The 57,671-nt window shown below is 72.0% G+C and carries 53 protein-coding genes (2 of these 53 cut by a window edge); 41 read left to right on the top strand and 12 right to left on the bottom strand.

The annotated features are described in order from the left end of the window. The 13 genes from OG335_RS04715 to OG335_RS04655 form a co-directional block, all read left to right on the top strand. A protein-coding gene (locus OG335_RS04715) for an amino acid adenylation domain-containing protein (RefSeq protein ID WP_405009715.1) crosses the window boundary here: on the top strand, window positions 1-2,108 show its 3' portion. Its footprint begins 1,498 nt before the window's first position; only the last 2,108 of its 3,606 coding nucleotides appear in the window; its start codon lies off the left edge, out of view; its stop codon occupies window positions 2,106-2,108. Then, a complete protein-coding gene (locus tag OG335_RS04710) occupies window positions 2,105-6,079 on the top strand; it encodes a non-ribosomal peptide synthetase (protein WP_405009714.1) in 3,975 nt (1,324 codons plus the stop codon). Before OG335_RS04715 ends, OG335_RS04710 begins: the two co-directional genes overlap by 4 nt. A gap of 59 nt (window positions 6,080-6,138) precedes the next feature. Further along, a complete protein-coding gene (locus OG335_RS04705) occupies window positions 6,139-7,266 on the top strand; it encodes an acyl-CoA dehydrogenase family protein (protein ID WP_405009713.1) in 1,128 nt (375 codons plus the stop codon). A gap of 11 nt (window positions 7,267-7,277) precedes the next feature. After that, a complete protein-coding gene (locus tag OG335_RS04700; protein WP_405009712.1) occupies window positions 7,278-8,324 on the top strand; it encodes an SDR family oxidoreductase in 1,047 nt (348 codons plus the stop codon). Next, a complete protein-coding gene (locus OG335_RS04695; protein WP_405009711.1) occupies window positions 8,321-9,562 on the top strand; it encodes an aspartate aminotransferase family protein in 1,242 nt (413 codons plus the stop codon). Before OG335_RS04700 ends, OG335_RS04695 begins: the two co-directional genes overlap by 4 nt. Next, window positions 9,559-10,014, top strand: a complete 456-nt coding sequence (locus tag OG335_RS04690) for a type II toxin-antitoxin system RatA family toxin (RefSeq protein ID WP_405009710.1) — start codon at window positions 9,559-9,561, stop codon at window positions 10,012-10,014. Before OG335_RS04695 ends, OG335_RS04690 begins: the two co-directional genes overlap by 4 nt. Before the next feature lie 19 nt (window positions 10,015-10,033). Further along, window positions 10,034-10,579, top strand: a complete 546-nt coding sequence (locus tag OG335_RS04685) for a flavin reductase family protein (protein WP_405009709.1) — start codon at window positions 10,034-10,036, stop codon at window positions 10,577-10,579. After that, window positions 10,576-12,222, top strand: a complete 1,647-nt coding sequence (locus tag OG335_RS04680) for a condensation domain-containing protein (RefSeq protein WP_405009708.1) — start codon at window positions 10,576-10,578, stop codon at window positions 12,220-12,222. Before OG335_RS04685 ends, OG335_RS04680 begins: the two co-directional genes overlap by 4 nt. Beyond that, entirely contained in the window at window positions 12,219-12,980 is a 762-nt protein-coding gene (locus OG335_RS04675; RefSeq protein ID WP_405009707.1) for a thioesterase II family protein, read from the top strand. The genes OG335_RS04680 and OG335_RS04675 overlap by 4 nt, the downstream gene beginning before the upstream one ends. A gap of 108 nt (window positions 12,981-13,088) precedes the next feature. Beyond that, window positions 13,089-14,411 (top strand): salicylate synthase, encoded by a 1,323-nt coding sequence (locus OG335_RS04670; protein ID WP_405009706.1) that lies wholly within the window; start codon window positions 13,089-13,091, stop codon window positions 14,409-14,411. 51 nt (window positions 14,412-14,462) lie between these two features. Further along, window positions 14,463-16,121: a (2,3-dihydroxybenzoyl)adenylate synthase gene (locus OG335_RS04665; RefSeq protein WP_405009705.1), complete on the top strand. Its 1,659-nt coding sequence runs from the start codon at window positions 14,463-14,465 to the stop codon at window positions 16,119-16,121. A gap of 74 nt (window positions 16,122-16,195) precedes the next feature. Continuing rightward, complete coding sequence (locus OG335_RS04660) at window positions 16,196-17,422, top strand: 3-deoxy-7-phosphoheptulonate synthase (protein ID WP_405009704.1); 1,227 nt, start codon at window positions 16,196-16,198, stop codon at window positions 17,420-17,422. Between the two features lie 104 nt (window positions 17,423-17,526). Next, window positions 17,527-18,336 carry an MOSC domain-containing protein gene (locus tag OG335_RS04655; RefSeq protein ID WP_405009703.1) on the top strand — a complete coding sequence of 270 codons (810 nt, stop codon included), beginning with the start codon at window positions 17,527-17,529 and terminating at the stop codon, window positions 18,334-18,336. Between the two features lie 43 nt (window positions 18,337-18,379). Here the strand turns inward: OG335_RS04655 and OG335_RS04650 are convergent, their stop codons facing one another. Further along, window positions 18,380-19,294 (bottom strand): M56 family metallopeptidase, encoded by a 915-nt coding sequence (locus tag OG335_RS04650; RefSeq protein ID WP_405009702.1) that lies wholly within the window; start codon window positions 19,292-19,294, stop codon window positions 18,380-18,382. Next, window positions 19,291-19,662, bottom strand: coding sequence for a BlaI/MecI/CopY family transcriptional regulator (locus OG335_RS04645; protein WP_405009701.1), 372 nt, complete (start codon window positions 19,660-19,662; stop codon window positions 19,291-19,293). Before OG335_RS04645 ends, OG335_RS04650 begins: the two co-directional genes overlap by 4 nt. Before the next feature lie 362 nt (window positions 19,663-20,024). Between OG335_RS04645 and OG335_RS04640 the strand changes: the two genes are divergently transcribed. The 3 genes from OG335_RS04640 to OG335_RS04630 all read left to right on the top strand — a co-directional run bounded on the left by OG335_RS04640 (window position 20,025) and on the right by OG335_RS04630 (window position 22,453). Further along, window positions 20,025-20,393 carry a BlaI/MecI/CopY family transcriptional regulator gene (locus OG335_RS04640; RefSeq protein WP_405009700.1) on the top strand — a complete coding sequence of 123 codons (369 nt, stop codon included), beginning with the start codon at window positions 20,025-20,027 and terminating at the stop codon, window positions 20,391-20,393. Further along, a complete protein-coding gene (locus OG335_RS04635) occupies window positions 20,390-21,274 on the top strand; it encodes a M56 family metallopeptidase (RefSeq protein WP_405009699.1) in 885 nt (294 codons plus the stop codon). Before OG335_RS04640 ends, OG335_RS04635 begins: the two co-directional genes overlap by 4 nt. Before the next feature lie 123 nt (window positions 21,275-21,397). Beyond that, entirely contained in the window at window positions 21,398-22,453 is a 1,056-nt protein-coding gene (locus OG335_RS04630; RefSeq protein ID WP_405009698.1) for an NlpC/P60 family protein, read from the top strand. 69 nt (window positions 22,454-22,522) lie between these two features. Here the strand turns inward: OG335_RS04630 and OG335_RS04625 are convergent, their stop codons facing one another. Further along, window positions 22,523-22,654 carry a hypothetical protein gene (locus OG335_RS04625; RefSeq protein ID WP_405009697.1) on the bottom strand — a complete coding sequence of 44 codons (132 nt, stop codon included), beginning with the start codon at window positions 22,652-22,654 and terminating at the stop codon, window positions 22,523-22,525. Window positions 22,655-22,872: 218 nt separating this feature from the next. Here OG335_RS04625 and OG335_RS04620 point away from each other — a divergent pair, with 218 nt between their 5' ends. From OG335_RS04620 to OG335_RS04600, 5 genes are all read left to right on the top strand, one after another. Next, window positions 22,873-23,340 (top strand): hypothetical protein, encoded by a 468-nt coding sequence (locus OG335_RS04620; protein ID WP_405009696.1) that lies wholly within the window; start codon window positions 22,873-22,875, stop codon window positions 23,338-23,340. An 88-nt stretch (window positions 23,341-23,428) separates the two neighbouring features. Beyond that, window positions 23,429-24,355 carry a hypothetical protein gene (locus OG335_RS04615; protein ID WP_405009695.1) on the top strand — a complete coding sequence of 309 codons (927 nt, stop codon included), beginning with the start codon at window positions 23,429-23,431 and terminating at the stop codon, window positions 24,353-24,355. A gap of 904 nt (window positions 24,356-25,259) precedes the next feature. Beyond that, window positions 25,260-26,048, top strand: a complete 789-nt coding sequence (locus OG335_RS04610) for a hypothetical protein (RefSeq protein ID WP_405009694.1) — start codon at window positions 25,260-25,262, stop codon at window positions 26,046-26,048. Between the two features lie 139 nt (window positions 26,049-26,187). Then, window positions 26,188-26,655: a DUF4396 domain-containing protein gene (locus OG335_RS04605; protein WP_405015306.1), complete on the top strand. Its 468-nt coding sequence runs from the start codon at window positions 26,188-26,190 to the stop codon at window positions 26,653-26,655. 512 nt (window positions 26,656-27,167) lie between these two features. Then, window positions 27,168-27,590, top strand: coding sequence for a hypothetical protein (locus tag OG335_RS04600; protein WP_405009693.1), 423 nt, complete (start codon window positions 27,168-27,170; stop codon window positions 27,588-27,590). Between the two features lie 149 nt (window positions 27,591-27,739). Here OG335_RS04600 and OG335_RS04595 read toward each other — a convergent pair whose 3' ends face one another. Continuing rightward, the gene (locus tag OG335_RS04595; protein WP_405009692.1) at window positions 27,740-28,510 is read right to left on the bottom strand and encodes a crotonase/enoyl-CoA hydratase family protein; all 771 of its coding nucleotides are present in this window, start codon (window positions 28,508-28,510) and stop codon (window positions 27,740-27,742) included. Between the two features lie 16 nt (window positions 28,511-28,526). Then, window positions 28,527-29,549, bottom strand: coding sequence for a cytochrome P450 (locus tag OG335_RS04590; protein ID WP_405009691.1), 1,023 nt, complete (start codon window positions 29,547-29,549; stop codon window positions 28,527-28,529). Between the two features lie 468 nt (window positions 29,550-30,017). Between OG335_RS04590 and OG335_RS04585 the strand changes: the two genes are divergently transcribed. Continuing rightward, on the top strand, window positions 30,018-30,368 hold the full coding sequence (locus OG335_RS04585) for a calmodulin (protein WP_405009690.1): 351 nt from the start codon (window positions 30,018-30,020) through the stop codon (window positions 30,366-30,368). A gap of 508 nt (window positions 30,369-30,876) precedes the next feature. Here the strand turns inward: OG335_RS04585 and OG335_RS04580 are convergent. After that, entirely contained in the window at window positions 30,877-31,443 is a 567-nt protein-coding gene (locus tag OG335_RS04580) for a TetR/AcrR family transcriptional regulator (protein ID WP_405009689.1), read from the bottom strand. Window positions 31,444-31,753: 310 nt separating this feature from the next. Between OG335_RS04580 and OG335_RS04575 the strand changes: the two genes are divergently transcribed. The 6 genes from OG335_RS04575 to OG335_RS04550 all read left to right on the top strand — a co-directional run bounded on the left by OG335_RS04575 (window position 31,754) and on the right by OG335_RS04550 (window position 37,740). Beyond that, complete coding sequence (locus OG335_RS04575) at window positions 31,754-32,281, top strand: ATP-binding protein (RefSeq protein WP_405009688.1); 528 nt, start codon at window positions 31,754-31,756, stop codon at window positions 32,279-32,281. A gap of 98 nt (window positions 32,282-32,379) precedes the next feature. Further along, window positions 32,380-34,059 carry a CocE/NonD family hydrolase gene (locus OG335_RS04570; protein WP_405009687.1) on the top strand — a complete coding sequence of 560 codons (1,680 nt, stop codon included), beginning with the start codon at window positions 32,380-32,382 and terminating at the stop codon, window positions 34,057-34,059. A gap of 103 nt (window positions 34,060-34,162) precedes the next feature. Next, window positions 34,163-35,113 carry an ABC transporter permease gene (locus OG335_RS04565; RefSeq protein WP_405009686.1) on the top strand — a complete coding sequence of 317 codons (951 nt, stop codon included), beginning with the start codon at window positions 34,163-34,165 and terminating at the stop codon, window positions 35,111-35,113. Further along, window positions 35,110-35,967 (top strand): ABC transporter permease, encoded by an 858-nt coding sequence (locus OG335_RS04560; RefSeq protein ID WP_405009685.1) that lies wholly within the window; start codon window positions 35,110-35,112, stop codon window positions 35,965-35,967. Before OG335_RS04565 ends, OG335_RS04560 begins: the two co-directional genes overlap by 4 nt. Further along, window positions 35,964-36,959: an ABC transporter ATP-binding protein gene (locus OG335_RS04555; protein WP_405009684.1), complete on the top strand. Its 996-nt coding sequence runs from the start codon at window positions 35,964-35,966 to the stop codon at window positions 36,957-36,959. Before OG335_RS04560 ends, OG335_RS04555 begins: the two co-directional genes overlap by 4 nt. After that, window positions 36,952-37,740 (top strand): ABC transporter ATP-binding protein, encoded by a 789-nt coding sequence (locus OG335_RS04550; protein ID WP_405009683.1) that lies wholly within the window; start codon window positions 36,952-36,954, stop codon window positions 37,738-37,740. Before OG335_RS04555 ends, OG335_RS04550 begins: the two co-directional genes overlap by 8 nt. Before the next feature lie 249 nt (window positions 37,741-37,989). On the opposite strand, the gene OG335_RS04545 is transcribed toward OG335_RS04550, so the two are convergent. The 3 genes from OG335_RS04545 to OG335_RS04535 all read right to left on the bottom strand — a co-directional run bounded on the left by OG335_RS04545 (window position 37,990) and on the right by OG335_RS04535 (window position 41,735). Further along, window positions 37,990-39,591: a sodium:solute symporter family transporter gene (locus OG335_RS04545; RefSeq protein ID WP_405009682.1), complete on the bottom strand. Its 1,602-nt coding sequence runs from the start codon at window positions 39,589-39,591 to the stop codon at window positions 37,990-37,992. After that, complete coding sequence (locus OG335_RS04540) at window positions 39,588-39,938, bottom strand: hypothetical protein (protein WP_405009681.1); 351 nt, start codon at window positions 39,936-39,938, stop codon at window positions 39,588-39,590. Before OG335_RS04540 ends, OG335_RS04545 begins: the two co-directional genes overlap by 4 nt. Window positions 39,939-40,088: 150 nt before the next feature. Next, window positions 40,089-41,735, bottom strand: coding sequence for an ABC transporter substrate-binding protein (locus tag OG335_RS04535; protein WP_405009680.1), 1,647 nt, complete (start codon window positions 41,733-41,735; stop codon window positions 40,089-40,091). Between the two features lie 244 nt (window positions 41,736-41,979). Between OG335_RS04535 and OG335_RS04530 the strand changes: the two genes are divergently transcribed. Continuing rightward, a complete protein-coding gene (locus OG335_RS04530; protein ID WP_405009679.1) occupies window positions 41,980-42,441 on the top strand; it encodes a DUF3237 domain-containing protein in 462 nt (153 codons plus the stop codon). 57 nt (window positions 42,442-42,498) lie between these two features. Here OG335_RS04530 and OG335_RS04525 read toward each other — a convergent pair whose 3' ends face one another. Further along, complete coding sequence (locus OG335_RS04525) at window positions 42,499-42,912, bottom strand: MarR family winged helix-turn-helix transcriptional regulator (protein ID WP_405009678.1); 414 nt, start codon at window positions 42,910-42,912, stop codon at window positions 42,499-42,501. Between the two features lie 216 nt (window positions 42,913-43,128). Here OG335_RS04525 and OG335_RS04520 point away from each other — a divergent pair, with 216 nt between their 5' ends. From OG335_RS04520 to OG335_RS04505, 4 genes are read left to right on the top strand one after another with little or no spacing between them, the layout of a single operon-like run. After that, the gene (locus OG335_RS04520) at window positions 43,129-44,040 is read left to right on the top strand and encodes an SDR family oxidoreductase (RefSeq protein ID WP_405009677.1); all 912 of its coding nucleotides are present in this window, start codon (window positions 43,129-43,131) and stop codon (window positions 44,038-44,040) included. Between the two features lies 1 nt (window position 44,041). Continuing rightward, window positions 44,042-44,929 carry an amidohydrolase family protein gene (locus tag OG335_RS04515; RefSeq protein ID WP_405009676.1) on the top strand — a complete coding sequence of 296 codons (888 nt, stop codon included), beginning with the start codon at window positions 44,042-44,044 and terminating at the stop codon, window positions 44,927-44,929. A 10-nt stretch (window positions 44,930-44,939) separates the two neighbouring features. Further along, window positions 44,940-46,490, top strand: a complete 1,551-nt coding sequence (locus OG335_RS04510) for an acyl-CoA synthetase (protein ID WP_405009675.1) — start codon at window positions 44,940-44,942, stop codon at window positions 46,488-46,490. Window positions 46,491-46,545: 55 nt separating this feature from the next. After that, a complete protein-coding gene (locus OG335_RS04505; protein WP_405009674.1) occupies window positions 46,546-47,004 on the top strand; it encodes a MaoC family dehydratase in 459 nt (152 codons plus the stop codon). A 190-nt stretch (window positions 47,005-47,194) separates the two neighbouring features. Here the strand turns inward: OG335_RS04505 and OG335_RS04500 are convergent, their stop codons facing one another. Further along, complete coding sequence (locus OG335_RS04500) at window positions 47,195-48,652, bottom strand: amidase (protein ID WP_405009673.1); 1,458 nt, start codon at window positions 48,650-48,652, stop codon at window positions 47,195-47,197. A gap of 324 nt (window positions 48,653-48,976) precedes the next feature. Next, on the bottom strand, window positions 48,977-49,678 hold the full coding sequence (locus OG335_RS04495; protein WP_405009672.1) for a substrate-binding domain-containing protein: 702 nt from the start codon (window positions 49,676-49,678) through the stop codon (window positions 48,977-48,979). A 74-nt stretch (window positions 49,679-49,752) separates the two neighbouring features. Here OG335_RS04495 and OG335_RS04490 point away from each other — a divergent pair, with 74 nt between their 5' ends. The 8 genes from OG335_RS04490 to OG335_RS04455 all read left to right on the top strand — a co-directional run. Continuing rightward, window positions 49,753-50,520 (top strand): IclR family transcriptional regulator, encoded by a 768-nt coding sequence (locus OG335_RS04490; RefSeq protein ID WP_405009671.1) that lies wholly within the window; start codon window positions 49,753-49,755, stop codon window positions 50,518-50,520. A 104-nt stretch (window positions 50,521-50,624) separates the two neighbouring features. Beyond that, on the top strand, window positions 50,625-51,836 hold the full coding sequence (locus OG335_RS04485; protein WP_405009670.1) for a 4-hydroxybenzoate 3-monooxygenase: 1,212 nt from the start codon (window positions 50,625-50,627) through the stop codon (window positions 51,834-51,836). 26 nt (window positions 51,837-51,862) lie between these two features. Continuing rightward, entirely contained in the window at window positions 51,863-52,888 is a 1,026-nt protein-coding gene (locus OG335_RS04480) for an amidohydrolase family protein (protein ID WP_405009669.1), read from the top strand. Window positions 52,889-52,905: 17 nt separating this feature from the next. Continuing rightward, on the top strand, window positions 52,906-53,601 hold the full coding sequence (gene ligK, locus OG335_RS04475; protein ID WP_405009668.1) for a 4-carboxy-4-hydroxy-2-oxoadipate aldolase/oxaloacetate decarboxylase: 696 nt from the start codon (window positions 52,906-52,908) through the stop codon (window positions 53,599-53,601). Beyond that, entirely contained in the window at window positions 53,598-54,518 is a 921-nt protein-coding gene (locus OG335_RS04470; RefSeq protein WP_405009667.1) for an amidohydrolase family protein, read from the top strand. Before ligK ends, OG335_RS04470 begins: the two co-directional genes overlap by 4 nt. Before the next feature lie 25 nt (window positions 54,519-54,543). After that, a complete protein-coding gene (ligA, locus tag OG335_RS04465; RefSeq protein WP_405009666.1) occupies window positions 54,544-55,851 on the top strand; it encodes a protocatechuate 4,5-dioxygenase subunit alpha in 1,308 nt (435 codons plus the stop codon). Window position 55,852: 1 nt separating this feature from the next. Continuing rightward, window positions 55,853-56,827: a Gfo/Idh/MocA family oxidoreductase gene (locus OG335_RS04460; protein ID WP_405009665.1), complete on the top strand. Its 975-nt coding sequence runs from the start codon at window positions 55,853-55,855 to the stop codon at window positions 56,825-56,827. Beyond that, window positions 56,824-57,671: the 5' portion of an aldo/keto reductase gene (locus OG335_RS04455; RefSeq protein ID WP_405009664.1), read on the top strand. Its footprint extends 199 nt past the window's final position; the window shows 848 of its 1,047 coding nt (coding positions 1-848); its start codon is at window positions 56,824-56,826; the stop codon falls past the right edge of the window. The genes OG335_RS04460 and OG335_RS04455 overlap by 4 nt, the downstream gene beginning before the upstream one ends.

Raw genomic sequence — 57,671 nt, 5'->3', positions numbered from 1 at the left:
CCCACCCGCACGCACAGGTGATCAGCCTCGGAGGTGCCACCGAAGCGTCCATCTGGTCGGTCACCTACCCCATCGCCGACGTCCCGCCGCACTGGAGCCGCATCCCCTACGGCAAGCCGCTCGCGAACCAGACCCTCCACGTCCTCGACCACCGACTCGAACCGCGCCCGGTCTGGAGCACCGGGGAGATCTGCATCGGCGGCGTCGGCGTGGCCAAGGGCTACTGGGCCGACCCCACCCGGACGGCCGAGCGGTTCATCGTCCACCCCATCTCGGGCGAATACCTCTACCGGACCGGTGACCTCGGCCGCTACCTTCCCGGCGGCGACATCGAGTTCCTCGGCCGGGAGGACACCCAGGTCAAGCTCAACGGCTTCCGCATCGAACTCGACGAGATCGCCGCCGTGCTGCGCCGCCAGCCGGGCGTGGGCGAAGCGATCCTCACCATCGGCACCAACCCCACGACGGGCCGGGGACAACTCGTCGCGCACGTCATGCCCGACGAGCAGGTGGCGGCAGCGCCGGTTGCGGACACTGCCTCCCTCTGGGCCGAAACCCTCGAAGCCGGAACGCGTGAACTCCTGCAGGCCGTCGGCGACCTCGCCCCCGCCATCACGACCTTCCGCGACCTCTGGCACCGGCTGGAGATGCTCGCCCCGTCCGTCATGGCACGCAACCTCGCCCGGCTCGGAGCCCTGGCAGCCGCGGGTGACACCACGACCGTGGACGAGATCACCGACCGGTGCGGCGTCCGCCCCCTGTACCGCGGGCTCGTCGGCCAGTGGATGTCCGTCCTTGCCTCGGAAGGGCTGCTGAGCGCCACAGGACGCCCGGGGGAGTACCGCGCCGAGCGGGATCTGGACGCGAACGCGCTCGACGGCTCGATCAAGGCGGTGCTGTCCGCCTTCACGGCGACCGGCTCCGACCGGGTTCTCCTGGACTACTTCACCGCATGCATCGACCACCAGATCGCTCTGCTCCGAGGAGAGATCCGCCCGCTCCAGCTCCTCCTGCCCGAGGGCGACTGGCGTGTGACCCGGGCCCTGTATGCGAGCAACCCGGCCGCCGAGCTGCAGAACCGGACCGCAGCCGCACTGGTCCGCTCGTACGTGGAGCAGTTCCCCGCCGACCGACGGGTCCGAATCCTCGAACTGGGTGCCGGGACCGGGGCCACGTGCGACCGCATCCTGCCGGCCCTGCCGGCCGAGCGGGTCCGCTATCACTTCACCGACCTCTCGACCGCCTTCACCATCCCCGCGAAGGAGCGTTACCAGGACGCCTATCCCTTCGTCAGCTACGGCATCTTCGACATCGACGGCGAGCCGGCCGGGCAGGGCATGGCACCGGGCTCCGCCGACGTCATCATCGGGGCGAACGTCCTCCACGACGCCAAGGACCTCGGCAGAACCCTGGAGGCGGTCCGAGGGCTCCTCGCCCCCGGGGGCGTCCTGGTTCTCATCGAAGGCACCGTCAACTCCCCTCTCAACATGATCAGCTTTGCCTTCCTCGAAGGCTTCGGGAACTACCAGGACCAGCGCGAAGCCACCCTGCTGTCCGTCCCGCAGTGGCAGGCGCAGCTGGAGAAGGCAGGATTCACCCGATTCGCCGCCCTCCCGGACGGCCGGCCCGCAGTGGACGCCCTGGTCCAACACGTTCTGGTGGCCGGAGCGCCCTCCGGTGCGGAGTCCCTCGACCCCGCGGCTCTGAACAAGGCCCTGGCAGCCCTTCTGCCCGATTACATGGTTCCCCACCACTACCTGGTCCTCGACGAGCTTCCGCTCAGCGCCAACGGCAAGGTCGACCGCTCGGCACTGCCCATGCCCTGGCGCGAGTCGGCGCCGACGGAGCGGACGACCCCGCAGACGGCTTTGGAACAGCAGCTCTTCGACATCTGGACCGAGGCGCTGGGACGCGACGACTTCGGCATCGAGGACAACTTCTTCGACCTCGGCGGCGACTCGCTGCACGCGGTGCGCATCATCGCCAGGCTCCGCACCGAACTCGGCATCCAGCAGGTCGGTGACGACGCCGTCGACATGCTCTTCCAGGCCCCGACGATCGCCGAACTCGCCGAGATCCTCTCCGCCCAGACGGTGACGGGAGGGTGACCCGCCACGAACCGTTCCCCCTGACGGAACTCCAGGGGGCCTATCTGGTCGGTGCCTCCGACCTGGTCGAACTCGGCGGCTTCCTGCCGAGCTACTACGTGGAACTGGACATGGTGAACGTCGACCTGTCCCGTGCGCAGCAGGCACTCGACCGGGTACTGCGTCGGCACGACCACCTGCGGACCGTGATCGACACCGAGGCAGGCACCCAGCGTGTCCTGACCGACGGGCAGACGCCGTCGCCACGGTTCACCGTGACCGATCTCGCCGGCCTCGACGAGGACGGCCGGCAGGCCGCGATCCTTCGCACCAGGGAGCGCATGTGCCGAGAAGGCGTGGACCCGGCCGACTGGCCCCTGTTCCACGTCGAGGTGCACCGTCTGCGGCCGCGCCGGGCCAGGGTCCACCTCTCGATGAGCCTGCTGCTGCTCGACGGACGCGGAATCCGCCAGGTCATGGACGAGTGGCGGGCGTACTACGACGATCCGACCCTCCAGCTCCCGTCACAGGAACCGACCTACCGTGACTGCCGGCTCGAACTCCTCGCGCACCAGGACACACCGCACTACCAGGAGCAGTGGAGCTACTGGGAAGAGCGCCTCGACCGGCTTCCGGACGCTCCCCAGCTGCCGCTGGCCGTGCAGCCGGGTGCCATCGGCTCCGTCCGCTTCACCCGCAGAACCCACCGGCTCACACGTTCGCAGTGGCAGCGGCTGTCCGCCGCTTTCCGTCACCACCGGGTCCTGCCCACGACCGCGCTGTGCCACGTCTTCGCTGAAACGCTCGGAGCATGGGCGCTGTCCCCGCACTTCAGCCTGAACCTGCTGCACCAGAACTGGGCCTCCACCCGCCCCCACATGGCCGAAGTGGTGGGCCAGTTCGGAGCGACCCTTCCGCTCGAGGTCGATCTCGGCCGCTCCGGGGACTTCTGGGAACGAGCCCGGCAACTGCAGCGCCAGGTCTGGAAGGACCTGCAGAACGCCGACGTGGCAGGTGTGAAGATCACCCGGGAGCTGGCCGCGCGACGAGGCTGGACCTCACGCGCCGCACTTCCCTACGTCTTCACCAGCACGCTCAAGGCAGGTGGAACGGATTCCGCTCCGGCAGGAAACAGCCGGCCGCGGACAGCCTGCCGTGAGGTGGCCAGCGATCTGCGCACACCCCAGGTGCTGATCGACAATCAGCTCCACGACGGTCCTGACGGCGGTGTCGACTGCATCTGGGACGTCGTCGACGAAGCCTTCCCTTCAGGCCTTCCCGACCTGATGTTCGAGGCGTACGGGCGGATGCTGGACCTGCTGGCCGGGCCGTCCGGGGCCGAGACCCGTCCGGACCCGGTCCCGGCCGCGCACCGCCATCTGATCGCCCACCTCAACGGCCCCGTCCAGGCGCCGCCGGCCGAACGACTCGAGGACGGCTTCCTCCGCCAGGCCGCACTGCGGCCCGAAGGCACCGCAGTGATGACCACACAGCGGACGCTCACCTACGGCGAGGTGGAGGGCCGCTCCCGAGCGGTCGCCTGCAGGCTGGGCGCCGAGGGTGTCGGCCGCGGCGACGTGGTGCCCGTGGTCATGAACAAGGGGTGGGAACAGGTCGTCGCAGCCCTCGGCGTGCTGCGAGCCGGCGCCGCCTACTGCCCCGTCGACGCAGAACTTCCCTCTGAGCGCATCGCTCACCTGCTGGACGAGTGCTCCGCACGCGTCGTCCTGGTCCAGTCGTCCGCCGAGTCCCGCATCGGCGTCCTCGGCCCGCGGCCGCTCATCTGCGTGGACAGGCTGGAGCCCGCCGCCGGCCAGACCTGTGCACGAGTAGGCGACCCGGCCGACCTCGCCTACATCATCTACACCTCAGGATCGACCGGCCGGCCCAAGGGCGTGATGATCGAACACCAGGCCGCGGTCAACACCGTCCAGGACATCAACGACCGCCTCGCCCTCACCTGCCAGGACCGGGTCTTCGGCATCTCGTCACTCAGCTTCGACCTCTCCGTCTGGGACGTCTTCGGCACCCTGGCCGCCGGCGCCGCACTGGTGCTGCCGGACGCGACACACCGTCCCGACCCGGCAGGGTGGGCGGACAGCGCCGTCAGGCACGGAGCAACGGTGTGGAACTCGGTACCCGCGCTGGTCCAGATGCTGGCAGAGGTCCTCGAACAGCGGCCCCGCACCCTTCTCCCGCCGGTGAGGGCCTTCCTGATGAGCGGCGACTGGATCCCGACCCACCTGCCGGACCGCCTGCGAGCCCACTGGCCCGATGCACGGATCATCGCGATGGGCGGTGCAACCGAGGCTTCCATCTGGTCGAACATCTACGAGATCGACCGGATGGATCCCGCCTGGCGGAGCATCCCCTACGGCGTTCCGCTGCGCAACCAGACCATGAAGGTCCTGGACCACCGGCTGGAGCTCCGAGCGCCATGGGCCGTCGGCAGCATCCACATCGGCGGCACAGGACTCGGCCGCGGCTACTGGCAGGACACCGGCCGCACCGCGGAGCGGTTCATCCGGCATCCCGCGACCGGCGAGCGCCTGTACACGACGGGCGACCTCGGCTGCTACCGGCCGGACGGCACCATCGAGTTCCTGGGCCGCGAGGACCGCCAGCTCAAGATCCAGGGATTCCGGGTCGAGCCCGGCGAGGTGGAAGCGGCGATCTGCGAGCACCCGGGAGTGCGGGAGTGCGTCGTCACCGGTACGGCGACGCCGGGAGGCGTGCGCCTGGTGGCGCTCGTCGTCGCGGACGAGAACGAGGACATCGACAGCGCGGCCCTCCGCACACACCTCCAGTCGCGACTGCCGCACTACCTGGTACCCGCACAGATCCGCGTGCTGGACCGACTCCCCCTGACCTCCAACGGGAAGGTGGACCTCGCGTCCGCTCTGACCTCGCTGGCCGCGCAGCCGCCCCTCGAAACCGGCGCCGCACCCGGAGCCGACGACGAACTCGTGCAGCAGCTGTGCGGGATCTGGGCCGAACTGCTCGAACTCCCCTCCGTCGAAGCGGACGGCGACTTCTTCGCGCTGGGCGGCAACTCGCTGCTCGCACTGCGGCTGATCAACCGCATCCGTACCCGACTGGGCATCGAGCTGCCGTTCGGGCAGGTCTTCGAAGCACCCACCGCACAGACACTGGCGCGGTGCATCGGCGCCCACGGCCAGGTCACCGGCAGCCGGGTCAGACTGTCAGGCGGGGACGCCGCCCACAGCGCGGGCAGGGAACTCTTCCTCTTCCACCCCGTCGGCGGCTCGGTCAGCAGCTACACCGCGCTCGCCCGTTCCTGGCCCGGCCCGGTCCACGCCTTCCAGAGCCGAGCCCTCGCCCAGGGCACCACCGCGGCACTCGAACCCGACCTCGTGGCCATGGCGACGGCCTACCGAGAGGAACTGCAGCAGCTCACCGCCCAGGGCCCCTATCTCCTGGGCGGCTGGTCGATGGGCGGGATCCTGGCCTACGAGGTGGGCTGCCAGCTCGCCGAGCAGGGGCACACCGTCGACGTCTTCATGATCGACAGCTGCCTCGACCAGCTTCGGGAAACCGGCACGGAACCCGCCCGCCACATCGAGTTCCTCCAGGACCTCGCCGCAGGACACCTGCCCGACGCGGCACGCGCCGCCGTTCTCGACGCCCCGCGCGACAACCTCACCCACACTGCGGCCGACGTGGCGGTCAGGCACGGATGGCTGCCGCCGGACACCGGTGTGCAGCAGTACGACCTGCTCATGCGCACCCACGCGCACAACCTGGCAGCCCTGGGCTCCTACCGCGCCGGCAAAGCAGAGATGCCCGCCCTCCTCTTCGTGGCCGGCACGGTCGACCGCGAGGACCCGGTCCCGGCATGGCGCGGCCTCTGCCCCGACCTCGACGCGGAGGTCCTGCCCGAGGACCACTACTCCATCGTCACCGGCGACCGGCCCGCAGCACTCGCCGAACGGGTCACGGCCTGGCTGGACCGCCGGCACGTCCAGCGGTAGCCGCCTCCGCACGGCCCGGTCCGATCATTTCGATCCACACACCAACGGGGAAAACCAGCATGCAGTTTTTGGAAACCGAACGCGCTGTACTCCAGCAGTTCATGCCCGGTCTCGACGACGGCCTCGCCCGGATCCCCCTTGCAGAACTGGAGAGCCCGGGCAGCCCCGGGCTGGCCATGCTCAAGGCCGCAGGCGGCCCGGGCATGCTGATCCCCACCGCGCAGGGCGGCAACGGCGCCACCGCACTGGAGGCGACCCGGGCGCAGCGCGCGATCGGCGCCAGATCACCCTCCCTCGGCGTCGCTTCCACGATGCACCACTTCTCGGTCGCCAGTCTCGCCGAGGCCAGTCTCGGCGACGGATGGGAGTGGATGCTCCTCGAAGGCATCGCCGACGGCCAGCTCCTCGTCGCCTCCGGCTTCGCCGAAGGCCGCAGCGCCGCAGCCATCCTGTCCCCGACACTGCGCGCCGTACGGCGCGGCGACGACCTGGTCGTCACCGGCTCCAAGAAGCCCTGCTCGCTGTCGCGTTCGATGGACCTCCTCACCGCCTCCGTCGCGGTCACCGATGACGACGGACACGAGCGGATGGCCGTCGCAGTCATCCCGGCCGACAGCCCGGGCCTGGAGGTCCGGCCGTTCTGGAACAGCTTCGCGCTGGCCGGCGCGGAGAGCGACGAGGTCATTCTCAAGGACGTCGAGGTGCCCAGGCGCCTGGTCGTGATGACAGACAGCACCGAGAACCAGCGGCCCGACAAGCTGCAGACCAGCGGCTTCATCTGGTTCGAACTACTGGCCGCCGCCTCCTACCTCGGCGCCGCCAGTGCTCTGGTCGAGGGCGTCCTGTCGGCGGGCAGAGCGGCTTCGGTCGAGCGCGCTGCCCTGGCCACGGAGGCCGAGGCCGCCATGGCCATGCTCGAAGGCGTGGCCCGGGCCAAGGACGCCGGAGAACAGGGCGAGGAGATGCTCGCCAAGGTCCTGTGCGTCCGCTACGCGGTGCAGGACGCCATCGGCCGCATCAACCGCCGTGCGGTGGAACTGCTCGGTGGTATGTCCTTCATCGGGTCCGGTGACGCGGCGTACCTGTCCGCCGCATGCGCAGGCCTGATGTTCCATCCGCCGTCCCGCACCCACATGTCCGACCAGCTGTGCGACTACTTCGCCGGCCGGCCGCTGCGCATCGGCTGAGACGAACTCACATGTCCGAGATCCCGAACCCCGCTCCGACCGTCCTCCTCACCGGAGCCAGCGGCGTCGTCGGCCAGGCTGTACTGGCCCGGTTGACCGACTGCACCGTCGTCTGCCTCACCCACAGCACACCGGTCCCCGGCCACCGGGCGGCCCGCGTCCACGGCGACCTGACCCTCCCGTACTTCGGCCTCGACCGATCCGCCTACCAGGACCTGGCCGACCGGATCGACACGGTCGTGCACTGTGCCGCGGTCACCGGCTTCAGTGTCGACGCGGAGCAGACCAACGACCTGAACGTCCGCGGAACCGAGAGCGTCCTGGCATTCGCCCGGCGGGCGCAAGCACCACTGCAGCATGTCAGCACCGCCTTCGTGGCCCGCCGCGACCTTGCCCTGGACGGGTACGGCAGCGCCCGCCCGGAGATCTACCTGGACAGCAAGCGCATCGCCGAGCAGGCGATCGTGGAGTCGGACGTCCCCGCGAACATCGTCCGCCCGTCCGTGGTGATCGGTGACTCCGTCACCGGCCGCATCTCGCAGTTCCAGGGACTGCACGCCATCGCCGGCGCCCTGCTGAAGAACGCACTTCCGATGCTCCCGCTGGAGCCGGACACCAGGATCGACTTCGTCCCGCAGGACCTGGTCGCCGACGTCATCGCCCAGCTGGTGCGCACGGGGACGACGGGAGGCGAGTACTGGGTGACCGGCGGCCCGGCCGCACCGACCGCCGAGCGAGTCATCGAACTGGGCCTGGCGCTGGGCCGCAGCCTCGGTCTGTCGTTGGACGCACCGCGCTTCGTCTCCCACGACATGATCGACCGGCTGATCCGCCCGGTGTTCATCGACGCGCTGCCCCGGGCCCAGCGGCGCCGCTTCGACGACATGCTGGCCATGACCGCCCTGTTCAACACCCAGGAGCCGTTCCCCAGCACCTATGGGCACGTCCCCGGTGTCACCTCGTTCTCCGCCCGGAGCCTGGAGGACGCCTTCACCACGTCCATGCGTCACTACGCCCGGGCCAAGGGCATGGTCCGCCCCAGCGAGGTGGCCGCATGACCGCAGCAACCGAGCAGTCACGGACAGCCGTCCTCGACCTCTACCGCCGGCACCTCAGCAAGGGCCGGGCCAGTCTCGCCGAACTGACCGGAGGCGACCAGGAAGTCTCGTCGCACGCCGCGCACGTGTTCGGCGCCGACGGCAGGCGCTTCCTCGACTGCGGCGGGTACGGGGTGTTCCTGGTGGGGCACACCCATCCGGCCGTCGTCGACGCAGTGGTGGCGCAGGCCCGCACGCACCCGATGTCGACCCGGCTGCTGCTGGAGCCCACGGCGGCGCGTGCCGCCGAGGCACTGGCCGCCGTCACACCCCCCGGGCTGGATCGCGTGCACTTCGTGAACTCCGGCGCCGAGGCCGTCGAGGCGGCCATCAAGCTGGCCCGCACACACGGCAAGGACCGGCTGGTCTCGGCGGACGGAGGGTTCCACGGCAAGACGATGGGAGCACTCTCCCTCACCGCCAAGGAGCTCTACCAGGCTCCCTTCCGGCCGCTGCTGCCGCAGGTCGCACACGTCCCCTACGGCGACGCGGAGGCGCTCTCCGCCGCCGTCACGGCCGACACCTGCCTGGTCCTCGAACCGGTCCAGGGAGAAGGAGGCGTGATCGTCCCACCGGACGGCTACCTCATCGAAGCCCAGCGGATCTGCCAAGACCGCGGAGCCCTCCTGGTCCTGGACGAGATCCAGACCGGCCTCGGCCGACTGGGCACCTGGTGGGGCGCCGACCGCGAGCACATCTCCCCCGATGTGCTGCTCGTCGGCAAGGGCCTGAGCGGAGGGGTCGTGCCCGTCGCCGCCATGGTGGCCACCGACACCGCCTACGAGCCGTTCAACCGCGATCCGTTCCTGCACACCTCGACCTTCGCGGCATCACCCATCGCCATGGCCGCCGCCCGCGCCGCCGTCGAGACCATCCGGAACGAGGGCATGGTCGAACGCGCCGCCGCACTGGGACGCACCCTGTCCGGCGAACTGGCCCGGATCGTCGCCGAACGCTGCCCGGAACTGGTCACGGAGATCCGCGGCCCCGGCCTGCTCATCGGCATGGAATTCAAGAACGAGCACACGGCCGGCGCCTTCGTCATGGAGCTCCACGACCACGGCGTCCTCGTCAACCACAGCCTCAACGCCCACAGGGTCCTGCGCTTCACCCCGCCCGCCGTACTCACCCCGGGCGACGTCGACTGGCTGCTCACCGCCTTCGACGCCGCCGCCACCACCTTGGAAGGAACCCTGTGACGCGCCAGGTCACCCTCGCAGCATTCGTCCACGACGCCGATGCCGACACGGTCTTCACCCGGCTGGCCGACTTCGAGCGCTACCCCGAGTTCACCGACGCCGTCCGAGAGGTCCAGGTCACCCACCGCGACGACGGCGTCATCGACTCCCAGTGGGCGGTCAACTTCCGCAACGGCATCCTCCGCTGGACCGAGAACGAGATCATCGACCAGGCCGCGCGCTCCATCACCTTCGCCCAGACGACGGGGGACTTCGCGTCCTTCGACGGCACCTGGCAGGTCGAGGAGCACCCGGACCACGTCGTCATCCGGTTCGACGCCGAATTCGACCTCGGCATGGCCAGCCTCGCCGCCATCCTCGACCCGATCGCCGAACGCGCGCTGGTCGAGAACCTCCAGCGCATCCTGTCCGGCCTCAACGGCCCGTCGACGACCTTCGGGGAGCGGCCGTGACAGGACCGAGCAGGCACCGGTGACCGACGTGGACAGCCGACGGGCCTTCCGCGACCTCCTCGGCAGCATGCCGGCGGGCGTCTGTGTCATCACCACGGACGGTCCCGCCGGCCGTGCGGGCATGACGGCGAGCAGTGTCTGCTCGCTTTCACTGCAACCCCTCCTCCTGCTGGTGTGCCTCGGCAACGGGTCCGGGACGCTGCACGCCATCCGCCGCAACAGCCGGTTCGCCGTCAACCTCCTGCACGAAGACCATGAACGGACCGCCGACGTGTTCGCCACCGACCGGCCCGCCGGGGAGAAGTTCGCCGACGCCGGCTTCCACCTCGTCGACGGATCCCCGGTGCTCCGTCAGGCACTGGGCTGGCTCACCTGCCGGGTGTACTCGACGGTGCCCGGCGGCGATCACACCGTCGTGCTCGGAGAGGTGCTCGACCTGTCCCGGTCCGGCGGGCAGTCCCTCGTCTGGCACCACAGCCGATACGGATACCACCGCACCGCGCACCCCACCCTCCACGAAGCGTCCCTTCCCCTCGACCCTGCCCACACGATGGACCGCCCATGACCAGCACCCACCCCGCACCCCCTGCCGCGGACCTCTCCAAGGACGACATCCGCAACGCGGTGGCCGGCCTGCTCGAAGTCCCCGCCGACTCGATACCCGACACCGACAACCTGATCCGCCACGGCATGGACTCCATCAGAATGATGAGACTGGCCGGCGGCTGGCGCCGCGCCGGCGCGGACATCACCTTCCAGAGACTGGCCGAGCAGCCGACCGTGGAACGCTGGCACGAACTGCTCACGACACGCCCCGCGCCGAGTACCGCCAGTGCCCGTACCGCCCTCCACCCCGTGGACTCCGCTGCCGCCTTCGACCTCACCCCGGTGCAGCGCGCCTACTGGATCGGCCGCGGCGACGAGATGAGCCTCGGCGGCGTGGGATGCCACGCCTACATGGAATTCGACGGCAGCACCGTCGACCCGCACCGCCTGGAAGAAGCCGTACGCCAGGTCATCGCCCGCCACGAGATGCTGCGTGCGAGGTTCCTTGACGACGGGCGGCAGCAGATCGCCGAGCAGAGCCCCTGGCAGGGCCTCACCGTTCACGACCTCACCGCGTTCGACGCCCCCACGGCCGAGCGGACGCTCGAAACCGTACGGGACCGGCTGTCGCACCGGCGCCTGGACGTTGCCAGGGCAGAAGTACTCGATGTGCAGCTGTCCCTGCTCCCGGCCAGCCGGACCCGGATCCACGTCAACATCGACCTTCTGGTGGCGGACGTCGCGAGCATCGAGGTCCTGCTGACCGATCTCGCCGAGGCCTACCGGGAACCGGGGCGCCACACCCCGGCGCCGGGGTACGGCTTCGCGCAGTACCTGGCGGACCACCGGGCCTGGAGCGAGGGCCCGGACACGGCGGGCAGTCCGCTCACCGAGGCCAAGGACTACTGGAAGGGCCGGATTCCCGCTCTTCCTCTCGAAGGACCGCGGCTGCCATTGGCCAAGCGGCCCGAGGAGATCGGCAGACCGCGGTTCTCCCGGCGCAGTTTCGTGCTCGGCACACCGCAATGGCTGCGGATCACCGCCCGGGCCCGAGAGCACGGCCTCACCCCTGCGATGGTCCTCGCCACCGCCTACGCCGAGATCCTGGGCGCCTGGAGCGATGACCCGGACTTCCTGCTCAACGTGCCGCTCTTCGACCGGCAGCCACTGCACCCCGCGGTCTCCGGCATGGTCGCCGACTTCACCAATCTGGTGCTGCTCCACGTCGACCTCCGTCGACGGATCCCGTTCGCGGACCGGGCGGGCGAGCTGCAGCAGCAGCTCCAGCAGAGCGCCTCACACGCCCAGTACTCCACGCTGAACGTCCTGCGGGACCTCAGGCGAGCCAACGGCGGCAAGCGGGCGGGAGCCCCCGTCGTCTTCGCGTGCAACCTCGGCTCCGACTTCGTCGGACCGCAGTTCCGCGCCGCGCTCGGCGAGCTGACCTGGATGCTCTCCCAGACGCCCCAGGTCTGGCTCGATCACCAGGTCTACCGCACCGACGATTCGGTGCTCCTCGCCTGGGACGCCGTGGACGAACTCTTCCCGGCCGGACTGCTGGACGACATGATGCGCAGCTACCAGCAGATGCTCGACTGGCTCGGCGCACCCGACACCGAATGGACGTGTCCCCCGCCTGCGATTGCCGGCGGTGCGCGATGAACGCAGCCGTCACCACCCGGTCCCGATGGCTCAGGCGCTTCCACCGCGCGGACGACGCCACCGTCCGCCTGGTCTGCTTCCCGCACGCGGGAGGCGCGGCCGGATTCTACTTCCCGATGTCCCGGGCACTCTCCCCGCACGTGGAGGTGCACGCCGTGCAGTACCCGGGCCGCCAGGACCGCAGGTCGGAGCCCGGAGCGGTGGACATCGACGAACTGGCCGACGAGATCGTCGGCGCACTGGCGCCGATCCTGGACGGAAGCCCCCTGGCCTTCTTCGGCCACAGCATGGGCGCTGTCCTCGCCTACGAAGCGGCTCGGCGTCTCGAACGCCAGACCGGACTTTCACCTGTCGTGCTGTTCGCCTCCGGCCGGAGGGCGCCCTGCCGCCACCGGGAGGAGAACGTCCACCTGAAGGGGGATCGGGCGCTGCTGGAGGAGCTCCGCCACTTGGGCGGTACCGCCCCGGAACTCCTCGACGACCCCGGAGTCATGCGGGCGCTCCTGCCGGCCATCCGCCGGGACTACCAGGCGATCGAGACCTACCGCCACCGCCCCGGAGCGGAACCCAGCTGCCCCATCGCCGTCCTGACCGGTGACGACGACCCCAGGACCACCCTCGACGAGGCCCGGGACTGGAAGCACCACACCACCGGCGGCTGCACCCTGCACGTCGTTCCCGGCGGCCACTTCTTCCTCAGCGATCACACCCAGGACGTTGCCGCCCTCATCACGGCCCGGCTCCTGGCCGGACCGTAGCGCCGACGCCCGAACACAGCACGCAGACATCGACCGAACGACAGAGCCGCCGGCAACGGACCGGTGGATCCGCAAGCGCGCCGCACCGGCGCCGGAACGGGGGCAGGAATGGACCACTACAAGGACGAGACGATCACAGGGCACTTCGACCCGCTCGTCGCCGCCACCATCCTCGTCCGGGCAGGGCTCCACGACCGCCACGTCGTCTACGAACGCGAAGGGGAGTGGTGTTACGCCGGCGGGGCACTCGCCGAGATCGTCCTGGACTCCGCCGAACTCCGCGTACGCCGGAACGGGGAGGAGAGCGTCGAGCCGGTCGGGAACCGTCCACTCACGCAGGTGCAGGCTGCTCTCGGCCGCCTGCCGATCACCGACTGGACCACCTACGGCTGGATGGCCTTCGAGCTCAGCTACCTGACCCGCCGACAGGTCGAGGCACCGGCCGGAACCCCGCTCCTCCACCTGATCGTGCCCCGGACCGAGGTGAGGCTCCGGTCCGGGCGGGCCGTGATCCGCACGACCGAACCGCCGGTGACCGAAGCGATCCGCACGCTCCTGGAAACCCCGCAGCCCGAGCCGGCCGGCACCCCGGTGCCTGTCCCGATCGATGCCTACGGCGCGGAGATGTACAAGAAGTCCGTCGCCGTCGCCGTCGAGGACATCCGGCGGGGTGAGCTGCAGAAGGTGATCATTTCACGGCCGGTTCCCGTCCCGGGACCCGTCGACATCTGTGCGACGTATGTGAACGGTCGCCGGAGCAACACCCCCGCCCGTTCCTTCCTGCTCGACCTCGGAGGCTGGCGCGCGATGGGATTCAGCCCGGAGACCGTGGTCGAGGTCGACGCCGACGGTGCGGTCTCCACCCAGCCCCTGGCCGGCACTCGGGCCCACGGGCTCGGCGACGAACGGGACGCCCAACTGCGTGAGGAACTCCTCACGGACGCCAAGGAGATCTACGAGCACGCCATCTCCGTGAAGCTGGGCCACGAGGAGCTTCTCACGGTGTGCGACCCCGACTCCGTGGTCGTGAGCGAATTCATGAACGTCAAGCCCCGAGGTCCCGTCCAGCACCTCGGCTCGCGCGTCATCGGTCAACTCGCCCCCGGAAAATCGGCCTGGGACGCCCTGGCCGCGCTGTTCCCGGCGATCACCGCCTCCGGAGTCCCCAAGGAGGCCGCCTACGAGCGGATCGTCCGCCTGGAATCCCAGGCCCGCGGGCTCTATTCCGGGGCCGTCCTGACCGCGTCGAGTGACGGTTCCATGGACGCGGCACTGGTTCTCCGCGCGCTCTACGAGCAGGACGGCCGCGCGTGGCTGCGTGCCGGTGCGGGCATCGTCGCGGACTCGAACCCGGCACGGGAGCTGGAGGAGACCCGCGAGAAGCTCTCCAGCGTGGCCCCCCACGTGATCGGCCCGATGCGGCGCCCGTGAGGTACGACCCCCATCCCCTGACAGGCCACCGACAAGAGGAAGTCAACGCAGATGCTCGACGGTTTCGTGCCATGGCCGGAAGAACTGGCGAACAAGTACCGCACGGAGGGCTACTGGCGTGATGTCACCCTCGGCGGGCTGCTCACCTCCTGGGCCGCGGCTTACGGAGACAGCGTGGCGCTGACCGACGGCGACCGCCGCGTGACCTACCGGGAGCTGGACGGCTGGGCCGATCGTCTGGCCCACGGTTTCGGCCGGTTGGGCATCACTGCCGGGGACAGGGTCGTCGTCCAGCTTCCCAACGTGCTCGAGTTCCTCCCCGTGGTCTTCGCCCTCTGCCGGCTCGGCGCCCTGCCCGTTCTCGCTCTGCCCGCCCACCGGGAACACGAGATCGGCGCCCTCAGCGTCCTCACCGGGGCGAAGGCCTACATCATCGCCGACCGGTCCCTCGGTTTCGACTACCGTGACCTCGCCCGCCGGATCGCACAGCGCGCCCCCGGCCTGCAGCACGTCGTCGTGGCCGGCGACCCGGCCGAGTTCGTTCCCCTGAGCGCACTCGACGCCCCGGCCGGCCGCGAGCCTGAAACAGACCTTGCACCTTCGCTCCACGGCGCCGAAACGTTCGGTGCGCAGGACGTCGCGTTCTTCCTGCTGTCCGGCGGTACCACCGGACAGCCCAAGCTGATCCCCAGGACGCACACCGACTACGCCTACAACCTGACTGCCAGCGCCGACGTCTGCGGACTGGACCGCGACACCGTCTACCTGGCGGCACTTCCTGCCGCGCACAACTTCGCGCTCGGCTGCCCCGGCGTACTCGGCACCCTGCACGCCGGCGGCCGAGTGGTGCTCGCCGCCGACGGCAGCCCGGACCAGGCCTTCTCCCTGATCGAGAAGGAGGGCGTCACCATGACGGCCCTCGTCCCCCCACTGGCGATGCTGTGGATGCAGGCCGTGGAGTGGCTGGACGACGACCTGTCCACACTCGAGGTGCTCCAGGTGGGCGGTGCCAAACTGCCGGCCGAGGCCGCCCGGCGGGTGCGAGGCACCCTCGGCTGCCGACTGCAGCAGGTCTTCGGAATGGGGGAGGGCCTGCTCAACTACACGCGGCTCGACGACTCCGACGAGGTCGTCGCCACCACCCAGGGCCGACCGCTGTCCCCGGCCGACGAGATCCGGATCGTCGACGAGAACGGCCGCGAGGTTCCCGTCGGGGAGGCAGGACAGCTGCTGACCCGAGGCCCGTACACCTTGCGGGGCTACTACCTCGCCGGGGACCACAACGACACGGCCTTCACCGCCGACGGCTTCTACCGCACCGGTGACCTCGTCCGTCTCCTTCCGGGCGGCAACCTCGTCGCCCTGGGCAGGACCAAGGAGGTCATCAACAAGGGAGGGGAGAAGATCGCCGCCGAGGAACTGGAGAACGAACTCCTGGCCCACCCCGCCGTTCGCGAGGTCGCCGTCGTGCCGATGCCGGACCCGGACTTCGGCGAGCGGATCTGCGCTTTCGTCGTCGCCCCGGGAGAGGGCCTGTCCCATGCCGACGCAGTCGACTTCCTCACCTCCCGCGGCCTCGCCACCTACAAGCTGCCCGATCGCGTCGAACCGGTCGACGCCTTGCCGCTCACCACGGTGGGGAAGGTCGACAAGCGGGAGCTGGCCGAGCGGATCTCGACCGCCGTCGCCGCAGCGCGGACCGTGGACTGACCACGGGGCGAGGCAGCACAACAGCAACGCCCGCGGTCCGCGACCAGCCACGAGTTTTCGGAGAGCGACCTTCCATGTCTTCAGCCCCGCCACAACGACCCGGCCTCCTCACCGCCGGCCGGCCGCTCGTCTGGGACATGCTGCCCGCCGAGCAGCAGCCTCACTGGCGCGACCACAGCTCCTATGCCGCCACCCGCCGTGCCCTGCTCGAGGCCGCGCCGCTCGTGCTGCCCACCGAGATCGCCGAACTGCGCGGGCAGCTGGCAGCGGTTGCCTCCGGCCGGGCCCGCCTTCTCCAGGCCGGCGACTGCGCCGAAAACCTCACCGAGCAGACACCCCGGCACATCGCCGGCAAGATCTCCGTCCTGAACGCCCTCGGGGACCACCTCGCCGCCCGGACAGGCCAGGACGTCGTCCGGATCGGTCGTATCGGAGGGCAGTTCGCCAAACCGCGTTCTGCAGCAACCGAGCGGCATGCGGGATCCGAACTTCCCTCCTTCCGCGGTCATATGGTGAACGCCGAGGAACCGACCCCCGAGGCGAGACAGCACGACCCGCGACGGATGCTTCTCGCCTACGAGGCGGCGGCCCTCGTCTCGGAGCACCTGCGCGAAGCCCGGCACCAGGGTGCCGCCGCCGACAGCCCCCGGATCGCCTCCGGACCCTGGGCGAGCCACGAGGCCCTGGTCATCGACTACGAAGGACCACTCGTTCGCAGCACTCCCGACGGCAGGGAGTACCTCGCCTCCACCCATCTGCCCTGGATCGGGGAACGCACCCGCCAACCCGACTCCGCACACGTCGACATGCTGTCCGTCGTGCAGAACCCGGTCGCCTGCAAGATCGGACCCACTGCCGGCCCCGCAGAGGTCGTGAAGCTGTGCGGGCTGCTCGACCCCGAGCGGAGCCCAGGTCGGCTGACCCTCATCCTGCGGCTGGGCCGTACTCGGGCCGCAGACGTCCTGCCAGGGATCGTCGACGCGGTCCGCCACGCCGGCCATCCGGTCATCTGGGCCGTCGACCCCATGCACGGCAACACCGAGCACACCCAAAGTGGCATCAAGACCCGGCATCTGCGGCACATCGCCGAAGAAACGACCGTGTTCCTGCACGTACTCGAACGGCAGGGAGCCCACCCCGGCGGCCTGCACCTGGAAACGGCAGCCACCGACGTCACCGAATGCCTCGGCGCGGGCATCCGCAGCGAGGACGCCCTCGACCGGAGCTACACCACCCTCTGCGATCCTCGCCTCAACCCCGAGCAGGCCCACGAACTCATCCGGATGCTCTTCCGGTCGTGAGCGGCTGCACGGGGCTCCTGCAACGCCGCCGGCGTGCCACGGAACGATCCCCGGCAGGCACGCACACCCTCCACCCGATCGGCACAGCCGGAAGGAACGATGACATGACGACACGCGTAGGAACCGTCGGAGCACTGTGGCGCTACCCGGTGAAGTCGATGCTGGGCGAGGAACTGCCGGTCGCGGAGATCACGGGACGCGGTCTCGCCGGCGACCGGACACACGCCCTGCTCGACACGGAGACCGGCAAGGTGGCCAGCGCGAAGAATCCGCGGCTGTGGCGGAACCTGTTGACGCTCTCGGCGTCGGCGACGAGCGACGGCGGTATCCGTATCACCGGCCCGGACGGTTCGGAGCTCAGCCACGACGACCTGTCGCGGGCCGTCGGGCGCGCCGTCGTCCTCGCCACCGAGCCGCCGTCGAAGGCCAGCATCGACCGCGCGAACCCGGACGAGGTCCTGGACGAGGGCGTCGACGCCGAGGTCGGGCTCCACGCCATCGACCTGCCGCCCGGAACCTTCTTCGACTACTCCCCGCTGCACCTGCTCACCACCGCCACCCTGGACCGGATCGGCGAGCTCAGCCCGCGGGGCAGTGTCGAAGTCCAGCGCTACCGCCCCAACCTCGTCATCAGCACCCCCGAGAAGGGATTCGTCGAGAACGCATGGATCGGCCGGGAACTGACGATCGGACCGCACCTGCGTCTGAAGGTGGCCGTTCCCACCCCGCGCTGTGCCATCCCGACCCTCGCCCACGGCCGGCTGCCGCGAGACCCTGACGCCCTCCGGGTGCCTGCGCAGCACAACCGGCTCGAGCCGCTTCCGGGTATGGGACTGTACCCCTGCGCAGGCGTGCACGCCGAGGTGCTCGTACCCGGACGGATCACCAAGGGCGACCCCGTGCTGCTGGAGTGAGCGGACAGCGCGCCCGCCCTCCGTCCGGACCGGACCGAAACCCTCAGCCGATCACGGGCCCGCACGAGATGAAGTACGGGAGTGCGGCCGCCACTGCGCCGAGCAGCAGGATGGCGAAGCACGTGATCGGACGGAGGGGCGCACTCGGGCGCAGCAGACGCCTCAGACGGGTCAGCACGGCCGAACCGCCGGCCCCGAGCGCGGCCTTCGGGGTGCTGCCCGCGGCGACCTCGCACATCGCGTCCGCCAGCGCCCGTGCACATGCGCTGCGCAGGGCGCGGTCGTCGCAGACCATTTCCAGGAGCTCAGCTGTGCTCTCCCGCGCGGCGCGGGCCAGTGGGACCACGGGGTAGGCCCGAGCGAACGCTTCGGAGGCTGCCGACAGCAGGTGGTGGCGGCCCGTCAGGTGGGCACGTTCATGGGCCAGGATCGCCTGCACCTGTGCGGGGGACAGGCATCGTACCGCCCCACTGGTCAGGACGACTCTGCTCGGTCGCCCCGGCAGGCAGTACGCGGCCGGTGTGTCGTGGTCGACGATGACGGCCCCCAGGGCGGGTTCCGTCCGGCCGACCAGGTCCAGCAGCTCTGTGTGGCGGCGCCTGCGGCGGGCCGCGGAGGCGGTGACCTGGATGAACCAGGCGGCGGGCCATACCGCGGTGAGAGCGATCGGTATCAGGAGCCCGACGCCCTCCGCGGAGAGGCCATCGGCGGTGGTCCTCTCCGGTGCACCGCTGATCCACTGCTCCGCCGAGCCGAGCAGTCCGTGCAGGTGCCGGCCCGGAGCGATCGCGTGGTACCAGGCGAGCGCGAAGCAGACGACGAACGAGACCGTCAGCGCCTGCCAGAGCGCGATCGCCGTACCGGGTGCGCGCAACGGCCACTTCGCCCGGGCGAGGAACCGGGGGACGACGAACCCGACGAGCACTGCGTACGTGACGAGGACGATGGAGGCGATCACTGCGGCTCGGCTCGGTCCGTGAGCGATCGCAGAGCCTGCCTCAGTGCCTCCTGCTCATCGGGGCTGATCCGCTCGACGAAGTGGGCAAGGGCGCTGGAGCGGTCGGAACTCGAGCCCAGGGCGTCCTCCATGAGCGCCGCGGTGTAGGACTCCCGGCTCCGCGTCGGCTCGTAGAGCCATGCCCGGCCTGTCTTCTCACGACGCAGCATTCCCTTGCCGTGGAGGATGTCGGCCACGGTCATCACCGTGGTGTAGGCCAGAGTCCGCTGCCTGTTGAGGTCGTCCACAATCTCGCGAACGGTCGCCGACCGGCCCCAGGACCACAACCGGTCCATGATCTGGGCCTCCAGGTCCCCCAGCTTCCGCACGCTGCAGCCTCGTTTCCGCCTCGACCCGTTGCCTCGACCCGTTGTCTCGACCCATCGTAGGCGGCTCGTGCGATGGCGAGTACGGCGCCTGCGCAGGGCTTCCGGTCGCGGACGACGGATCGAGGCGATCCGGATTTCGGGCATGCGGTCCTCGGTGGTGGACAGGGGACGTGAAGCCGGCCACATCGGATCGGGTGCGATCCATTGGTGGGGTGGGGCGGCAGCCTCCGGTGGCCGCCCCACCGGCTGCCACCGGCCGCTACTCGCCGGCCGGGGCGCGGACGGCGGGTTGGCTCGGGCGCTCCCACCTGGCACGCTGTGCTGCGATGGCGTGAGGGTGTCGTGAAGGTCGGGGTGGAGCGGTGCGCGGGTTCGGTCAGCTGGAGGCTGAGATCATGGACCGGTTGTGGTCATGGGCCAGGCCTGCGACGGTCCGTGAGATCGTCGACGATCTGAACCTGGTGCGGCCGGTGGCGTACACGACGGTCAACACGGTGGCCGACATCCTGTTCCGCAAGGGCTTCCTGTGCCGGACGAAGGAGGGGCGGGCGTGGGTGTATGCCCCGGTGCGCTCCAGGGAGGCCTACACCGCCGAGGTGATGCGCGAGGTGCTGGGCGAGGCGCCGGACGCACGGGCGGCGCTGGCGCTCTTCGTCGGCGGCATGGATCCGCAGCAGGCAGCCGCGCTGCGTGAGGTGCTGGACGGCCCGGGCGCGGGAGGGGCCCGGTGAGCGCGCTCGCTCTCCTCGCCGCACTGACCGCGGCCGCGGGCTGGTGGGTGCCCGGCCGCCTGGCGCGGGCCGCCTGGACGGTGCGCGCGCCGGGCGCGGCGATCGCCCTGTGGTGCGCCCTGATGGCGTTCTGCGCGATGGCGGTGGCGATGGGCCTGCATCGGCTCTCGGCCGGGCACGACCGCTCGGCGGGGCTGCTCGGCTGGATCACCGGCCGCCACGGGCGCGTCGCCGAGGGCCTGGCCGGGCATGTGGAGGCCGTGGTCCTGGCGGCGGCCGTGTTCGGTGCCGCCGGGACGGTCGTCGCGGCGGGCTGGGTGAAGGCCGCACGCGCCCGCAGACGGCACCGGGAGCTTCTCGACCTCGTCGCCCGCCCGGGCGCGGGCGGCACCCTCGTGGTCGACGACTCGAGGGCCGCCGCCTGGTGCCTGCCCGGCCGGGGCGGGCGCGTCGTGCTCACCCGCGGCGCCGACGAGCAGCTGACCGCCGGCCAGCGCAGGGCGGTCCTCGCCCATGAGCGGGCGCACCTGGCCGGCCGTCACCACCTGGTGCTCGCGTCCGTCGCGGCGCTGGGCCGGGCGCTGGACCGGCTGCCGCTGGCCCGCCTGGCGGCGCAGCGGGTTCCGGTGCTGTGCGAGATGGCGGCCGACGACGCCGCGGTGCGGGTGGCGGGCCGCGGAGCGGTGGCGCAGGCGCTGTGCCGGGTCGCCGGAGGCGCCGCTCCGGCGGGGGCGCTGGCAGCCGGCGCCCACGGGGTGGTCGAGCGGCTGCGCCGCCTGACGGCGGTTCAGCCGGCCCTGTCGGTTCCTGCCCGGGTCGTCTGCTGGGGCGTGGTGCTGGTGCTGCCGGTGGTGCCGGTGCTGGTGGCGTGCGGGCCCTGACGGTGCGGGCCTCGGAGCGGGGGCGGCTTGCCACACCCCCACCCCTGTCTACTAAGTTACTTAGCGGACATGTGGGTGGCGGTTGCCGCCGCACTGTAGCAACCTGCCCGCGCCGCGGACCGGGTGCACGACAGCGAGGAAGTGACCGCACCGATGGGGAACCGACGCAAGCCCGCCCCGCCCAGCCGCGCGCGCATAGCGATCGTGACCACGGCCGCTGCGGGATCCGCCCTGTTCGCTTCCGCAGGCGGGGCGCACGCCGAGCCGAAGCCGGACCTGGCCACCGTCAAGGCGCAGGTCGACGGCCTCAACGAGGAGGCCGAGGCCTCCACGGAGAAGTACAACAAGTTCAAGGAGAGCAGCGAGCGCCTGCGCAAGGAGGCCGCGCAGCTGCAGGACCAGGTCGTAGCCGCACAGGAGAAGATGAGCGGCCTCAAGGAGCGCCTGTCGGCGGTGGCCGCCGACCAGTACCGCACCGGGAACGTCGATCCCACCATCGCCCTCATGCTGTCCGCCGACCCCGACAGCTACCTGTCGCGCGCCTCCGCCCAGGACTTCGCCGCCAGCTCCCAAAGCGACCTGCTGCGCCTGATGCAGTCTCAGCAGCGGCGCCTGGATCAGAAGCGCAGTGAGGCGACGGCGGCCCTGGCGGGCCTGGATGCGGCCGAGAAGGCGCTGGCGGCGGAGAAGAAGCAGGTGCAGGCCAAGCTCGGCGAGGCGAGTGCGCTGCTGGCGAAGCTGTCGGCCGCCGACCAGGCGAAGGTCAATGCGCAGGACGGCACGGGTCGATCCTCGCGCTCCTCGGCGCGTGAGACCTACAACGGCCCGGCGACCGGCGCGGCTGCGGCTGCTTTGAAGTTCGCCTATGCGCAGCTCGGCAAGCCCTACGAGTGGGGTGCCACCGGCCCGAGCACCTTCGACTGCTCAGGTCTGACGGGGGCCGCCTGGCGGGCCGGCGGGGTGTCCCTGCCCCGGGTGTCCCAGGACCAGTGGAACGCCGGCCAGCGGGTGTCGAAGGCGAACCTGCAACCAGGCGACCTGGTGTTCTTCTACTCGGATCTGCACCACGTCGGGATCTACATCGGTGGCGGCAAGATGATCCACGCCCCGCGCACCGGCAAGAACGTCGAGATCACCCCCATCGAGTACATGCCTTATGTGGGAGCCGTGCGCCCCTGATGCCGCCCGGCGGCATCGGCGTCCGTCCGCGGGGAGCATCCCGCCCTGCCTGGGCCGGCTGCCTTGCGGTCAGGACCGCATCAGGCGGGCGATGGCGGCGGAGGCTTCGGCGACCTTGGCCTGGGCGTCGTCGTCGCCGCCTCGGCTGATGGCTTCGGTGACGCAGCAGGCGAGGTGTTCGTCGGCACTGTCGGTGCTCAAGCCCGAGGGCACTCCCCGCCACGGCCGGCTCACGCCTGCCCGCCGCCTGCTGCCCTCGCCCTGGCCACAGGCCCGTCCGCGTCCCGATGCCGCGGGTATCCGCCCCGAGGACGCTCTCGGTGGCGGCTGCGTGCGTCTGATACCTGGTGGGGGTATGGTCGTGCCGCGGCGGTCTCGGTCGGGTGCCGCCGGCCAATGAGGGAAATGGGAGTACCGCGGTGAACACGGCCACTGGCGAGCGACGGCCTGCGGGCCTGCTGCTGTCGGTGTGTGCGCTGCTGCTGGGCCTGTTCCTCATGCACGGAGCCCCTTCCTCCGCCGCAGGCTGCCACGGCACCGCAGCGGAGCGCACGGCGGGCGAGCCGGCTCCGGCCGCGATGGCCCATGCCGGCCGCCTGGACCACACGGAGGGCGGCGTCGCTGCCCAAGCGGCGGCGGACACCGCCGACGACGTGGCGGCCCGGCCGGGCTTCGTCGGCATGGCAGGCGGCGAACTGTGCGTCTCCACCCCGGCCCACGGCCGTTCGACCCCGACGCCGCCTACGCTGCTCGCCGTCCTCGGTCTGGATGTCCTGGTCGGCCGGGCCGTCCTGCGGGCCCCGGCGGGCCGGGGATTCCCGCGACGGCGCGGTCCGCCGCGGGCCGGCCGCGCCGTTCTCACACAGGTGTGTATCTCCCGGACGTGACAGGACCCGCCCGCCCCCGGCCCACTGCGGGGCGGGATCCGTGTCCTGAGCGCTCCGCGCGCCCTACGCGCCCACTGAAAGACCTGAGATGCCTTCTTCTTCGCGTACCTCGCTGCGTCGTATCCTGACCGCCGCCGCCACCGCAGCGGCCCTCGGGGCGGCCCTGACCGCGTGCGGATCATCCGGCGTGGGCCACGACATGGCCGGCATGAACCATGGCGGAGCCACTTCGGCCACCGCGTCTGCCGAGGCGTCGCACTCGATGCCGGGAATGGGCCACGAGATGCCCGGGACGGAAGGCGGCAACGGCCTGTCCGACAGCCAGGCCGGCTACCGCCTTACCGCCCGGGACGCCACCGTGCCCGCCGGCTCGGCGGCCGACCACCGGTTCGCCATCACCGGCCCCGACGGCAGGGCGGTCACCGACTTCGCCGTCGACCAGACCAAGCAGATGCACTTCTACGCCATCCGATCCGACCTGACCGGCTTCCAGCACCTGCACCCGACCATGGCCGCCGACGGCACCTGGAGCGCCCCCCTGGCCGCGCTGACCCCCGGCACCTGGCGTACCTACGCCTCCTTCACCCCCAGCGGCGGCGACGGCAAGCGCAACGCCCTGGTCCTCTCCCGCACCGTGACCGTGGCCGGCGCCACCACCGGCGCCGCTCTGCCCCCGGCCTCGGCCACCGCGCAGGCCGACGGCTACACCGTCACCGTCACCGGCGACCTCGTGGCGGGCATGGCCCACGGCATGACCGTCGGCATCGCCAAGGACGGCAAGCCGGTCACCGACCTCCAGCCCTACCTCGACACCTACGCCCACCTCACCGCCTTCCACGAGGGCGACATGGCCTTCGCCCACCTCCACCCGGAGACCACTGCGAACGGCGACCACGGCGGACCCGACCTGTCCTTCCACGCCGAGTTCGCCCAGTCCGGCAACTGGCGGCTGTTCCTGCAGTTCCAGACCGCCGGACAGCTCCACACCGCCGCCCTGACCCTCAAGGTCGCCTGACCCCGGCACCCGGGGGGGGCGCAGCCCACCGGCTGCGCCCCCCGGGGCCCGGCACGTAGCACGACCGCACCGGCACCCGGCCGGTTCTCACCGGGAAGGCCTGGGTTTCCGGACACCCTCAGCACGTTCGGTCCGCCGGATCGATGACCCGGGAAATCGCCAGGGCGTCGGTCCCGGGCTTCCCCCTGGGGAGGGAGAGCGCCGCCGAAGGCGGCCCAGGGGCCACGCACGGCTCAGCTAGGATCGCGTGCGTGCCAGATCCCTCCCCGCGCCTGCGACAGGTTGCCGCCTTGCCGGCCATCGCACGCGCACGGGAACGGCTCCCGCTCCTGCTGGTCCTCCTGGCCGCGATGGCCGTCCTGTTGTCCCACGCACTGGACAGCCAGCACCCCGCCGCGCACCCCACGGCAGCCCATACGACCGCACTCCAGCCCGGCCCAACCGATCACGAAGGCCCCGGTCGCGCGGAGCACGGCCACACCACTCACCCCGCCACCGGGAAGCCGGCGCCGACAACAGCTCAGCCCCCCGGGCACGACGACGGCCCCGGGCACGACCACGGCACGCACAACTGCCGGACCGGTCACGTCCCGCAGCCCCCGTCCCTCCACGCCCCTGCCCCGGTCACGGACACCGTGCTGCCCACGGCGAGCACGTGCGGCCACCGCCCCGCGCCCGCCGAGGCAGATCCGGCCCACATCCTCGACCCGGCACGAAGCCAGGTCCTACGGGTCTAGGCGTACCCGCGCACCACGGCCCGCCTGCCCGGCCAAGCCGCAGGCACACTGCCGCCGTCCTCCGTTCCCGGACGCTGCGACCCGCACCGTGATGCGCAGCCGCCCCCGCCCGCCGCGCGCAGCGCGCCGGGCACCCACCCGTACCTGCGCACACCAGAGGTCTGCCCATGAGCACCGCCACTCCCGACGTCACCGACCAGGACGCCCCACCGACCGCGCCCCGACCGGACGGCCGGGCACGGGCCCGCCACTCGCGCCGAGCCCGGCGCGAGCCTTCGCTGCTGGGCCGCTACCTCGGCTATGTCGGCTACTTCGTCGGCGCCGGCCTGCTCAGCGGCGCGATCGTCCACCACCCACTCGACCCCGCCCGCTACAACCTCATCGCCGCCGCCGGCGCCGCCCTCTTCCTCACCGCCGCCCTCGCCACCGAACTCCAGCAAGGCCGACCCACCACAGCACGCCTGACCACCGTGCTCGGCACCTCCCTTGCTCTGTCCTTCGGCATCGGCATGCTCAGCGGCGGAATGCAGCACTTCGAGGACTTCCCCGACCGCGCCGCCGCCCTCATTCCCGCAGGCTTGCTGCTCTCCTTCCTCGCCTACACCCTCAAGGAGGCCCGAAAGCCCTGGCGCCGCATCCTCGGCCCGGTCGGCCTGACCATCCTCCTCATCGCCGCCGGCGGGTACGTGGGCCTGCGGCAGGTGGCCGCCGGCATGTCCGTTCCCGCCGGCGGCCACCACCACGGCACCACCGAGGACGGCCACCAGGAACAGGAGGACGAAGGGGCGGCTCACGACCACGAGGACACCGGCAGCACGCCCACCGCGCCCGCCACCGGCCAGCAGACGGCACCGGCCCCCGGCCCCTCGACCGCTCCCGGCACCCCCGCTGCGCCGGCCACCGCCCGCGCCACGCCAACCGTTCCGCCGCACGGCAGTCCCGGCCACCACCACTGACCGCCACTGCCGGCTGGATACCCCCTAGGGGTATATGATTTTGATGTGCCATACCTGGAGGGGGCACGCTGGACGGGAATGGGGATGACCGACCGTGGACCACGCCGCTCACCAGGCCAAGGCAACTCACGACCACTCGATGCACCGCGAGGGCGGCGCGACCGCTCCAGCTGGAGCCTCGTGGGCAACCGCCGCGAAGGCGGCCCTGCACTGCCTCACCGGATGCGCCATCGGCGAGATCCTTGGCATGATCATCGGAACCGCGCTGACCTGGAACAACGTGCAGACCATGATCCTGGCCATCGCGCTGGCCTTCCTCTTCGGCTATTCCTTCACCCTCTACGCCGTCCGCCGGGCAGGCCTGGACTGGGCGAGTGCGATCAAGGTGGCGCTGGCCGCGGACACCGTCTCCATCGCCGTCATGGAGCTCGTCGACAACGGGATCATCGCCCTGGTGCCCGGCGCGATGGACGCCCAGCTTTCCGACGGGCTCTTCTGGTCGAGCCTGCTGGGCGGGTTCGCCGTCGCCTTCCTGCTCACCACCCCTGTCAACAAGTGGATGATCGGCCGCGGAAAGGGCCACGCCGTCGTCCACGCCCACCACTGACAGCGAACCGCATTCAGTCTGGGTTTTCTCAGGTCATGAGGGTGTGGACTGCGGTGATCAGGCGGCTGATGTGGTTGGTCGAGCATCGGGCCTTGCGGAAGATCTTCCGTGCCTTCAGCCGGGCGAAGGCGCGTCCCGGACCCGCTCGCGGGCCGGGCGCGGCCATGGCATGCCGTCGGACGGTTCTCGGCACGGTGTCGTAGAGCCAGCTCCAATAACCGGCTTGGATCAAGATGGTCCGCGCGAGCCCGGCGGTGTGGTGACCGTCCTCTCCGGGTCATCCCGTCTCGATGCTGGCCGTACTTCGGCAACCGACAAGGGGCCGAGTGCTGAGGCATGGGCCGGTCTTTGCGGCGGCACCGTCCGGGCGGTGCCGCCGTCACGCACGGATCTTCGGACCCGCACGGTGCCCGTGGGGGAGCTCGGCGGAGGCCGTCGCGGCGCTGGACGCGGCGCGGACCGGGGACGTCGTCCAGGTCGCCGCCGGCAGCTTCGCGGGAAGCGTCGACCTGGTGGCCGACGTCGAGGGTTACTACACCACCACGGCCGGCGACAACGCCGTCGGTGCGGGCTTCGTCCAGCCGACCGTGCCGACCCAGGTCCTGGACACCCGCAACGGTACCGGCGCCGCCAAGGCCCGACTCGTGGGCGGCTCGAAGCTCGTCGTCAGGGTGGCGGGCACCCACGGCGTCCCGGTCGGCGCGAGGTCCGTGCTGGTCAACCTGACCGGCGTCGAACCGACCAACGGCACCTGGCTGGCCGCCTACCCGGCGGGTACGGCCCGTCCGGGCGTCTCCAACCTCAACCTCGACAAGGGCACCGTCCGCCCGGTCCTGGCTCTGGTGCCCGTCGGGGCCGACGGCTCCATCGAGATCTACAACGCCTTCGGCAGCGTCGATGTCGTCGCTGCCGTCCAGGGCTACTACCTGGGCTGACGCGGTTGACCCGCCCCGCCGCCCCGCCGAACCGGTCCCGCGGGCGTCGAAGCGAGGCGTCGCCTCAGTTGACCCGGTCCGTCGGCGACGGATCTGGGCGGCACCGGTTCCGGGTGATCCGCCACGCACGGCCAGGCCGCTCCGCGCGCCTATCCGTGCCAGGCCGGTAGGCGTTTCTCGGTGAACGCGTGGGCGCCTTCGGTGGCGTCGACGGTGGTGAAGACGGGGGTGCTGAAGGGGTCCTGGACGGTGTAGGCGGCGTGGTCGTCGAGGCCGCGGGTGTTCTGGACGATCTGCTTCGTGAGGTGGACGGCGTCGCGGGAGTGGGCTTGGACGCGGCCCGCCAGGGTGAGGGCCGCGTCGAGGGCCCCGCCTTCGGGGGTGAGCCGGTTGACGAGTCCGTGGCGGGCTGCGTCCGGTGCCGGGAGCGGGGCTGCGGTCAGGAGCATCTCCATGGCCAGGTGGTAGGGGAGGCGGCCGGGGAGGCGGATGGCGCCGCCCTCGGCGGCGATCAGCCCGCGGGCGACCTCGGGCAGGGCGAAGAACGCGGTGTCGGCGGCGGTGATCAGATCGCAGGACAGGGCGAGTTCGAAGCCGCCGGCCACCGCCGCGCCCTCGATCGCGGCGATCAGCGGTTTGCGGATGCGGGCGCGGGTCAGCCCGGCCAGGCCGCGGTCGGCGACGAGCGGGACGCCTTCGGCGGGGAACGCCTTGAGGTCCATGCCGGAGCAGAAGTGGCCGTCTGCTCCGGTCAGGATGCCGACGTCCAGGGCGGGGTCGGCATCCAGACGGGTCAGCGCCGTGTCCACGGCTTGGGCCAGGGCGCGGTTGACGGCGTTGCGGACCCGGGGCCGGTTCAAGGTGATGAGCAGGACGCCGGGGCGGGGCTCGGTCACCATCACGGGGTCTTGGGTGTCCATCCGGTTCTCCTGGTGGTCAGTTGCGCACGACGGGCAGAGCGGCCAGCCCGCGCATCACCCGGGTCGGCCGCCAGGGCAGCTCGTCGGCAGGCTTCGCCAGCTGGACGGGACCCAGGCGTCGCAGCAGCAGGGGCAGCGCGGTGCTGCCTTCGAGGCGGGCCAGAGCGGCACCGATGCAGAAGTGGGGTCCGTAGCCGAAGGCAAGGTGGTCGTTGGGTGTTCGGCCCAGATCGAGCCGGTCCGCGCCGGGGAAGTGCGCCTCGTCGCGGTTGGCGGAGCCGATCAGGAGGCTGACGATGTCGCCTTCCTCGATCTGCTGCCCGTGGAGGGCGATCGGTTCCGCCGCGCAGCGGAACGTCGCGTCCCGCACCGGGGAGTCGTAGCGCAGCAGTTCCTCGACCGCGGAGGCGACCAGCCCGGGACCGGTGTCGGGGCCGGTGAGCCGGGCGGCCTGGGCGGGACAGTGGAGCAGGGCCAGGGTGCCGTTGCCGACGAGGTTCATGGTGGTGTCGTGTCCCACCAGGAGCAGCAGGTAGGCGGTGGAGCGGAGTTCCTCCTCGCTCATGGCGCCGTTCTCGTCGCTGGCGCGTACGAGGGCGCCCAGCAGGTCCACCGTGCTGCTCTCGTTCGCGCTGCGCTTGTCGGCGACGAGCGTGTCCAGCAGGGCGTGCAGGTCGTGTTCCTGTCGGCTCGGGTCGAGGTCTGCTGCCGGGGCGATGGTGGCCATGAGGGTGGCGCGGGTCGCCGGGGTGTCCAGTCCGTCGGGTACGCCCAGGATGGCGCAGATCATCCGGAAGGTCAGCGGCGCGGCGAAGTCCGCGATCACGTCGACGTGGACGTGGTGCTCGATCCGGTCCAGCAACCGGTTCGCGGTATCGGTGATGAGGGGTTCCAGCTGCGCGATCCGGCGGGGCACGAACGCCGTGTTCACCAGGGTCCGCAGGCGGGTGTGGTCCGGGGGGTCGGCGTGGACCAGGTGCCGGTTCAGCCCGGTCGGCCCCGGGACGTAGCCGGGGACCCGGCCCGGGTCCTTGCTCAACCGGCGATCGGTCAGCAACGCGCGGACGTCGGTGTATCGGGAGACCTGCCATACGGTGGGCCGACCGGCCCTGCGGTCCGCGTGCACGGGCGCATACCGACGCAGCCACGCGAAGTAGGGATACGGATCCTGCACCCGCGCGGCCAGCAGCTCAGCCGGCGCAGACGGGACAACGGGAACAGGCACGGAAGCTCCGGACTCGGGGCCGACACAAACACCGCGCCAACGACCGCTGACACCCGAAGGGTGCGGGAACCGCCGCATTCCGGGCAACCGGACGGCCAGGACTACCCCGATGGACCAGTTCAGGGTCCTCTGTCGCGAGATCCTGACCGTTTGCCAGGTGAGTTTGACCGCCCGGCTCACCGGCGACCGGGCACTTACCGTCACCTTCTGCATGCTTGGCGTCATGATGGTCCGGTGTGCTCGAACCCGGCACCCCCGTCGACTTTGATGAAGGGCACCTCCGTGGCAACCGCTCGTTTCGCGTTCCAGACGCCGCCCGGCCAGGGCAAGGAGTTCATCTTCGAACTGACCAGTGACGCCCTGATCGCCCACGCCCGCAAGGTCCTGAGCGGTGAGGAGACCCTCAAGACCCACGTCCAGGGCAGGATTGTGAAGAAGAAGGCGTCCTACAACCCGGACTTCAGCTTCTACCTCGACCCGGCCACCATCAGCTTCTTCGACGTGGGGAGCGAGTTCTGCGACTCCAGGGCGGAGTATGCCGAGGACCACTTCGATGAGATCGCCGGACCTTTCCTTCCCGGCGGCCACTGGTGCCCGTGGGCGTCAGGGCTGACCCGCGAGGTCAAAGCCTGACCCGGAGGCGGCGAAGCCCCCGGCTGCTGCAGGAGGAGCGCAGGGGGCTTCGTCATGCCCCGGGAGTCGGAAACCTGCGGCCCCCGGAACCGTCGCACTCACCTGGCAAACGGTCGAGATCACCTGCCCAAGGACACTCGGTCAGTCCTGCCGGAAGTGGATCTGACGGTACCGCAGGGACCTGGAAGACCGGTGATCATGGGTTCCCCTGACCGGCGCCCGCTGTGGCAGCCCTTCTCCGGGCCCGCCATCGACACCCCCGTCCAGCCGTCCAGCCGTCCCGCGGGGCCCGGCTGCTCGCCGTCGGCTCGGCAGGTGATCGGCAGGTGAGGCGGAAGGCCCCGGCGTCAGCGGCTCGGAACAGGCGGCGGGCGAGGGCGCTGTCGTGGTGGTGGACGGCCACCCGCCGGCCCGGGGGCGTGGACGGGCCGTGGCCGGCCCCGGCGACCACCGGGGCCGCCGTTCGCCGGAAGTGTCACCCCGGAAGTGTCGCCGGAGGCTCCGGGGCTCAGTCGGCGAGGAGGGCGTCCACGACGGCCTTGCCGACGCGGGCGACCCGGTCGGCCGTCCAGTAGGCGGGCTCCTCCATCGAGGAGACGTAGTAGCCGCGGGTCAGGAGCGACAGCACGTCGGCGGCGAGGGCCGCGTCGGGCACCCCGGCGGCGATGGAGGCGTCGAGGAACTCCTGGCGCGAGTCGCGGGGTTCCTGACGGTCGACCCCGGCCGGGTCGACGTGCGCGGCGGAGAGCATCTCGACCCACAGCGTGCGCAGGAGCAGGTCGTCGGGCTCGGTGCTGAGGTGCCACTCCACGGTGGCGCGCAGTCGGTCCGCGCCGGTGCGGTCGCCGACGTGGGACTCCAGGTCGGCGCGCCACTGGGACTCCGCCGCGCGGACGGCGTTGAGGATCAGGGCCGTCCGGGTGGGCACGTAGTTGGTGACCATGGCCGTGGAACCGCCGAGCTCCTTGGCGACGGCGCGGATGGTGATCGCGCGCGCACCGTCACGGGCGGCGACCGTGAGGGTCGCCCGGGCGATTGCCTTGCGGCGCTGGACTTCGTCGACGTCGATCGGCATGGAGGAAACCTAGCTCAGAGGGGGGTTGACGCAGAACACCGCGAAATGCAACATTGTTATATCACGACGTTTTCTCAATGTCCTCCAGCCGGGCCGGCGAGGTGCCTGCCGAATGGATCCCGCGCCGGCTCCGACCCGGCCGCGTCGTGGCCGTGACCGGAGGTCCGGCGCGGTGACCTCGTACGTCGCCGCGCCGCGCCGGATGCCGGCCGGCCCGTGAAGCGCCATCCGAACCACCGACCCGTGTCCTCCGTCGGCGCCGCGACCTGTCGTGCGGCCCGGCGGTCGACGACCCGGGAGGAGAATTCCGATGTTCTGCCCGCCCCGCACCGCCGCGCCTGTCCGAACCCGCTGCCACCGCCGTGCCGGAGAGTGCCGGGCCGCGGTCCTCCGCCTCCCCGCGACCCCCCGGGCCGCGCGCCTCGCGCGCTCCCGCTGCACCCGGCTGCTGGCGGTGTGGGGCGTGCCGGCCGACGACGCGATCGTCGTCCTCGCCGAGTTGGTGGCCAACGCGGCGGAGCACGGAGGGAGTGAGATGGTCGTGCGCCTCCATCGCTGCGGCGACCGCCTGGAGATCGAGGTCGTCGACAGCGGGGCCTCCCGGTCGCTCCCCGATGTTCCCGGGGCCGGTGCGGTGGGTGACCTGGAGGGGCTCAGGGGGAGGGGTCTGCCGATGGTGTCCGCACTGTCCGAGCGGTTCCTCCTCCGCCGGGAGGCGGACGGCTCCACCCGTGCGCTCGCGCTCGTCCGGGTGGACGGCCGGGTCGCGGCCGTGCGTCCCCCCGACCTCCGCGGATCCTTTGCGGTGGCGTGCGGGCTCCAGGCGTCGCCGGCGTGAACCCCGCCGCCCGAACGGGGGTTGACGCTGGTCCGTACGTAATGCAACGCTGTTGTATCACAGTGTTTTTCAAGCGATTCGCTCCCATGGAGGGCCGCATGAGCCTTGCCGTCCAGCGCGTCACCCCGCAGCCCGTCCCACCGCACGCCCAGCAGCACATGGTGCGCATGCGCGACGGAGTGCTGCTGGCCACCGACGTGTACGCCGCCCGCCGGCCCGAACCGGTGCCGGTGCCGACCGTCCTGGCCCGCCTGCCCTACGACAAGAACAGCCGCTACGTCTTCTTCGACCGGATCGCGGAGCGGTTCACCGCCCGCGGCTACGCCGTGGTCGTCCAGGACGTCCGCGGCAAGTTCCGCTCCCAGGGCCGGACCCTCGGCTGGACCGGCGAGGTGGACGACGGGTACGACACCATCGAATGGATCACCCACCAGCCCTGGTCCAACGGGATCGTCGGCATGTTCGGCGACTCGTACTACGGGTTCACCCAGTGGTCGGCCGTCTCCAGCGAGCACCCCGCCCTCCGCGCCATCGTCCCCCGGGTGACCTGCACCAGCAACGGCCCCGGCATCGCCAGCTACGACACCGGATCCGGTCCGCAGCCGCTGTGGCTGGAGGGCGCCACCTACCAGGCGCAGGTCTGGATCGACAACGACATCCACGAGTTCGACGTCGACCTCGGCACCCGCCCGATCGCCGCGGCCTACGAGGAGGCGTTCGCCGCGATCGGCAAGCGCTCGGCCGGCTTCGACCTCATCGCCGCGGGCATCCCCCTGGCCCCCTACAACGGCCCGCACCCCTACGACGCCCGGCCCGTGCCGGTGCTGCACTGCGTGGGCTGGTTCGACAACCTCGGCATCGCCCACATGCGCGACTACACCGAACTCGCCCGGCGCCCCGGATGGTCGGCCGTGCAGTACCTCGTCGCCGACACGATCGACCACGAGAACTACTTCCTGGAGAACGCCCCGGTACCGCCGGAGGACGACCACCTGGTCCACGACGCCGCCCTCGACCGCATGATCGACGCCTACACCGGCCCGGCCGCCGACTTCTTCGACGTCTTCCTCAAGGGCACCGCCCGGCCCGAAACGCTTCCCCGTGTCCGGTGGAAGCTCGGCCACGTCGGCTGGCGCACCGCGGCCACCTGGCCGCTGCCGGAGGCGGTGGAGACCGAACTGCACCTCGCCGACCCGGACGCCGCGACCGGCCCCGCCCCCGGCGGCACGCTCACCGCCCGTCCCCCCCGCGCGACGGAGGCGGTGGACTGGCGCTACGACCCGGACGACCTCGTACCGTCCGCCGCCGCCGACACCTTCCTGCAGCTGCGCGACCACGCCGACGAACGCCGCACCCTCGACCGGGACGACGTCCTCGCCTTCACCACCGCCGCCGCGGACACCCCCCTCGACCTCGCCGGTCCCGTCCACGCCGTGCTGCACGTGGAGAGCACGGCCCCCACCTTCGACGTGTTCGTCCGCCTCCTCGACCTCGCACCGGACGGCACGGCACGGCTGATCGTGCGCGGCTGCGCCCAGGCCGACCGGCCCGGCGAGGTCGGGATCGCCCTGGGCCACACCGGGTACCGGGTGCGCCCCGGCCACCGCCTCGCGCTGATGGTCGCCTCCAGCGACTTCCCGAACCACCTCCCCAACTCCGGTACGCCGGAGAACCCGTGGCTCACGACGACCCCCAAGGCGAGCCGGCAGAAGCTCCGCACCGGCCCCGCCCACCCCTCCCGTCTGCGCCTGACCGTCCTGCCCGAAAGCGGCGAATAGCCCCTGCCCTTGGAGGGCCCATGCCCCCTCTGCGAGTCGTCCCCCACACGCCGGCGCCCCGCCGCCGGAGCGCACCGCGCGGCGGTCCGGGAGGCGGTCCCCGATGACGCTCCGGTACGTCGCCACCCGCCTGGGCATGCTCGTCGTGACCGTGCTCGTCTCCAGCCTGGCCATCCACGGCGCCATGTTCCTCACCCCCGGCGACCCCGCCACCCTCCTCGTCGGCGGCAGCCGCAACCCCGACCCCGCAGTGCTGGCGCAGATCCACCGCGAGTACCACCTCGACGACCCGTTCCTCCAGGGCTACTGGCACTGGCTGAGCGGCTGCCTGCGCGGCGACTTCGGCACGTCCCTCGTCTACCGCGACTCCGTCGCCGACCTCGTCGGCGCCCGCGTCGGCGACACCCTCGCCCTGGTCGGCTACGCCTCCGTGCTCGTCCTGGCCGCGGGCATCGTCATCGGCACCGTCGCCGCGCTGCGCGGCGGCCGGACGGAGACGCTGGCCACCACCGTCACGGCGGGGGCGATGGCGGTGCCGACCTTCGTCCTGGCCGTCCTGCTCATCTGGCTGTTCGCCGTCCGGCTCCCGTGGTTCCCCGTGTACGGCTCGGGCGACGGCTTCACCGGCACCCTCTCCCACCTGACGCTGCCGGCCGTCGCGCTGGCGATGACCTGGATCGGCTACGTGGCCCAGGTGACCCGCACCGCCGTCCGCGCGGAGATGCGCGCGGAGCACGTGGAGACCGCGCGCAGCCGCGGGATCCCCGAGTGGACGGTGATCAGGAGGCACGTCCTCCACAACGCCTCCGGCCCCGTGTTCGCCGTCTCCGGGGTCGCCGTCGCCGGTCTCATCGCCACCGCCGCCGTCGCCGAGCAGGCGTTCGGGACCGGAGGGCTGGGAGCCCTCATGATCGAGGCCGCGTCGAAGCAGGACATGGCCGTGGTCCAGGCCGTCTCGCTGATCTTCGTGGTCGTGTTCGTCGTCCTCAACACCGCCGTCGACCTGGCCGGCGCCGCGCTCGACCCCCGAGCCGCACAGAAGGGGTCCGGATGACCGCCGCCCTGTCCACCCGTACCGCCGCCGAGCCGAGGGCCGTCGTCCCGCGCGACCGTCTGACGACCGGCGCCGGCTGCGTGGTCGTCCTGTTCGTCCTGCTGGCCGTGTTCGGCCCGCTGATCGCCCCGCACGACCCGAACGCCGTCGACCCCTTCGGCGTCAACGCGGGGCCGTCCGCCGCCCACCTCCTCGGGACGGACGACACCGGCCGCGACCTCCTGTCACGCCTGATCAGCGGCACCCGGGCCAGCCTCGCCGCCCCCACGGTGGTGGTCGTCGTCTCGACGTCGCTCGGCACCCTCCTCGCGCTGGCCGCCGCCTGGTCCGGCGGATGGCTCGACCGGGTCGTCTCCGGGGCCCTGGACATCGTGTTCGGCTTCCCCGGGCTGATCATGGCCGTCCTCGCCGCCGCCGTCTTCGGCGCCGGGCTCACCGCGCCGATCGCCGCCCTGTCGATCGCCTACCTGCCCCTCATCACCCGCGTCGTGCGGTCCGCCGCCCTCAGGGAACGCCACCTGCCGTACGTGTCGGCACTCCAGCTCCTCGGCGCCCCGACCGCCCGCATCTGGCTGCGGCACCTGCTGCCGAACCTGCTGCCCCTCGTCCTCGTCCAGGCCACCATCGGCTTCGGCTACGCGCTGCTCGACGTCGCCGCGATCTCCTTCCTCGGCCTCGGCAGTCAGCCCCCGGCCCCGGAATGGGGGCTGATGGTGTCCAACGGGGCACCCTCGATCCTCGCCGGCCAGCCGCAGCAGTCGCTCTACGCCGGCCTCGCCATCCTCGTCGTCGTCGTCGCGTTCAACCTGCTCGGCACAGGACTGTCGCGCCGCCTGCTCGGAGAGAACGCATGAGCCCCGCACCCCTGCTCGAGATCAGAGCGCTCAGGATCGACCTGCTGCTCGACGGCGCCGTCCGGACCGTCGTCCACCGTGCCGACCTGAGCATCCCCGAGGGAACGGCCCTCGCGCTGGTCGGCGAATCGGGATCGGGCAAGTCCCTGACCGCCCGGTCCGTCATGCGCCTGCTGCCCGGGGCGGCCCGGATCCACGGCGACCTGCTGTTCGCGGGGGAGTCCGTCCCCTTGATGACACCCGAACGCCTGCGCGAGTTCCGTGCGTCCGACGTGGCCATGGTCTTCCAGGACCCGAGAGCGCACGTCAACCCGGCGCGCAGCATCGGCGACTTCCTGATCGAGGGCCTGACCGCCGGTCGCCGCGTCCCGGCCGCCGAAGCGGTCGCCAGGGTCACCCGGATCCTGCGGGAGGTCGGCATCGCGGACGCCGAACGGCGCATGCGCCAACGCCCCCACGAACTCTCCGGGGGCCTGCTCCAACGCGTCATGATCGCCGCCGCGCTCGCCGCCGAACCGCGTCTGCTGCTCGCCGACGAGCCGACCACGGCACTCGACGTCACCACCCAGGAGGAGGTGATGGCCATCATCTCCGAGGCCCGCGAAGCCCACGGACTCGCCATGCTGTTCATCACCCACGACCTCGAACTGGCGGCCGCCGTGTGCGACCGGGTCGCCGTCATGTACGCGGGCACCACCGTGGAGAACCTCCCCGCCGACCGGTTGCGCGGCCGCGCCGCACACCCCTACACCCGGGCCCTGCTCGCCTCCCGCCCCTCGGTCGACGACGCCGGCGCCGTGCTGCGCGCCATCGACGGCAGACCGCTCTCCGGCTTCGAGGCGCCCGGCGGATGCGCGTTCGGCGACCGGTGTCCCCGCGTCCAGGATCTCTGCCGCAGCGACCGGCCACGCCCGACCCCGGCCGGCGACGGCACGGCGTCCTGCCACTTCCCGCACACGGTCTCGCCCGAGGAGGCAGGCAGCCATGCTTGACGTCCGCAACCTGCGCAAGGAGTACGGCGACTTCGTCGCCGTCGACGACGTGGCCTTCTCGCTTCCGGAGCGGGGCTCGCTGGCGATCGTCGGCGAATCCGGCTCGGGCAAGACCACCACCGCCCGCATGGTCGCCGGGCTGGAGATCCCCACCGGCGGACACGTCGCCGTCGCCGGCCGGGAGCGCCGGCCGGGTCGGCCGGGCTCGCGGGAGCGGCGGGCCCGGGGCCGGCAGATCCAGATGGTCTTCCAGGATCCGTACTCCTCCCTCGACCGGCGGCAGCGCGTCGGCGACGCCGTCGCCGAGGCCGTCCGGCTGCACCGGCGGCTCCCCGCCGACGGCCTCCGGGCCCGGGTGGCCGAGCTGCTGGACATGGTCGGCCTGGACGACCGTCAGGCGCGCGCCCTGCCCAGGGCGCTGTCGGGCGGACAGCGCCAGCGCGCGGCGATAGCCCGGGCGCTGGCGGCCGAGCCGCAGGTGCTGATCCTCGACGAGGCGATCGCGGCCCTGGACGTGTCCATCCAGGCGCAGATCCTGGGCCTGCTGGCGCGCATCCGGGCGGAGACCGGGACGGCGCTGCTGTTCATCACCCACGACCTCGGAGCCGTTCGGCACGTCAGCGACGACGTCCTGGTGATGCAGGCGGGCCGGGTCGTCGAACGCGGTCCGGTCGCCGCCGTCCTCGACGACCCGCAGGACCCGTACACGCAGCGCCTCATCGCCTCCATCCCGAAGCCGGGCTGGAAGCCGCGGAGGAGGGGTGGCCCGGCCGCCGCCTGAGGTCCGGTACGACGACCGGACCACGAGGACGTCCGCCCCGGCTCCGGGGCGGACGTCCTCGGCGTTGGTGCGGTCGGGCGTTGGTGCGGTCGGGCGGTCGGGCGGGCGCCGGGTCCGGGCCGCGGCGCGGACCGGCGGGAGGCGGCCCTGCGGCGGCCACCCCGGGGGCCACGGAAGCGCTGCCCGGCCGCGGTGGGCGGGCAGCGCTGAGGGGCGGAGCCGGCGCGGGGTGCTCGGGCCGCGCGCCGGCTACGCGGTGCCGATCAGCGCCACGGTCACGGCCTCGGTGTCCGCGGCGCGCTCGGCCGGCGTGGGCGGCCGGAGGCGGCTGCCGGCCCAGCCGAGGAGGAAGCCGAGGGGCACGGTCGCCACGGCGATGTTCTGCAGCGGGAACCAGTGGAAGTCGACGCCCGGGAGGAGCGAGTACGGCTGCCCCGAGACGGTCGGCCCGAAGACCTGCAGCAGGACGCAGCAGGCCAGCGAGCCGTAGAGGGTCCACAGCATCCCCAGCCGGGAGAAGCCGGGCCAGAAGAGCGTGTAGACCAGGGCCGGCAGGATCACCGACGCCGCGGCGGCGGCGGCGAACGACGCCAGGAAGAGGACGCTCCATCCGCGCAGCAGGACGGCCAGGAGCACGGCGACCGCCCCCAGCGCGACGATGGCCCACTGGGCCACGGTGAGTTCCTGCTTGTCGGTGGCCCTCCCGCGGCGCAGGGCCCCGGCGTGGACGTCGTGGGACAGGGCCGCGGCGCCGGCGAGGGCGAGCCCGGCCACCGAGGCGAGGGCGGTCACGAAGACGGCACAGGCGACGGCCGTGAACAGGATCCGGCCGCCGGTCCCCTGATCGAGGGCGTCGGTGAGCAGGAGCAGCGCCGAATTGCCCTGCGGGTCGTCCGTGGCGATCGCGTGCACCCCCACGATCGCGGCGGCGGCCAGGCCGAGCAGGACGACCGTGCTGTAGAAGAGGCCGACCATGACGGCCGCGTAGCCCGAGGCGCGGCGCGCGGCGCGGCCGTCCACGGACGCGCCGACGCGCATGAGGAGGGGCGGCACCACGGCGGAGCCGAGGGACACGGTGAGGCAGAGCGAGAACCGTTCCAGTGAGCCCGTCGCGGTGGTGCCGAAGAGCAGGCCGGGGGCGTGGAAGACGGCGGCGCCGCCCGATCCGATCGCGGCGCGTTCCATCAGCGCACCGGGGTCCCAGTCCAGCGTGCCGGCGGAGGCGAGGGCCGCTGCGACGACGACGCCGAAGACGAGCAGCGCCTTGCCGGTCTGGATCATGCTGGTGCCGCGCATGCCGCCGAACGCCGCGAAGGTGATGACCAGCAGGCCGCTCAGCACCGTGCAGACCAGGGCGGCCCCGGGCGTCCGCGTGCCGAGGAGGTACGCGATGGCCTCGCCGGCGACCGTGAGCTGGACGACGGTCAGCGGTACGCACACCGCCACCGTCGTCACCGCGCCCGCGATCCGGGCCGCCCGCCCGGTCGTGCGGGTGGCCAGGACCGAGCCGAGGGTGAAGCGTCCGGTGTTGCGCAGCGGTTCGGCCAGGACGAGCAGGAGGACCATGGACGCGCTTGCGCTGGCGGCGGTCGCCATGCCGTCGTACCCGGTGAGGGCGACCGTGCCGATCGGGCTGAGCAGGGCGGTCGCGGGAATGTAGTCGCCGCACAGCGCGAGGGAGTTGCGCAGCGCGGGCAGGGAGCGCTCCGCGGTGTAGAAGTCGGCGGTGGTGTCGTTGCCCACGCCGGCGATCAGGCAGAGCAGGAAGCAGAGGCAGATGACGACGAGGAAGGTGGTCAGCGGAGTGACCAGGGCGGAGTCACCGCCGGCGAGGAGGGTCGGGGTGGTCACGGCCGGACCCGGCCGGTGCCGTGACCGTACGCGGCTCTCGCCAGCGCGTCGGCGTGCGGGTCGCAGCGGGTGCGGCAGGCGCGGTCGTACCAGAGCGCGGAGGCCGGCACGGTGGCCGCCTGGAGGCTGAGGAGCAGCATTCCGAGGGTGTACCCGCCCGGCAGCGGGGTCGCGAGCCGGCTGCCCGCCGTGGAGGCGAGCAGGGACACCGCGAGGCCGACGGCGGCGTTGACCGCCAGCAGCCGTCGTCGCAGGCGGCGCGAGGTGAGACGCAGGAGCTCACGGGCGGGATGGCCGCCGGGGCCGGATCGAGGTGGTTCGTGCAGGACGCGTTCGAACATGGACATCGGGACGACTCCTGGGTCTCGGTGCGTGGGGGGTGCGGTGCGTGGGGGGGTGCGGTCCGCGCCTGCGGCGGAAGCCGACGCGTCGCGCCCCCGGCGGTCCTCGGGACCGCCGGGGGCGCGACGTTCACACGGGGTCGGTCGGCGGGCGGGTCACTTGCCGGTGCCGCCGAGGGCGGCGGCCCACGGCATGCCCATGTAGGCGAAGGAGGTCGGCGCGCCGCTGAGGCGCTTGTTCATGAACATCCGCTCGTGCGTGGTGGCCAGGTAGACCGCGGGGGCGGTGGGGGTGAAGAGGGCCTGGGCCTGGGCGTACGCGGTGGCGGAGGCGGAGGGGTCGGAGGCGGTGCGGGCCCGGTCGAGGAGCCGGGTCACCTCGGCGTCGTCGTAGCCGGTCCAGTTGAAGATGCCGCGGGGGGTGACCATCTCGGCGACGTACGAGGCGGGGTCCGGCATGGTGACGTAGCCGAAGGTCAGCACGAGGTCGAGGTTCTTGCGGACGGAGGGGTCGTAGAAGAGGGACGACATCTCGGTGGGCTGGAGCTGCTTGATCTCGATGTCGATGCCGATCTTCCCGGCCGCCGCCTGGATGAAGGTCATGGCCTGGAGGGACCGCTGGTCGCCGGCCGGAATGGCGGCCGTCAGGGGGCGGGAGAGCGGGCCGGCCTGCCGGACGAGGTCCTTCGCCCGTGCGGGGTCGGGCTTCGAAACGGCGGGCAGCGCCGCGTAGGCCGCGTCGAACCGGTCGGCGGCCTTGTCCCCGCTCCAGACCGGCGGGGGGACGAGCGACTTCAGGGGGGTGGCGTCGCCGCCGAAGACGTTCCTGATCAGCGCGTCGCGGTCGATGATCTGCGACAGGGCGTCGAGGCGCCGGCGGTCGGCGGCGGGGGACGCCGCGTTCGTGGGGATGAGCAGCACGTTCTGCGTCGAGGGGCCGAGGTGGATCGCACCGGAGCCCGCCCTGGCCAGTGCGGTGGCGCTGCTGGGCGGCAGCTCGTAGGTGCCGTCCACCTCGCCGGAGAGGAGTGCGCTGGTCAGCGTGTTGCTGTTGGTGAGGAACCGGAACTGGACCTGGTGCGCCTTGGGCTTCAGCGCGGCGTCCCAGTAGGAGGTGTTGCGTTCGAGGGTGATGCCGCTACCCGACTCCCAGGAGCCGAGTGTGAACGGGCCCGTGCACATGAGGCCGCCCTTGGCCGTGCCGTAGGCCGCGCCCGCCTTCTCGGTGTACGCCTTCTGGTTCACGGCGCCGAACGACGTGGAGAGCGCCTTGGGGAGCGTCTGGTCGTACGTCCTGGTGGTCAGCGTCACCTGGTTCGGCCCGGTGGCGGTGATCGACGTGACGGCGGCGAGGTAGTTCCCGTAGAGCGCCTGCGTCCTGGGGTCGCGCTGGCGCTCCAGGCTGTAGACGACGTCCTGGGGGGTCATGGGGGAGCCGTCCCAGAACGTCACGTCGGGGCGGAGGTCGAGGACGAGGGTGTGGTCGTCGGTCCAGCCGACCTTCCGGGCCAGCCCGGGGCTCAGGGAGAAGTCCGCGTTCATCCGGGTCAGGGTGTCGCAGAGGTTCGCCTCGACGGTCTGGGGCGAGTAGTCGCCGATCTTCGCGGGGTCCAGGGTGGTGGGTTCGCCGTAGGGCAGTGCCCAGGTCACCCGGTCGAGGTCGGCGTCGCCGGGGGTCGTCGTGGTGGTGAGGCGTTCGGTCCGGGGCGCGGCGTCGCCTCCGTTCGACGAGGTGGTGCAGGCGGTGACGGCCAGCAGGCTGATGCCCGTGAGCACCGTCAGCACCGACTTCTTCGCAGCCATGGCTGTGCTCCTGTCGAGAGGAGTGAGGGGGAGGGCGCTCGTGATGGGGGTGAGCGCCAGGACGACGAGACGTCGTAAACTAACGTCATATAACGCTGTTGCATGTCACGCTCGCATCTGGTGAGCTGGTGAGTCAAGAGCGAGGTGCGAGGTGGTCGCCGGTGCGGTTGCGCCGGCCCCCCGCTCCCTTCAGGCCGCCCCGCGGTGCGCGCGGCGGTCCCTTCCGAGGCATTGGAGAACCCTCATGTCCTTCACTCCGGCCCTGCGCTTCGCCTTCGAGATCCGAGCCGAGGTGGCCGGGACGCTGCACGTCGGCCACGGTGACGGCGAGGTCACCGAGTTCACCCCCATTACCGGTGGCACCGTCGACGGACCCCTGCTGCGCGGGGAGGTGCTGCCCGGCGGGGGCGACTGGAGCAGCACCCGCGGGACGGTCTGCCAGCTCGACGCGCGCTACCTGCTCCGCGCGGAGGACGGCGCCGTGATCGACATCGTCAACCGCGGCTACTACGCGCCCAGGGCCGAAAGCCCCGACCAGTTCGACGGGGACCTCCGGGTCTCCGAGGCCGGCCACTACTACCGGACGTCCCCGGTCTTCCGCACGGACGCGCCGGCCCACCGCTGGCTCGCGGAGACGGTCTTCGTCGGCCTCGCCCGGCCGGACGGCGACGACGCGGTCGTCATCCGGATGTACGCGCTCGCGTGACGTGCCGCCGCCGGTGGCCGACGGCCGGGCCGCCGGCGGCGTGCTCCGCGTCCGGGCTCAGGACAGCGAGCGCCACGCCCCGTTCAGCGCCTCCCTGAAGCGGTCGACCTCCTCGGTGGTGAGTCCGGCGACCATGCGTTCCTCCAGCTCCCGGGCCGGTCCGGCGTACGCGGCGAGCAGTTGCCGGCCCGGCTCGGCGAGCAGGACGAGGCGCTCGCGACGGTTGCCGGGGTTCGGCTCGCGGCGGATCAGGCCGCGGCCCTCCAGCGTGCGGATCATGTCCGCCATGGACTGGGCCGTGACGAAGGAGTCGCGGGCCAGCTGGGCGGCGGAGATGCCGTCGTGCTGTTCCAGCACCGTCAGTGCGGTGTACTGCAGCGCCGTGATGCCGACGGGCCTGAGCAGCTCGTCGAGTCGTGCACGCACCGCCAGTTCCGTCCTCTTGACCAGGTACAGCAGCGAGGTGCTCACGGCCGTCCTCCTGCGGTGGCGGTCGGCGCGGGTCGGTTCACGTCGTTCCCCTTCGTCGGGCGCCGCCGGTGCGGCGGCGTGGCCAAGCCTAGGCCATTGACAGGAATCCTGATGATTGGCGAGACTCTATTCATCAGGATTCCTGTCGATCCTGGTCCGTGCCGTGCTCTCGGCCACCACCACACCCACCACCCCACCCACGAGAGGTGCACCCTCATGGATCTCCAGGGCAAAGTCGCCGTCGTCACCGGCAGCGGACGCGGTCTCGGACTCGCGTACGCACAAGCCCTCGCCGCCGCCGGCGCCGCCGTCGTCGTCAACGACGTCGACCAGGACGCCGTCGACGCCGCCGTCGCCTCGATCACCTCCGCCGGCGGCCGCGCCACCGGCGCCGTCGCCGCGGTCGGCGACGGCGACGCCGCCCGGCTGCTGGTCGACACCGCCGTGCAGGAGTTCGGCAGCCTGGACGTGCTCGTCACCAACGCCGGCATCCTGCGCGACCGCGTGCTGTGGAAGATGACCGACGACGACTTCGACGCCGTCGTCCGCGTCCACCTGCGCGGCACCTTCACCTGCGCCCGCGCCGCCGCGATCCGCATGCGCGAACAGGGCACCGGCGGACGGCTCGTCCTCATCTCCTCGCCGGCCGGCCAGCGCGGCAACTTCGGCCAGACCAACTACGCCGCCGCCAAGGCCGGCATCGTCGCCATGGCCCGCACCTGGGCCCTGGAGCTCTCCCGGGCCGGCATCACCGTCAACGCCGTCGTCCCGGTCGCCGCCACCGAGATGACCAGGACCATCCCGGCCTTCGCCCCGGTCATCGAGGAGGCCGAGCGCACCGGAGACCCGCTGCCCGACTGGCTGCGCAAGGAGGAGGGCCTCGGCACCGTCGAGGACGTCGCCGCCCTGATCACCTTCCTCGCCTCCGACGACTCCGGGGACGTCACCGGCCAGGCCATCGGCATCGGCGGCGACCGCCTCGCCCTGTGGGCCCACCCCCGGGAGAAGGCCGTCGCCCTCGCCGACGGCGGCTGGACCGCCGAGGCCATCGCCGCCCGGTGGCGCGACGGCGTCGGCGCCGAGCCCGAGACCTACGGCATCCCCGCACCCAAGGCCCCGGAGGCCTGACATGGCCGACCTCGCACTCGACCTCGACCGGCTGACCGCCATCGACGTGCACACCCACGCCGAGATCTCCAAGGACGGCCACGGCGCACTGAGCCCCGAGCTGTTCGGGGCCTCCGAGAAGTACTTCAAGGCCCACGGACACCGGCAGCCGACCATCGACGAGATGGCCGACCACTACCGCGAGCGCCGCATGGCCGCCGTGGTCTTCACCGTCGACGCCGAACACGCCACCGGCCACCCGCGGATCCCCAACGAGGAGATCGCGGAGAGCTGCGCCGCCCACGCCGACGCGCTGATCCCGTTCGCCAGCATCGACCCGCACAAGGGACGTGCCGGCGTGCGGGAGGCCCGGCGCCTGGTGGAGGAGCACGGCGTCCGCGGGTTCAAGTTCCACCCGAGCATCCAGGCGTTCGCCCCGAACGACCGGCTGGCCTACCCGCTGTACGAGGCCATCGAGGAGCTGGGCGTGCCCGCGCTCTTCCACACCGGCCAGACCGGCATCGGCGCCGGCGTCCCCGGCGGGGGCGGCATCCGGCTGAAGTACTCGAACCCGATGCTCGTCGACGACGTCGCCGTCGACTTCCCGGAGCTGCGGATCATCCTGGCCCACCCGTCCTTCCCCTGGCAGGACGAGGCCCTCGCGGTGGCCACCCACAAGCCGCACGTCCACATCGACCTGTCCGGCTGGTCGCCGAAGTACTTCCCGCCGCAGCTCGTCCGCTACGCCAACACCCTCCTCAAGGACAAGGTCCTCTTCGGCTCCGACTACCCGGTCATCACCCCCGACCGGTGGCTGGCCGACTTCGCGGAGCTCGACATCAAGCCCGAGGTCCGGCCGAAGATCCTCAAGGAGAACGCCGCCCGACTGCTCGGCCTGCTCACGGACTGAAGGAGTCCCCGTGCTGAACCAAGGCATCGGCTCGTGGCCGGCCCGCCGGGCCCGCAGGACGCCCGACCGGGTCGCCGTCGTCCACGAGGACCGCACCCGGACCTACCGCGACCTGCACCGGCGCGTCCTGCGGCTCGCCCACGGTCTGCGCGCCCTCGGCGTCGAGCCGGGCGACCGGATCGCGTACCTCGGCCCCAACCATCCGGCCTTCCTGGAGACCCTGTTCGCCGCCGGAACCCTCGGGGCGGTCTTCGTCCCGCTCAACACCCGCCTCGCCGCGCCGGAACTGGCGTACAACCTGTCGGACTCGGGCAGCACCGTCCTCGTCCACGCACCCGAGCAGGCCGGGGCCGCCCGGTCCGCGGCCGACGACGCCGGGATCCGGCACCGGATCGCCCTGGACGGCCCCGGTGACAGCGCCCTCGGGTACGAGGAGCTGATCGAGGGCGGCGCCGCCGAACCGCTGGACGTCGCCGTCGCCCCGGAGGACCCGTGCATGATCATGTACACCTCCGGGACCACCGGCCGCCCCAAGGGCGCGGTGCTCTCCCACGGGAACATCGTCTGGAACAGCGTCAACGTCCTCGTCGACACCGACCTCTCCGGCGACGAGGTGACCCTGGTCGTGGCCCCGCTCTTCCACACCGCGGGCCTCAACATGACCTGCCTGCCCACCCTCCTCAAGGGCGGCCGGGTGGTGCTCCTCGGCGCCTTCGACGCCGGGCTGGCGCTGCGCACCATCGAACGCCTGCGCGTCACCTACATGTTCGGCGTCCCGACGATGTACGACGCGATGGCAGCCCGGCCCGGCTGGACGACCACGGACCTCTCCAGCCTCCGCACCCTCAACTGCGGCGGAGCCCCCGTACCGGCCCGGACCATCGCCACCTACCTCGCCCGCGGCCTCGCCTTCAGCCAGGGCTACGGCATGACCGAGGCGTCCCCCGGAATCCTCTACCTCGCCGGGGATCAGACCTCCGCCAAGGCCGGCTCCGCCGGGGTGCCGCACTTCTTCACCGACACACGGGTCGTACGGCCCGACGGCAGCGACGCCGGGCCCGGAGAGCGCGGCGAGGTCCTCGTCCAGGGCCCCAACGTCATGACCGGCTACTGGGGCCGGCCCGACGACACCGGGGCCGCCTTCACCGACGGCGAGTGGCTGCGCACCGGCGACGTCGCCCGCACCGACGCGGACGGCTACGCCTACATCGTCGACCGGGTGAAGGACATGTTCGTCTCGGGCGGCGAGAACGTCTACCCGGCCGAGGTCGAGGACGTGATCCTCACCCACCCCGCCGTCGAGGAGTGCGCGGTCGTCGGGATGCCCGACCCGGTCTGGGGCGAGGTCGGCCGCGCCGTCGTCGTCCTCCGGGCCGGTACCCGCGCCGACGAGCAGGACATCCTCGGCCACCTGCAGGGCCGGCTCGCCAAGTACAAGATCCCCAAGTCGGTGGTGGTCACGGACGCCCTGCCCCGCACGGCCTCCGGAAAGATCGTCAAGCCCGCCGTCCGCGACCTGTACGTGCGCGGGGCCGCCGCGTCCCCGTCCACGCACCGATAAGCCCCACCCTGCCGCAGGCCGCGTTGCGGTCACTGCGCCATCGAAAGGAACCTCCATGTCCACCACCGCCCACGGCATCGACGGACTCAAGGCCCTCAGCGGCACCGACCTCGGCCGCACCGAGTGGCACGAGATCACCCAGGACCGGGTGAACACCTTCGCCGACGCCACCGACGATCACCAGTGGATCCACACGGACCCCGAGAGGGCCAAGGGCGGCCCCTTCGGCGGCCCGATCGCCCACGGCTACCTCACCCTGTCCCTCGTCATCCCGCTCTTCGGCGAGCTGCTCGACATCACCGGCATCTCCATGAGCGTCAACTACGGTCTGGAGAAGGTCCGTTTCCCCAGCGCCGTGCCGGTCGGCGCGAAGATCCGGCTGCACGGCGCCGTCGGCAGCGTGGAGGAGGTCGGGGGCAACGGCGTGCAGATGCCTCTCACCTTCACCGTCGAGGTCGAGGGCGGCGACAAGCCGGCCTGTGTGGCCCGGGCCGTCTACCGCCACTACGCCTGACCGGCGGAGGCCCCTGTGTCAGGAGGGCCTTTCGGCCGGTGCGGACGTCACGGTCCGCACCGGCCGAAAGGCCCGCACGCGTGTCCGCCGGAACGCGGCGAAGGGCAGGCGCCCCCGTGCGGGGGCGCCTGCCCTTCCTTCCGCGGCGGCCGCCCGTGTGCGGCGGCCGCCGTCCTGCGGTGGGCCCGGGTCAGAGCGCGGGGACCAGGCGAGGGGTCCGGTCCTCGATGGCCTGGGCGGCGTCGAGGACCATCTCCTCCTCGAAGCGCCCGCCGATCAGCTGCACGCTCATCGGCAGGCCGTCGACGAGGGCACTGGGCACCGTGGCGGCCGGGAAGCCGAGGATCGGGACGGCTGCCATCGGCCACATCGCGGTGACGAGCTGTGCGGCCCGCTCGGGGCCGGCCAGGTCGGCGTCCTGCTCGAACGGGGGCTCCGCGGACACGGGCGTGAGCAGCAGACGCTCCCGGCCCAGCAACTGCTGGAGCTCGGTGACCAGGGCCCCGCGGCGGGACCAGCCGTGGATGTACTCCGCCAGCGAGGGGGAGTCGCCCCACTGCCGGGCCGCCGCGGCGAAGGAGTACCTCAGCGAGGTGCGGATGTCCGCGTCGCCGATCTGCTCGACGGTCGGCATGGTGGGGCGGAAGTCCTCGTAGATGAGCAGGGACCACAGTCGCGCCGCCTCGGCGAGCAGCGGGAGGCCGTCCAGTTCCTCGACCTGGTACCCGGCGTCGGTCAGCTTTCCGACGGCCTCGTCGACGGCCTTCTCGACGGCGGGGTGGTTCGCGACCGTGCCGATGCCGCGCACCACGCTGATGCGGGGCAGGGCCTCCGGTGCGGGGAGGCCCGGGACGGCGGGGACGCCGACCGGATCCCGCAGGTCCGCGGTGGTCATCACCCGCAGGGCCAGCCGGGCGTCGGCCACCGTGCGGGCGAGCGGACCCTCGACGGCGCAGTTCAGCACGGTCGGCGGCATGACGAGTTGCCGGCGGCCGTCCGGGGTGTCGACGAACACCGGCTCCGTCCAGTTGGAGACCCGGCCGACGGTCGGGCGGATGCCCACCACTCCGCAGCAGGCGGCCGGGTACCGGATGGACCCGCCGATGTCGTTGCCCTGGGCGATCGGCGTCATGCCGGCGGCCAGGCTCGCGGAGGCGCCCCCGCTGGAGCCTCCGGGGGTGCGGTCGGCCGCCCAGGGGTTGAGCGTGCGACCGTGCAGGTCGTTGGTGCTGAACCAGCGGTAGGAGAAGGCCGGGGCGTTGCTGCGGCCGACCAGCACGGCTCCGGCGCCGCGGAGCGCGGTCACGCACGCGGCGTCCTGGGCGGCGGGGGTCTCGGCGAGGGCGACGACCCCGTGGCTGGTGGCGTATCCCCGCTGATCGGTGTTGATCTTCGTGGAGACGGGGATGCCGTGCAGCGGGCCGAGCGCGGCGCCCGAGGCGGTGCGCCGGTCGGCGGTGCGGGCCTGGTCGAGCGCCTCCTCGGGGCGGAGGTCGGCGAGGGCGTTGATGCGGGGGTTGACGGCGTCGATGCGGTCCAGGCAGGACTGCACGATGTCGACGGAGGACAGCGTGCGGTTGCGGATCGCGGCCGCGAGCTCGACGGCCGGGAGCTGCCACGGTTCGGTGGCGGGGGAGTCGTGTTCCATGATCGCCTCTACGACGGCGCGCCCGCAGCGGAGCGCGCGGAGGGAGCGGAGGGGCGGCGCGGGTGCCGCTCCGGAAATACAACGTCGTTATAGGACGACGTTTGATTCAGCCATCGTGGTCCCCGCTGCCGGAGCTGTCAAGGACGCGCCGTCGTCGACCGCCGCGCTCGGGCGCTCCCGTGAGCGATCGCCCGGTGCCCACGCTACGGACCCGCCGCGCGGCTCGCATGCGTTGCGGGCGGCGGCGGGCGGCGGCGGGAGGGACGGATGAGGCCGTGGGGCGGAGCGGGCGCACGGCTCCCGGTGGCGAAGGAGCCGGCGCCGTCAGGCGAGGTGCCGGGCGGCCCGCATGCCCGCGGCGAGAGCGGTCGTCGACGCCTCGTCGGAGCCGAGCAGGTCGAGCATCGCGGCGGCGCGGGCCGGCCGGGTGGAGACGGCCAGCACACCGCCGCCGAACGTCGTGCTGATCGCGGTGCCCCCGGGCAGCGGCCCGACGATCACGACACCGGGCAGGTCCATCAGTTCACTGTGCTGCTGGAAGGCCAGCTCGGCCGCACCGGGGACGAGCAGGCTGCCGGCCGGCACGCCCGGCGGTGCCTGGACGAGCCGCGGTGCGAGCACGTCGGCGAGACCCAGCCGCGCCGTCAGGTCGACGAGGGCCGTGCCGCTGGGACCCGTGGAGTACGCGATCCGCTCCGCGGCCAGCAGAGCGGCCCGGAGGTCGGACTCCGAGTCGAGGGCGGGCACCGGCGACCCCTCGGGCACGGCGGCGACGACCTGCGAGACCCACAGCGGCCGCACCGTGCCGCCGAGGAGACGCCCCTCACGGGCCAGTTGTGCCAGTGCGTCGTCGGCGAGCACCAGCAGGTCCCCTTCGGCGCCCTCCCGCACCCGGCGCGCGACCTCGACCCCGCCGGCCGACTCGAACCGCACCGCGGCGCCGTGGGCGCGTCGGATGTGTGCGGACAGCTCCGCCAGGAGCCCGCGTGTCGCCATCGAGGACAGTCCGGTGATCTCTCGGTCCACGTCGTCTCCTTGTGCGCGGCCGGTGCTGCGACGGGCGAACGGGCGGCTCAGTGCCTGTCTGCGACACTGACCGCGTGAGCACAACCCGGAGCACGGCGGCTGGAAAAGTTCTCGAAGTCCTCTCGACGTTCGGCCGCGAGTGCCGGTCGCAGACGCTGTCGGAGATCGCCCAGCGTACGGGCCTTCCCCTGAGCACCGCGCACCGGGTCGTCGCCGAGCTGGCGGCCTGGGGCGCACTGGAGCGCGGCGAGGACGGCTCGTGGCACGTCGGCCTGCGGCTGTGGGAGATCGCCTCGGGCTGCCCCCGCAGCCAGATCCTGCGCGACGTGGCGCTGCCGTTCATGCAGGACCTGTACGAGGCGACCCACGAGAACATCCAGCTCGCGGTGCGCGAGGGCACCGAACTCGTCTTCGTCGAACGGATCGCCGGGCACCGGTCGGTGGAGCTGGTGACCATGGTCGGATCCCGCTTCCCCATCGGTTCCACCGGGATGGGCCGGGTCCTGCTGGCGCACGCACCGCAGGACATCCAGGAGGCGGCCCTCGAAGCGCCGCTGCGGGCCTGGACCCCGCACACCGTCACCGACCCGAAGACCCTGCGCGCCCAGCTGGACCGGATCCGCCGCGAGCAGGTCTTCGTGAGCGACCGACAACTCTCGGAGAGCACGGTCGCGGTGGCCGCACCCGTACGGATCGGCCGGACCGGCGCGGTCGGCGCAGCGCTGGGGATCGTCATCGCGGCGCGCAGCGCGAGCCGCGCCCGTGGACTGCGCGATCCGCTCCTGAGAGCCGTGCACGGCATCTCCGAGGAACTGGGACGGCGCGCCCGCGCGGCCCTCTGATCTCCGGGCGCGCTTCCGCCTGGCGGAAGTGATGCTGACCGGCGGCGCTCGCGGATGCCAGCGTTCGGGGTGTTCCGGACGCTCGCAGTCGCTCAGGAGATGCCATGGCCGATGCCACCATCGACACCGTCACCCCGGTACCGGTCGCCGTCGTCGGCGCCGGCCCGGCCGGCCTGATGCTGGCCCACCTGCTCGGCCGCGCAGGGGTCGACACGGTCGTGATCGACACCCGCACCCGGCACGGGATCGCCACCACCCACCGGGCCGGCATCCTCGAAGCGGACGCCGCCCGGGATCTCGTCGAGACCGGCGTGTCCGACCGCGTCCTGCGCGAGGGCCACGAGCACGAAGGCATCGAACTCCGCTTCGGCGGCCGGCCGCACCGCATCCACTTCAAGGACCTGGTGGGCGCGTCGGCATGGCTCTACCCGCAGACCGACGTGTTCACCGACCTGGCCGACGCCCGCGACCGCGACGGCGGCACGGTCCTCTTCGGCGTCACGGACACCGAGGTCCTCGACGTCACCACCGACACCCCCCGGGTGCGCTGCACCGCCCCCGACGGCACCCGCCACGAGATCCGGGCACGGTACGTGATCGGCGCCGACGGCTCGCGCAGCACGTGCCGCGACCTGGTGCCCGAGGACCGGCGGGTCCGCTACGGCAAGGACTACCCCTTCGCCTGGTTCGGCATCATGGCCGAAGCCCCGGCGAGCGCACCCGAACTGGTCTACGCCCACTCCGAACACGGTTTCGCACTGATCAGCCAACGCACCGACACCGTGCAGCGGATGTACTTCCAGTGCGCCCCCGACGAGTCCGCCGACGCCTGGACCGACGACCGCATCTGGGAGACGCTCCAGGCCCGGGTGGCCGGCGAGGACGGCTTCCGCCTCAACGAGGGGCCGATCCTGGAGAAGACGGTGCTGCGGTTCCGCTCGTTCGTGCAGGAGCCGATGCGCTGGGGCTCGCTGGCCCTCGCGGGCGACGCCGCACACACCGTGCCGCCGACCGGCGCCCGCGGGCTCAACCTCGCGCTGCACGACGTGAAGGTGCTCGCCGACGTCCTGCTGCGGGCCCTCGGCGGTGAGGGCGCGGCCGCGCTGGACGACTACCAGCCACGCGCCCTCCAACGGATCTGGCGGGCCCAGAACTTCTCCTCCTGGATGACCCGGCTCCTGCACACCGCACCCGGCGGCACCCCCTTCGACCTGCGCCGCCAGCTCGGCGAACTCGACAACGTGGCGGGCACCCGCGCCGGCCGCACCTACCTCGCCGAGCAGTACACCGGCTGGCCCGCCGTCAGCCCGCGCTGACCCGCACACCTCTCGGAAGGACACCCGTGATCATCGACTGCCACGGCCACTTCACCACCGCACCACCGCAGTTGGCGGCATGGCGGGACCGCCAGGTGGCGGCGGCCGACACCCCCGCCGACGCACCCGACCCCGACGACCTGGTCATCACCGACGACGACCTGCGCCAGGCGATCGAGGGCAACCAGCTGCGGCTCATGGACGAGCGCGGCATCGACCTGACGGTCTTCTCCCCGCGGGCCAGCTTCATGGCGCACCACATCGGCGACTTCCGGGTCTCCTCGGTGTGGGCGCGGATCTGCAACGACCTGGTCCACCGCGTCAGCAGGCTCTACCCCGACCGGTTCGCGATGGGCGCGATGCTTCCGCAGTCGCCCGGCGCCGCCCCCGCCACCTGCCTGCCCGAGCTGCGCCGCGCGGTGGAGGAGCTCGGCGCGGTGACGGTCAACCTCAATCCCGACCCGTCGGGCGGCAGCTGGACGGCGCCCCCGCTGACCGACCGCAGCTGGTACCCGCTGTACGAGGCCATGGTCGCGTACGACATCCCCGCCATGATCCACGTCAGCACCTCGTGCAACCCGGCCTTCCACACCACGGGCGCCCACTACCTCAACGCCGACACCACGGCGTTCATGCAGCTGCTCCAGGGCGACCTGTTCGCCGACTTCCCGACCCTGCGGTTCGTGATCCCACACGGCGGCGGCGCGGTGCCCTACCACTGGGGCCGGTTCCGCGGCCTCGCGGACGCACTGGGCCGGCCCGACCCGGAGGTGCTGCTGGACAACGTCTCCTTCGACACCTGCGTCTACCACCAGCCGGGCATCGACCTGCTCACCCGGGTCGTCCCCAGCCGGGCGGTCCTCTTCGCCAGCGAGATGATCGGCGCCGTCCGCGGCACCGACCCGCGCACCGGCCACCCCTACGACGACACCGGGCGGTACGTCGACGCCACCCCCCACCTCTCCGACGACGAACGGGCGGCCGTCCTCGGCGGCAACGCCCTGCGCGTCCACCCCCGACTTGCCGCCCGCCTCGCCGCGGCCGGCCGATGACCCCAGGAGGACACCGCATGGAACACGGCGAGATCGGCGTCGTACACACGTCGCTCACCCGCGCCGACCCCGGGGCCGTCGCCGCACTGTCGGCCTTCGGCGTGGCGACGATCCACGAGGCCATGGGCCGCACGGGCCTGATGCGCCCCTACCTGCGCCCGGCCCACCCGAAGGCCCGCCTGTGCGGGACGGCGGTGACCGTCCTGCTGCAGCCCGGCGACAACTGGATGCTCCACGTCGCCGCCGAGCAGATCCGCGACGGCGACGTCGTCGTCGCGGCCTGCACGACCGAGAGCGAGGACGGCTTCTTCGGCGAACTGCTCGCCACCTCCTTCCGCGCCCGGGGCTGCCGGGGCCTGGTCATCGACGGCGGCGTGCGCGACGTCGCCGACCTGGAGGAGATGGACTTCCCCGTCTTCGCCCGGGCGGTCAACGCCAGGGGCACGGTCAAGGCCACGCTCGGCTCGGTCAACGTGCCGGTGGTCTGCGCCAACGCACTGGTCAGGCCCGGCGACGTGGTGGTGGCGGACGCGGACGGGGTCGTGGTGGTGCCGAGGGAGCGGGCCGCGGAGGTCGCCGAGGCCTCGGCGAAGCGCGAGGCGAACGAGGAGGGCAAGCGCGCACAGCTCCGCGCGGGCACGCTCGGCCTGGACATGTACGGCATGCGCGGCCCGCTGGCCGAGCTCGGGCTGCGCTACGAGAACCGGGGATGACGGTGGACTCCGAGAAGACCCCCGGCTGGCTGGACTGGTACGCCGGCCCGAGCCGTCCGCAGTACCGGCTGCCCGAGGGCGCCGTCGACGCGCACTGCCACGTCCTCGGTCCGGCCGCCGGGTTCCCCTTCGCCCCCGAGCGCAGGTACACCCCCTGCGACGCGTCCAAGGACCAGCTCTTCGCGCTCCGCGACCACCTCGGCCTCGCCTGGAACGTCGTCGTGCAGGCGACCTGCCACGGTGCCGACAACAGCGCCCTGGTCGACGCCCTGCGGAGCTCCGGCGGCCGCGCCCGGGGCGTCGCCACCGTACGGCCCGGGACCGCGGACGCGGAGCTGCGCGAGCTGCACGAGGCGGGCGTCCGCGGCGTGCGGTTCACCTTCGTCGAACGCCTCGCCGACGCGGCCCCGCGGCAGGACCTGCTGGACGTCGCCGAACGGATCGCCCCGTACGGCTGGCACGTCGTCGTCTACTTCGAGGCCGCCGACCTCGCCGACCTGCGCGACGTCCTCCTGTCCGTCCCGGTGCCGCTGGTCGTCGACCACATGGGGCGCCCCGACGTCACCAAGGACCCGCACGGCCCCGACTTCGAGGCGTTCCTCGACCTCCTGCGCGCGCGGCCCGACATCTGGTGCAAGGTCACCTGCCCCGAACGGCTGTCCGTGAGCGGACCGCCGGCCCTCGACGGCGAGCAGGCGGCCTACCGCGACGTCGTCCCGTTCGCCCGGCGCGTCGTCGAGGAGTTCCCCGACCGGGTGCTGTGGGGCACCGACTGGCCGCACCCCAACCTCACCGACCACATGCCCGACGACGGCCTGCTCGTCGACTTCGTCCCGCACATCGCGCCGACGCCGGAGCTGCGGCACAAGCTCCTGGTCGACAACCCGATGCGCCTCTACTGGCCGGACGCCGTCTGACCCACCGCACGAACGGAGCCCCAGCATGCCGCTGGACAAGACCTACAAGCTGGTCCCGGGGACGACGGTCTTCGACGCCGAGCAGTCCGCCAGGGGATACCACCTCAACCAGTTCTGCATGTCGCTGATGACCCCGGAGAACCGCGAACACTACCTCGCCGACGAACGCGCCTACCTCGACGCGTGGCCCCTGCGGGAGGAGCAGAAGCAGGCCCTGCTCGACCGCGACCTCAACGCCGCCATACGCGAGGGCGGCAACATCTACTTCCTCGCCAAGTGGGGCGCCACGCTCGGTCTCTCCTTCCAGCAGATGGCGGGCTCGATGACGGGCATGACCGAGCAGGAGTACCGCGCCATGATGGCCGGCGGCGGCCGCTCCGTCGAAGGCAACCGGATCGACCACGCCGTCCTGGAGGCGGCCCACGCCGACCCGACCCCGCCGGCCGAGCACGCCGGGATCACCGCCGCCGTCTTCACCTCCCACGTGCCGGCGATCGGCGCGGCGATCGACCACCACAAGACCGACGAGCCGTACTGGAAGCCCGTCTTCGACGGCTACGCCTACTCCAAGCAGTGGGTGCGGGACAACCTCCCCGACGTCGTCCTCCTCGTCTACAACGACCACGCCAGCGCCTTCGACCTGTCGCTGATCCCGACCTTCGTCCTCGGCACCGGCGCGGCCTACCCCACCGCCGACGAGGGCTACGGCCCCCGCCCCGTCCCGGGCATCGAGAGCGACCCCGACCTGGCCGCGCACATCGCCCACTCGCTCATCCGCGACGACTTCGACCTCACCCTGGCCAACGAGATGACCGTCGACCACGGCCTGACCGTCCCCCTGTCACTGATGTTCGGCGACGTCGAGCGGTGGCCGTGCAAGGTGATCCCGTTCCACGTCAACGTCGTCCAGTACCCGGTGCCCTCGGGCGACCGCTGCTTCCGGCTCGGCCGGGCGCTGCGCCGGGCCGTCGAGTCCTACGGCCGGCCGCTGAACGTCCAGGTGTGGGGCACCGGCGGCATGAGTCACCAACTGCAGGGCCCCCGCGCCGGCCTCATCAACCGCGCGTGGGACAACGCCTTCCTGGACAGGCTGGTCGACGACCCGGCCGGACTCGCGCAGCTGCCCCACCTGGACTACGTCGAGCAGGCCGGATCCGAGGGCATCGAACTCGTCATGTGGCTGATCGCCCGCGGCGCGATGAGCGACGTCGACGGGACCGGAGCGGTCGAGGTCAAGCACCGCTTCTACCACGTGCCGGCGTCCAACACCGCCGTCGGCCACCTGATCCTGGAGAACCAGCCGCGGGCCGAGGCGCCCGCCGAGGAGGAGTGACATGAGCCACCAGAAGACCGTCCGGGTCGCCCTGGCCGGAGGAGGCGCCTTCGGCGCCAAGCACGCGGCCGCACTCAGGCGGATCGACGGCGTCGAGGTGACCGCCGTCGTGAGCGGCACCCCCGACAGCGCCCGGAAGTTCGCCGCCGAGCACGGCATCGGCCGCGGCGCCGCCACCCTGGACGAGGTACTCGCGGCCGACGACGTCGACGCCGTCATCCTCGCCACGCCCACACCCCTGCACGCCGGGCAGACCATCGCCTGCCTCGAAGCCGGCAAGCACGTGCAGGTCGAGATCCCGCTCGCCGACTCCCTCGCCGACGCCGAGGCGTGCCTGGCGGCGCAGCAGCGCACCGGCCTCGTCGCCATGGCGGGGCACACGCGCCGCTTCAACCCCAGCCACCAGTGGGTCCGGCAGCGGGTCCTCGCCGGGGAGTACCGCATCCAGCAGATGGACGTGCAGACGTACTTCCTGCGCCGCACCAACCTCAACGCGCTCGGGCAGCCCCGGTCCTGGACCGACCACCTGCTGTGGCACCACGCCGCGCACACCGTCGACCTGTTCGCCCACCAGACCGGTTCGCCGATCGTGCAGGCCCATGCGATCCAGGGCCCGGTCCACCCCGAGCTCGGCATCGCGATGGACATGTCGATCCAGCTGCGTGCGGAGAGCGGCGCCCTCTGCACGCTGTCCCTGTCGTTCAACAACGACGGGCCGTTCGGCACCTCCTTCCGCTACATCGGCGATACCGGCACCTACCTCGCACGGTACGACGACCTGTTCACCGGCAAGGACGAACCCATCGACGTGAGCCGGGTCGACGTCTCCACCGACGGCATCGAACTGCAGGACCGCGAGTTCGTCGCCGCCATCCGGGAAGGCCGCGAGCCGAACGCCTCCCTCGCCCAGGTACTGCCCTGCTACCGGACACTGGACGCCCTCGAACAGCAGCTCACCGCTGCCACGAACCCGTGACCGCGGCGCCGACGGCCGCCCCCGGCCGCACCCCGCGCCGCATCGGGCCCTTCGAGGTCCCGGCGATCGGCCTCGGCTGCATGAACCTCAGCCACGCCTACGACGTCCCACCCACGCCCGAGTCCGCCGAACGGCTCCTCCTGACGGCACTGGAGGAAGGCGTCACACTCTTCGACACCGCGGCCCTCTACGGCTTCGGGAGCAACGAGGAACTCCTCGGCCGCGCACTCGCCCGCCACCGCGACCGCATCGTGCTGGCCAGCAAGTGCGGGATGACCGGCGTCGACGGCCGACGCGTCATCGACGGCCGCCCGGAGACCCTCCGCCGCACCGCCGACGAGGCACTCGCCCGGCTCCGCACCGACACCATCGACCTCTACCACCTGCACCGCGTCGACCGGCAGGTCCCGGTCGAGGAGAGCATCGGAGCGATGGCCGACCTGGTGGAGGCGGGCAAGGTGCGTGCGCTCGGACTCTCCGAGGTGTCCGCCGCCACGCTGCGCCGGGCGCACGCGGTGCACCCGATCGCCGCGCTGCAGAACGAGTACAGCCTCTGGTCGCGCAACCCCGAGCAGGGCACGCTGGACGCGGCACGGGAACTCGGCGTCGCCCTCGTGGCCTTCAGCCCGCTGGCCCGCGGCTTCCTCACCTCGGCGCCACCCGACCCCGACCGCCTGCCCGCCCACGACATCCGCCGGGCCATGCCCCGCTTCGACGCCCGTCACTACCCCGCCAACCTGGCGATCCGGCGAGAACTCGACGGGATCGCCAGGGAGGCCGGCTGCACGCTCGCGCAGCTGGCGCTGACGTGGGTCGTCTCCCGGGCGCCCCACGTGGTCGCCAT

It is taken from the genome of Kitasatospora sp. NBC_01539 (genome assembly GCF_045040525.1).
Lineage (GTDB): Bacteria > Actinomycetota > Actinomycetes > Streptomycetales > Streptomycetaceae > Kitasatospora.
Note: the sequence above shows the minus strand (reverse complement) of the source record. Positions and strands in the feature narration are given on the sequence as shown.

Bases quoted from the DNA above. Each gene is read 5' to 3' on its own strand.
- OG335_RS04570 (WP_405009687.1), top strand. From the start codon at position 32,380: ATGAGCCTTGCCGTCCAGCGCGTCACCCCGCAGCCCGTCCCACCGCAC.
- OG335_RS04705 (WP_405009713.1), top strand. From the start codon at position 6,139: ATGCAGTTTTTGGAAACCGAACGCGCTGTACTCCAGCAGTTCATGCCC.
- ligA (WP_405009666.1), top strand. From the start codon at position 54,544: ATGCCGCTGGACAAGACCTACAAGCTGGTCCCGGGGACGACGGTCTTC.
- OG335_RS04660 (WP_405009704.1), top strand. From the start codon at position 16,196: ATGTCTTCAGCCCCGCCACAACGACCCGGCCTCCTCACCGCCGGCCGG.
- OG335_RS04610 (WP_405009694.1), top strand. From the start codon at position 25,260: ATGAGCACCGCCACTCCCGACGTCACCGACCAGGACGCCCCACCGACC.
- OG335_RS04515 (WP_405009676.1), top strand. From the start codon at position 44,042: ATGGCCGACCTCGCACTCGACCTCGACCGGCTGACCGCCATCGACGTG.
- OG335_RS04665 (WP_405009705.1), top strand. From the start codon at position 14,463: ATGCTCGACGGTTTCGTGCCATGGCCGGAAGAACTGGCGAACAAGTAC.
- OG335_RS04470 (WP_405009667.1), top strand. From the start codon at position 53,598: ATGACGGTGGACTCCGAGAAGACCCCCGGCTGGCTGGACTGGTACGCC.
- OG335_RS04500 (WP_405009673.1), bottom strand. From the start codon at position 48,652: ATGGAACACGACTCCCCCGCCACCGAACCGTGGCAGCTCCCGGCCGTC.
- ligK (WP_405009668.1), top strand. From the start codon at position 52,906: ATGGAACACGGCGAGATCGGCGTCGTACACACGTCGCTCACCCGCGCC.
- OG335_RS04575 (WP_405009688.1), top strand. From the start codon at position 31,754: ATGTTCTGCCCGCCCCGCACCGCCGCGCCTGTCCGAACCCGCTGCCAC.
- OG335_RS04655 (WP_405009703.1), top strand. From the start codon at position 17,527: ATGACGACACGCGTAGGAACCGTCGGAGCACTGTGGCGCTACCCGGTG.
- OG335_RS04555 (WP_405009684.1), top strand. From the start codon at position 35,964: ATGAGCCCCGCACCCCTGCTCGAGATCAGAGCGCTCAGGATCGACCTG.
- OG335_RS04615 (WP_405009695.1), top strand. From the start codon at position 23,429: ATGCCTTCTTCTTCGCGTACCTCGCTGCGTCGTATCCTGACCGCCGCC.
- OG335_RS04670 (WP_405009706.1), top strand. From the start codon at position 13,089: ATGGACCACTACAAGGACGAGACGATCACAGGGCACTTCGACCCGCTC.
- OG335_RS04550 (WP_405009683.1), top strand. From the start codon at position 36,952: ATGCTTGACGTCCGCAACCTGCGCAAGGAGTACGGCGACTTCGTCGCC.
- OG335_RS04560 (WP_405009685.1), top strand. From the start codon at position 35,110: ATGACCGCCGCCCTGTCCACCCGTACCGCCGCCGAGCCGAGGGCCGTC.
- OG335_RS04520 (WP_405009677.1), top strand. From the start codon at position 43,129: ATGGATCTCCAGGGCAAAGTCGCCGTCGTCACCGGCAGCGGACGCGGT.
- OG335_RS04535 (WP_405009680.1), bottom strand. From the start codon at position 41,735: ATGGCTGCGAAGAAGTCGGTGCTGACGGTGCTCACGGGCATCAGCCTG.
- OG335_RS04540 (WP_405009681.1), bottom strand. From the start codon at position 39,938: ATGTCCATGTTCGAACGCGTCCTGCACGAACCACCTCGATCCGGCCCC.
- OG335_RS04595 (WP_405009692.1), bottom strand. From the start codon at position 28,510: ATGGACACCCAAGACCCCGTGATGGTGACCGAGCCCCGCCCCGGCGTC.
- OG335_RS04680 (WP_405009708.1), top strand. From the start codon at position 10,576: ATGACCAGCACCCACCCCGCACCCCCTGCCGCGGACCTCTCCAAGGAC.
- OG335_RS04695 (WP_405009711.1), top strand. From the start codon at position 8,321: ATGACCGCAGCAACCGAGCAGTCACGGACAGCCGTCCTCGACCTCTAC.
- OG335_RS04700 (WP_405009712.1), top strand. From the start codon at position 7,278: ATGTCCGAGATCCCGAACCCCGCTCCGACCGTCCTCCTCACCGGAGCC.
- OG335_RS04460 (WP_405009665.1), top strand. From the start codon at position 55,853: ATGAGCCACCAGAAGACCGTCCGGGTCGCCCTGGCCGGAGGAGGCGCC.
- OG335_RS04530 (WP_405009679.1), top strand. From the start codon at position 41,980: ATGTCCTTCACTCCGGCCCTGCGCTTCGCCTTCGAGATCCGAGCCGAG.
- OG335_RS04675 (WP_405009707.1), top strand. From the start codon at position 12,219: ATGAACGCAGCCGTCACCACCCGGTCCCGATGGCTCAGGCGCTTCCAC.
- OG335_RS04605 (WP_405015306.1), top strand. From the start codon at position 26,188: ATGCACCGCGAGGGCGGCGCGACCGCTCCAGCTGGAGCCTCGTGGGCA.
- OG335_RS04580 (WP_405009689.1), bottom strand. From the start codon at position 31,443: ATGCCGATCGACGTCGACGAAGTCCAGCGCCGCAAGGCAATCGCCCGG.
- OG335_RS04485 (WP_405009670.1), top strand. From the start codon at position 50,625: ATGGCCGATGCCACCATCGACACCGTCACCCCGGTACCGGTCGCCGTC.
- OG335_RS04565 (WP_405009686.1), top strand. From the start codon at position 34,163: ATGACGCTCCGGTACGTCGCCACCCGCCTGGGCATGCTCGTCGTGACC.
- OG335_RS04505 (WP_405009674.1), top strand. From the start codon at position 46,546: ATGTCCACCACCGCCCACGGCATCGACGGACTCAAGGCCCTCAGCGGC.